The sequence below is a fragment of the uncultured Thioclava sp. genome (genome assembly GCF_913064665.1).
GTDB lineage: Bacteria > Pseudomonadota > Alphaproteobacteria > Rhodobacterales > Rhodobacteraceae > Thioclava > Thioclava arctica.
Genome location: NZ_CAJYBT010000011.1, coordinates 1 through 57,671 on the forward strand (window position 1 = coordinate 1; position 57,671 = coordinate 57,671).

Sequence of the window (57,671 nt, forward strand, 5' to 3'; positions counted from 1 at the left end):
CGCGCCGGGAGCGGGGGCGGGCGGCTCTGGGGGGGCGGGGGGCGGGCCGGGGCGCGCGGGCTCGCGGGGTCGCCGAGGGCCTTGGCGGCCGTGGCCCGGGCGTCGGGGGCGGTCTGGGTGGCAGGAGCGGCCGCGGCGCGCGTCCGCGCCGCGGTATCGAGTTCCCGGCGGGCAGTCTCGAGGGCCCGGCGCTCGCCGTCGAGCTGCTGGCGCATCTCGCGCGCGATGCGGATCAGGGCGTCGTCGGCCTCCACGGGATGGGTCTGCGATCCGCAGACCGGGCACGGCGCGTCCGGCTCGAGGGACCGCCGCAGCTCGCTCGCCATGTCCGACGCGGCCGCCTCGGCGCGGTCGACCGGCGCCTGCAGCGCCGCGATCGCCGCATCGGCGCGGGCGATCTCGGTCTCGGCCTTTCCATGGGCCTTTGCGGCGGCGCCCTGTTTTGTGGTCTCTTCGGAGATGCGGGTAGCTGCGCCCGTCTTGCGCGTCATCGCCTCGTCATGGGCCCCGGCGGCCCGGGTCATATCCTTCAGTCCTTGCTCTCCTTTCGCAAGCCGGTCCATCCGGGCCTGAGGATCGTCCTTCGAGATCTCGTCGAGACGGGCCTGGGCCGCCTGCCGCCCGGTCTCCAGCTCGGCAAGCTTGGCACGGTCGGCGCTGTCGGCGGCGGTCAGGGCCGCGCGTCGCGTCTCCGCGTCAGCAGCCTCCTTGCGCGCCCCGATCGCTCGTTTCCGAGCACCGCTTTCAGTCTTCCTTGCCTCTGCGCGCTCATCGAGCAGTGCCTGGAACTGGGCCCAACGGTCGGCCAAGAGATGCGCGTCCGGCGCCCGCTTCATCTGCTCGAGCGCACGCTCGATCGCCTCGGCAGCGGTCTTGTCCTGGCCCTGGATATCCGCAAGAGATTTTGCGGCTCTCTCCTGGAGGGTCGCCATCTCTGCATGGGTCCGGCCGGCCGTCTCGGCCTCGCCCGTGGCCGCGACGATCAGCTCGTCCAGCTTTGTAGCTTTCGTCCATTGCGGCCCAAACGCCTTGAAGACCCGTTCCGACTCCTCGGCGCCGGCGACGGATTTCCGGTGTGCCTCCACGGCTTTCTCGAGGACCCCGGCCAGCCGTGTTTGTTCGTCCGACGCGGCCTTTTCCTCGCGCGCGAGATCGCTCACCGCCCGGTCCGCAGAGAGCGCCCGGGCTTGCTCGCTCTTGAGGCCTAGCGCGGTCTCGAGCCGTCCGAGTGTCGTCCGATCGTCTTTCGCTGCCTCGACGGAGGCGCGCGCCGCGCGCTCGGCGGCTTCCGCCTTCGTCACCCGGGTGCGCGCCTCCGTGACGGCCACGTGGACCCGGATCTTCGTCTCGAGATCGGCGATCTCGGCGAGGGTCGCCGCGATCTGTTTCCCGAGGGTGTCCGCTTCCTCGCGCATGGCCTGACGGGCCTCGTCGGTCAGTGCGTTCGTGGCCGAGCGCTTCGTCTCGAGCGTGGCGAGGGCCGCCTTCGCCTCCTCGTGGCGCGCGTAGATGCGCCGGGAGATGTCTCGGTAGATCCCGGTGCCGGTCACCTTCTCCAGGAGCGCGGCGCGCTCTGGCGTGTTGGCTCGCAGGAAGGCGTCGAAATCGCCCTGCGCCAGCAGGACGGTGCGGCGGAATTCCTCGTAGGCGAGCCCGGTGATCTCCGTGACCCGGTCACGCACGGCGTTGATCTGGCTCTCGATGAGCGTGTCGTCATCGACGCGCGTCAGGGCCCGCTCGACGTTTTGCAGGCGTCCCTCGGCCTTGCCGCGGGCGCGCCGCGCGGTCCAGCTGGCGCGGTAAGTCATCCCGTCGGGCGCTCGGAAGGTGACCTCGGCAAAGCCTTGGGCTGCGCCGCGCCGCAGGATGGCCCGCGGATCGCTTGACTTGATGAACTCGCCGGCGATGTCCGGCACGTCGTCGTTCACGCCCTGGCTCGAAAGCCGCGGGCAGCTGCCGTAGAGCGCCAGGCACAGCGCATCGAGGATCGTCGACTTGCCGGCGCCGGTCTTGCCGGTGATCGCGAAGAGACCCGCCGAGCGTAGCGGCTCTTCCGCGAGATCGATCTTGAACGTGTCGGCGAGGCTGGCGAGATTCGCACCGCGGATGGTCAGGATTTGCATGTCACTCTCCCACCGAGGCTTCGCGGAACGCGGCGATGTGGCGGTCTTCCGGCGCCGTGCCGTTGGCCTTCTCGAAGGCCGGTCGGAACAGCGCCTCGGGATTGGTGTCGCCGAGCGATTGCAACTCGGGCGCCGCATCCTCGTTCGCTGCGTCGCGCCGCACGCGGATCCCCGCGGGCCGCACCGGCGCGGCGGCGAGGAGCTTCTCAGCTTCGCCGAGCAGGACCGCCGCCGGCCCGGTCGCCTCGAGGTTCACGTAGACGAAGGGCTGAAGGCCGCTCGGGGTCTCGGGATCGAGCTCGAGATCGCCCAGCGCCGCTTCGAACTCCGCGAAGGTCATGGTGCCGCGCAGCGGGAAGCGCAGCATCTCCGCGGGCCGCGCGATCGGCACATGCGTGTGTGAAATGATGTTTCCCTCGATATCGAGGATGGTCACGCCGTGATCGTAACCGGCCTCCGCCGCCGAGAGCGGAAAGCACGAGCCCGAGTAGCGGATCCGCCCGCCGAGCGTCTGGTGGCAATGCAGGTGGCCGAGCGCGACATAGTCGAACGCCTCGGGGAAGACGTCCTCGGGCAGTGCGTGCTCGCCGCCGATCAGGATCCGCCGCTCGGCGCCCTCGCTTTCGGTGGCGCCGTGGCAATGCAGGTGCCCCATGGCGATGACAGGCAGGTCTCCGGCGGTCTCGCGGGCCCGTGCCGCCATCATCGCGTGAAAGCGGCGCGCGGCCTCGACGATGGGCGATCCTCGCCCTTCGCCGGCTGCGAAACTGAGGCCGGGAAGGTCCGGCGCGCGCAGGAAAGGGATGGCGCAGACCCAGGCGCGGTGCGTGCCATCCGGGCCCGGGAGCGGGACCATGTGCCGGTCTGCCAGGATCTCCTCTCCCTCGCGGCGGACCGTGGCGAAGACATGGACATCAAGGCTTTCGAGAATGGCCGAAGGCGCTTCCAGGCGGCCCGCAGGATCGTGGTTCCCGCCGGTAATGACGGTGCGCAGCCCGGGGCGCGCATCCTTGAAGCGGCGTAGCGCCGAATAGAGAAGCCGCTGGCTTTCACCCGAGGGATTGATGCCGTCGAAGACGTCGCCCGAGACCAGCAGCACGTCGATCTCTTCGCGGACGAGGATGCCGCAGAGCTCGTCGAGCCACACGCGGTGTTCCTCGTCCCGGGTCCAGCCGTTCAGTGTCTGGCCGATATGCCAGTCTGCCGTGTGAAGAATACGCATACCTGCCCTAGTAACATGATGAATTGACTATGCTCTTTCTAGTTTGACACAAGCAACCCTCGGTAACTATCGCCGAATACAGAATATCTTTAAACTTGAATACCGACTACTCTTCGGGCCTTCGGAAAATCCACCGTTTGTTGCCTGGCGCTTTACGGCACGTATTGCCTGGCCGTTCTTTGCAACGAACTCGGCTGGCGAAGTGTTCTCAAGCCCAAACCGCAACCGACACGCCGATGGCGTGAATTTACCCCGAGATGACAGACTAAAGGTTGATTATCATGCCTAATTGGTGCCTTCTGCACCGCAAAGACCCTTAACCTCTAGCTCTCAGTCCTCACGTGGTGCAACCTTGAAAATCAAGACAGTAAAAATCGTAAACTTTAGATCGATAGTCGACGAAACCATAAACCTCTCAAAATATAATTCGTTTGTCGGCCCAAACGGTGCAGGAAAGTCCACAACATTACATGCGCTGAATGTGTTTTTTGGGGAAATAAATAGCTTCTCAGACGAAGACTTCCACGCGAGAAACACTGAGGAACCGATTAAGATCACGGTCACATTTTGTGAGCTAGGCGAAGAAGCCACGGAAGAGTTCAGGCACTACGCACGTGCAGGTCAGCTTATTGTGCATGCTGAAATTAGTAAAGCCGACGACGGTAGCTTTAAAAGAGTTATTAGAGGGGAGCGGCTGATCTTTCCTCCATTTAGGGAGTATTTTGAGGCCACAACAGCAAAAGATAGAGGGATCGTATTCAAGAATCTTCGAGAAAGATTCGATGGAATCGACGCTGCAACGAATGATGGGGATCGTTCCGCGGCGCTTGTTAAATATGAGGAAGAGCTGCCCGAGAAACAAAAAAAGTTGGTTCCTAGCGGTGACGAATTCTTTGGAACAAGTAAAGGCGTTCATAAATTTCAGCGCCATTTGTGCTGGGTTTACATCCCTGCAGTCAAAGACGCGTCCAGTGAATCCGAGGAAGCCAAAACCTCTCACTTGGGAAAACTAATTCAGCACACCATAAGAAGTCGAATGAACTACGACGCTGAACTTGAGCGCATCAGAACAGAGGCACTAGACGCCTACTCAAAGCTTTTGTCGGACCAGACGTCTCACTTGGGAGACTTGCAAGCTCGATTGTCGGAGAGACTGCAAGCTGCCGTGATGACAGAGGCAGACCTCCAATTGACCTGGAAGACGGACGAGAAGTCTGTTTCCGTGCAGGATCCAATCGCACAGGTGCTTTTGTCCGAGCGTGGCTATGTCGATCGAGTTGATAAGTTCGGGCATGGGTTGCAACGATCGTTTCTACTTGTAATTCTTCAAGAGCTTATGGCCGTTGACAACACAGTTAGCCCAACACTCATCCTCGGCTGCGAAGAACCAGAACTTTATCAGCATCCGCCCCAAGCTCGTCACCTAGCAGAGATACTAATGGAATTGGCGGCTGGAGATTCTCAAGTTCTCCTCACCACCCATAGCCTATATTTCGTCGATGTTGAGTATTTCGACGGAATTAAAGTTTTCCGAAATGTGTTTGGCAAAGCAACTGTTTCGTCATCTTCCTTCTCGGAGGTGATAGTCAATTACAACGCAGCATTCAAAAAGCCTCTGCAAAACGAAGACCAGGCTCGCACCAAGCTCGCAATACAAACCCAGCCGAAGTTCAATGAGATATTCTTTGCTGAACGCGTGGTTGTCGTTGAGGGTGTGTCTGATTTGGCCTGCATCGAGGCTTATATGCGGCTATCCGGAAAAAAGTCAGAATTTCAGAAGTCCGGAGCAACCATCGTTGTTTGCGAAGGTAAAAGCTCACTTGCCCTCATGATTTTAATAATGAAGAGCTTCAAGATTCCGTATCACGCTATCTTTGACTGTGACTCTGAGTATGATGAAAAATTCGCCTCGAATCCTGATAAGTTCAGGGAACCATACAATGAGCACATTAGGGATAACGACGCCATATTAGAGCTATCGGGGCATAAAAAAATCGAAGGCTTTCCAGCCGACCACATTTTCTTATCTAATGTAACAGGATGGCGTTTTAATATCGAGAGGACACTCGAAGTAGAGTTTGGCGAGGACCTCGAGGCATGCCTACAATCTGGCCGTGACGCCGTCGGCAATCTACGGAATTCCAGAAAGCATCCATTATTCATTGCAGCTTCTATGTCATCTGCATGGAAAAAGGGGAAGACCTTTCCCGTCTTGCAAAAATTAGTAGAACGGGTCTTGGCATAGTGTCTCACCTGACAGCCGCTTAACCTATTAGCGCGAGCCTCTTTCTCCCTTCCTTCGCTCTGGCCGCCGCTGTCATCGACTTTGTATGTGTCCTAACCCTAACCCGGGTCCCAAGTTGCAAATTGTGTCGCACCAGACCCTGCTGCGATGTGAAGGGAACGTCCGCTTCCCGCCACCCTTGCCGCAGCCGCGCTCTCGCAGCCAAGGTCCGCTTCCCTCCCGAATTACCCATATAGTCCAAGCGCCCCGAAGCCCCTCGGACCGGATACGCTCACTGGCGGTATTGAACTGGCACCATCCGCTGACTGTGCGGGCCACTCCTCACGCCCCGGCAAGGCAAGCATTGAGATATTTCCGGGTCTCCAGGATCTTTTCCGAGCCTCCTCTGATTGCCACATCAATCGGGCGCGCGCCGAGAAACAGCGGCCCGGTGTTGGGCCGCGTCATCCAAGTGCGCGCGAGCGGCTTGGAGAAATAGAGTTCAAGCGCTTCGTAGATCCCGAGCACAGCAGAAAGGCGAAGGAGTTGATCCTCTGTCAGAGATGGGTCATCGCCCGGCTCCTGTGGGGTGCTCCGAACTAGCTCAGGCATTCCAAGGAGACCAGATGCTTCGCGCTCCGACAGGCCCCATGCGCGCGCAAGGCGCGAATATGCCTTCAGGCACACTTCGATCTCCACCTGAGAAAAGCTGTTACCTTCGATCTCCATCCGCTCTCTCCGCAAGCAGGTTGTTTTCACTTCGACACGACTGGGTCGGTGATCAATTCGCTATCATGTTCGAAGAGCGATTCAATGCGTAACCGTATCTGAAACCCGCATGTGCCGAACCAGATACACAGAGTTCATGACACTCCCGATCGACGCCGTGAATATTGCATAGCTCAATTGCCTGACGCTCCTTGTCTTGAGTTGAAACCGATTGGTCTGCGACCCCAACCAAAATCACGCTAGGCGCGAAAGCAAAGACGACAGAACCAAAAGTTCTGCCGTCTTCACAACTCGAGCAAGAAATCTCAGAACTTCAAAGGGCGCTCAGAGTCGAAGAAGTATCTTGACACGCCCTGCGCAGGCTTATGCTTTCTTTTGCGCACTCATTTGCTTTTTCTGACTCTTCTCCCCAAACCACCCGTCACCCGCATTTGCTATGCCCGCAATCGGCGCAAGTCATGCAGCCTTCGACCATGCGCATCGCGTAGCTGCCGCAGGAGGGGCAGGCTTTGCCGCGCGGGGCTTCTCCGACGATCATCTTCTCAGCCTCGGGATCGGTTTTCAGGCCCATCCCCTCGCCCGCGATAAATCCGGTGGCGATCAGGTGGCGCTCAATCACGCCGCCGATGGCCGCCAGAATCGAGGGCACGTATTTGCCCGACATCCAGGCTCCGCCGCGCGGATCGAAGACGGCCTTGAGCTCTTCAACGACGAAGGACACATCTCCACCGCGCCGGAACACCGCCGAGATCATCCGCGTCAGCGCCACGGTCCAGGCGAAATGCTCCATGTTCTTGGAGTTGATAAACACCTCGAACGGGCGGCGATGACCACCTTGGACGATGTCGTTGATCGTGATGTAGATCGCATGTTCTGAGCCAGGCCACTTGATCTTATAGGTCGCACCTTCGAGTTCCGACGGGCGATCGAGCGGCTCGGTCAGATAGACCACATCGGCCCCCTGATCGGTCTCGGGCGTCTTTTCCGACGCCTCCGACACGCTCAACACAGAGCCTGTCACATCGTTGGGGCGATAGGTCGTGCAGCCTTTGCAGCCGCTATCCCACGCCTCCATATAGACCGATTTGAAATCCTCGAAGGCGATGTCTTCGGGGCAGTTGATGGTCTTGGAAATCGAGCTGTCGATCCATTTCTGCGCCGCCGCTTGCATGCGCACGTGATCAAGCGGGGCCAAAGTCTGAGCGTTGACGAAATAGTCGGGCAAAGGCGCGTCGCCTTTCAGGTCACGCCACATCTGCACCGCGTAATCCACGACCTCTTCCTCGGTGCGCGAACCGTCGGGTTGCAGCACTTTGCGGGTGTAGGCATAGGCAAAGACCGGCTCGATCCCCGAGCTGACATTGCCCGCGTAAAGCGAGATCGTCCCGGTCGGCGCGATCGAGGTCAGTAGCGCATTGCGGATGCCGTGCTTGGCAATCGCTGCGCGCACATCCTCGTCCATTTGCATCATATTGCCCGAAGCGAGGTATTTCTTCGCGACAAACAGCGGGAAGGCGCCCTTTTCTTTGGCCAGATCGACAGAGGCGAGATAAGACGCCCGCGCGATCTGCTTCATCCAAGCCTCGGTCTGCGCGGCCGCCTCGGGCGAGCCATAGCGCAACCCAAGCATCAAAAGCGCATCGGCCAAACCCGTCACACCAAGGCCAATCCGACGCTTGTTGCGCGCCTCTTCTTCTTGTTGGGGCAGCGGGAAGCGCGAGGCATCCACGACATTATCCATCATCCGGATCGCCAAACGCACGATCTCATCAAGCTTGGCGGGGTCGAGTTTCGCCGCGGGCTCGAACGGGTCGCTCACCAGCCGCGCTAGGTTGACCGAGCCCAAAAGACACGCACCATAGGGCGGCAAAGGCTGCTCGCCGCAGGGGTTGGTGGCCGCGATTTGTTCGCAATAGTTGAGGTTATTCATCGTGTTGATACGGTCGATGAAGATCACACCGGGCTCGGCATAATCATAGGTCGCGCGCATGATCTTATTCCACAGATCGCGCGCATTCAGCGTGTGATAGACGCGGTCATTGAACGTCAACTCCCATGGGCCATCGGCCTTGACCGCCTCCATGAAAGCGTCGGTGATCAGCACGGACAAGTTGAACATCCGCAGCCGCGCGGAATCCTGTTTGGCGGTGATGAACTGCTCGATATCGGGGTGATCGCAGCGCATCGTGGCCATCATCGCGCCGCGCCGCGAGCCTGCCGACATGATCGTGCGACACATCGCATCCCACACATCCATGAACGACAGCGGCCCCGAGGCATCTGCCGCCACACCCTTCACCTCGGCGCCCTTGGGCCGGATCGTCGAGAAATCATAGCCGATTCCGCCGCCCTGCTGCATCGTCAGCGCCGCCTCTTTGAGCATGTCGAAAATCCCGCCCATATGATCGGGAATCGTGCCCATGACAAAGCAGTTAAACAAGGTGACCGAGCGCCCCGTCCCTGCCCCGGCGGTGATCCGACCTGCAGGCAGATATTTGAAATCTTCCAGCGCGTTATAGAATTTCTCTTCCCATTCGGCCGGGTCTTTCTCGACCACGGCAAGGGCGCGCGCGATACGCCGCCAGCTATCCTCGACCGTGCCGTCAATCGGCGTGCCGTCTTGCTCTTTGAAACGGTATTTCATGTCCCAAATCTGGCGTGCAATCGGGGCGGCAAAACGGGTCATGGGGCGTCCTTCTGGGTGTTCGCGGATCAGGTGGAAGGCTGACAAGATACGCGCCACGCAATTGCGGGTCAACGCATTGCAAGCCACGTCCCACGCTTTATATTGGGTGTAACCTGGGGGTGACATGGCCGATATGGTGCATCTGATCAAGCTTTGCGTGGGCGCGGAAAAGGTCGAAGACCTGTTGGAATGGCAGGCAAGCCGTTATGGCAACGGCCCGGCCATGCATGTCACGCGGATGTGGCCCAAGCGCGGCGACGAGATCTTGAATGGCGGCTCGCTGTATTGGGTATTCAAGGGCGCGGTGCTGGCGCGCCAACGCGTATTGGAGCTGAGCGAAGTGATGGGCGCGGATGGGATCGTGCGCTGCGCCATCGTGCTGGATCGCGAGGTGGTGCGCACCGAGGCGATGATGCGTCGCCCGTTCCAAGGCTGGCGCTATCTCGCCATCGACGACGCCCCGCGCGACCTGCCCAAGGGGCGCACCCGCGAAGAGGCCTTGCCGCGCGAATTGTCGGTCGCGCTGTCGGAAATCGGGCTGCGCTAGGCGGCCAGCCAGCGCTCCGCCTCTTGCGTTGCGCTAAAGACACGAAAACCCGCGCCCTCGCCCTGCATCGTCGCCTCGGGCATCATGTCATCGGGCACAACCAAGGCGCAGCGCGTGGCCTGACCGTCGCGACAGGCGCGTTGCACGCCGCCCACCAGCTCGGCCATATAGCCATCGAACCGCGACGCCACCCGCACCAAAAGCCGATCCGTCGGGGCAACCATGCGGATCGCCTCGTTCACATCGCGCGACAACACGGTGCCAGAGACGTCCAAACCGGTAATGCCGGCAGGACACGCAGTCATTTTCTCAATCATCACACAACTCCTTGGAACAGCGCGTTCCAAGAGGCAACGCCGTGGGGATCGGCGCGTTCCGTCACGATTGCGAGACGCTTAGCCGCGCAGCGTCTGAATGCGCGCAACTAGCTGGCGGGTGGAGCCGTCTTTATCCGCCCCGGCGCTTTGCCCCTCAAGCACCGGAGACAGCGCCAGCGCCAGTTCCTTGCCCAGCTCGACCCCCCATTGATCAAAGCTGTTGATCCCCAGAATTACACCCTCAACGAACACCCGATGCTCATAAAGCGCGACAATCCCGCCCAACACCTCGGGGGTGAGTTTGGGATAGAGCAGCGTCGTTGAGGGACGCGACCCGGGGAAGACGCGGTGACGTGCCTGACGCTCCAGCTCTGCCCCCTCAAGCCCCTTTTTGCGCATGATTTCCGTCGCTTCTGCAAGCGATCGCCCGCGCATCAACGCCTCGGATTGCGCCAAACAATTGGCCATCAAAAGCATATGCTGATGTGCCAGATCAGGTTCATGGCCCTCAGCGCCCAGCATGAATTCACACGGGATCACCCGCGTGCCCTGATGGATCAGCTGGTAAAACGCATGCTGGCCATTGGTGCCGGGCTCGCCCCAGACGACGGGGCCGGAATGGAATTCGAGATCCTTGCCATCCATGCTGACGCGTTTGCCGTTACTCTCCATCTCAAGCTGCTGAAGATAGGCGGGCAAGCGCGAGAGCCGCTGCTCATAGGGCAGCACCGCGCGGGTCGCGTAGCCGCAAAACTGGTTGTGCCAGATCCCGACCAGAGCCAGCAGAACCGGTAGGTTTTCGGCGTAATCGGTTGTACGGAAATGGGCGTCCATCTCGGCCGCACCGTGCAGGAAATCGGCGAAATCCTCGGGCCCGATGGCAAGCATCAGCGACAGCCCGATCGGCCCCCACATCGAATAGCGCCCGCCCACCCAATCGGCAAAGCCAAAGACGCGTTCAGCGGCGATCCCGAAGGCGGCAGTCTTGTCCGCGGCGGTTGAGACGGCAACGAATTGGGCGGCGGGTTGCGCAACCTTTTCGGCCATCCAACGCTTGGCGGTCTCAGCATTGGTCATCGTCTCGATCGTGGTGAAGGTCTTGGAGGCCACGATCACCAGCGTCGTTTCAGGGTTCAGCCCCTTGAGTGTGTCATGAATATGCGCGCCATCGACGTTCGAGACGAAATGGCAGCGCGGCCCGTCGTGATAAGGCGCCAGCGCCGGGGTCGCCATCGCCGGACCCAGATCAGAGCCGCCGAGGCCGATATTGACCACATCCGTGATCGCCCCGCCCTGCCCCACAAACCGCCCTTCCCGCACGTCGCGGCTGAACGCCACCATCCGGTCATAGGTCGCGCGGACCTCGGGCATCACGTCTTGACCGTCCACGACCACCGACCCGCCAAGATTGCGCAGCGCGGTGTGCAGCACCGCCCGCCCCTCGGTTTCGTTGATCTTGGCTCCAGTGAACATCGCCTCGGCGCGTGCCTGCACATTGCGATCAGCAGCAAGTTTCACAAGTAGATCCAGCGTTTCAGCATCAATGTTCGTCTTGGAGAAATCGAACATAAACGGCCCGGAGTCCCGGGTGAAACTGGCCGCTCGATTGTCATTATCGAACATTTCCGCGATTTTGCGGGATTTCACGGCCTCGGACTTTGCGATCAGATCTTGCCAGATAGTCATGCTTATTCAGCCCAATGAACGGTGGCGTTTTTCAACACGGCGCGCACCGGCGCCTGTGTTTCTGGAAGGAATTGCGCGGCCTCAATTGCGGCGCGCTTTTCCGCTCCTGTAATCAGAATATGGATGTGCATCGCGTCACGCAAAACGGGCGCAGAGAGTGTGATGCGCGGCTCGCCCGCAGTCTCGGCGCGCATCGCCAATACGATTGGCGCATCGTCAGACAGCGCCTCTTCCAGCCGATCAGCGCCGGGAAACAGGCTGGCCGTGTGCATATCAGCGCCCATGCCCAGCAGCAGCACCGAGATCGGCAGATGCGGCGCGATGCCTGCGGCCAACTCATCCATCTTGTCTTCGGGGCGCGGGGCATTGGCATATAGCGGCACCAGCGTGGCCGCTGCGGCCCGCCCCGTCAAAAGCCGTTCGCGGATCAACCGGGTATTCGAGCGCGGTGAGTCCTCATCCACCCAACGCTCGTCATTGAGCAGCACCGCGACCTTGTCCCACTCGAGATCAATATCGCTGAGCGTGTCGAAAATCGGCCCCGGCGTTGTCCCCCCGGGAACCGAAAGCGTGGCGTGCCCATCATTGCGGATCGCTTCGCGCAACTGGGTCGCGATGCGGTCAGCAAGGCCGATCATCATCATGTCGCGATCTGGGTAAGACTTGAAATTCATTCGCGAATCTCCCGCCAGCGACGGCCATCGCGATGCATCAACATCAGCGCATCATCGGGCCCCGAGGTGCCGCTGTCATAAGGTTGCGGGCGGTCACCGCGCGCCTCCCAACCCTCGATGATCGGGTCGGTCCAGGCCCAAGCGGCCTCGACCTCATCGCCGCGCATGAACAAGGTCTGATTTCCCCGGATCACATCCATGATCAGCCGCTCATAAGCGTCGGTGATGTCCGCCTCTTCGCCCAGCGCCTCGGCAAAAGACATATCAAGCGGCACCTGCACAAGGCGCATGCCCCCCGGCCCCGGCTCTTTGATCATCATCTTGAGGTTCATGCCCTCATTGGGTTGCAACCGGATCACCAGCACGTTTTCGCGCCAATCGCCCTCGGCCTCGTCAAAGATCGAATGCGGCGGCTCTTTGAAGGTGATCGCGATTTCCGAGGTGCGCGCGCGCAACCTTTTGCCCGTACGCAGATAAAACGGCGTGCCCGTCCAGCGCCAGTTCGCGATATGACATTTCAGCGCGATATAACTTTCGGTTTTCGACTCCGGGTCTTCGCTATCCGCCAGATAGCCCGGCTCATCCCCCTTGGCGAGGTATTGCCCGCGCACCATGTCATTGGGCGCAACCGATTGCAGCGCACGGATTACCTTGAGCTTTTCATCGCGCACCGCGTCAGGGTCAAAGTGATAGGGCGGCTCCATCGCGATCAGACACAACAGCTGCATCATGTGGTTTTGCACCATGTCGCGCATCGCGCCCGACTTGTCATAATACGACCCTCGGCCGCCCACTCCGACCGTTTCGGCCACTGTAATTTGCACATGATCAACATATTGCGCATTCCACAGGGGTTCGAAAAGGATGTTGGCAAAGCGTACCGCCATCAGGTTTTGAACCGTCTCTTTGCCCAGATAATGGTCGATGCGATAGATTTGCGTCTCATCGAAATGGTCCGCCAGCGCCTTATTCAGCGCCTTCGCCGAGGTCAGGTCACGGCCAAAAGGTTTCTCGACTACGATGCGGGCATCCGGGCCAGCGATGCCGCGCTTGTGCAAGCGTTCGGCCAGATCGCCAAACAGCGAGGGCGCCACGGAAAAGTAAAATGCGTTAATCACATCGGGGCGCACCTTGGCCTTCAGATCGTCCCAGCCACCCTCGCCCTTGGCGTCGATCACGACGTAATCGAGCATCGCGAGGAACTCTGCGACCGACTCGGGCACGATTTTCGCGGGATTGACGTGCTCTTCGATCGCGCCGCGCACCTGAGCGCGAAACGCTTCGGCATCCATATCAGAGCGGGCCGCGCCGATGATCTGCGAGCCTTGCGGAATTTGGCCGGCCAGCACGCGCCGGTAAAGCCCCGGCAAAATCTTGCGATTGGCCAAATCACCTGTGGCCCCGAAAATCACCAGATCAAATTCATCGACAGGAATGACGCGCGAAACCATGGGGTGCTCCATTCTTAGGGTCTGTTAGCGCTAACGACCCACTTCTAGTCGCCTTCGACCCCGAAGTCTAGCATTGCCCGAAATCAAGGCAAAGGCTTGGCGGGTCTTAGCGCTCGCAAGCGGTTAAAAAAGCGACAAGGGCCTCGATATTTGGTGCAACTTCCTGTGCGAACCCTTCGGAGAAGCGCGCAAAATCGGCGCGGGTCTCGGGCGGGACAGACAAGATCACCGGCACATCCGCCGCAATTGCCTGCGCAATCAAATCGCGGCAACCGCGCCCTGCGGCCTCTTGCTTGCCGAATTTGTTAAACAGCGCGACTGTGCCCGCAGGCGTATCGCTCAGGCTGCGCGCCACCTGCGCGACCACCAGTTCAAGCGCCCCGGCATCAAGCGCACAGGCATTCGCACCACGCCCCAGATCTTGGGAAATTTCATGAATGCTGCCCTCGGGAAGCAGGCGCAGATGCATTTCGCACTCAGAGCGCTGTGCGCGCTCGGCACGCACCATGCCAATCACGCCTCGCCCCTCGGCCAAAAGCCGGTCGGCAAGGGCTGCGATCAGCCGATCGGCCTCGCCCCGAACTGAGCAGGTGATAAATCCAAGCATAGGCTGTATTTGGCGAGGCTTCGTGCAACCGTCAAGCCTTCGCGCGTTTGGCGCGCGCGGGAGCCTCCGGCGGGAGTATTTAGCGCTAGATGAAAATCAACCCGCCAGGGCCTTGCCAAACCGTGGCAGGCGCGCGCGTTTCATCAGGGCGCGGATCGGTTGCGGGGTGCCCGAAAGGCGTTCAGCCTGCGCGCGCACGGTTTCGGTCAAAGCGCGCATCTGCTCGGGATACTCGGACAAAAGCTGCCACAAAAAACCGTCAGGATCGCGCCGCTCAAGCCCCTCGCCCGCCAAGGTGCCACGCGGGAAATCGGCCCTGTTCGAAGTTACGATTGCATCCGCATGGCCCGCGATTGCCACCGCCAGAACGTGAATGTCGTTTTCATCCGGCAGGTGCAGTCGCGATTCCAACCCCGGTTGGGCGACGATCTCTGCCTTGGGGAACTCTGCGCGCAGCAACGCGATTTCACCGCGCGCGAAGGCTTCATCAACCGGGTTGCGCCGGGCGGCGGCGCGGGCCCATTCCTCAAGGATGCGCGCCGACCACAACGGGCGATAGAGCCCCGCCCGCGCCGCGCCGATCAGAATTTCGCGCAGCACGGTTGGGTAAAGGACGCAGGCGTCGAGGACCGCCCTCATCCGTCGAGCCGGTAGAACAGGGCCTTCAGATAGCCCGATTCGGCAAGTTGCGGCTGCATCGGGTGATCGGCCCCGGCAAATCCGGTATGGATCAGCTGGCCCGAGCGCTCTGCCTTGCCGATACCGCGCGTGCAGGACGAGCGAAACTGCGCCAGATCCGCCGCGTGCGAGCACGAACACAGTACCAAATAGCCCCCCGGCGCAACCAAAGGTGCCGCCAGTCGCGCAACGCGTTCATAGGCGCGCAGCCCTGAATGCAGGGCCGATTTGGCAGGGGCAAAGGCGGGCGGATCGCAGATCACCAGATCAAATTGCGCGCCCTCGGCGCCCAGTGCTTCGAGTTGATCGAACGCGTCACCCTTACGGATGGTGAATCGATCAGAGGCGCCCATCAAATCCGCGCCCTTTTGTGCCAGAGCCAGCGCGGGGGCCGAACTGTCAACGGCCAGTGCCTGCGACGCCCCACCTGCCAAAGCCGCCAGCGCGAAGCCACCGACATGGGTGAACACATCCAGCACGCGCGCATCTTTCGCAAGCCGTGCCGCAAACGCATGGTTGGGACGCTGATCGTAGAACAGCCCCGTTTTTTGCCCGCCCAGCAGATCGGCCAGATAGGTCGCGCCATTCATCGGCACTTCAATCGGTGCCTCCAGCGATCCGCGCAACAGCACGGTTTCTTCGCTCAATCCCTCAAGGGTGCGTGCGCGCCCCGAGGCATTCTTAAGCACATTCGTGACGCCCGTGACATCACACAGCGCGGCGGCGAGATCGTCGATCATCACCTCGGACCATGCGGCATTGGGCTGAATAACAGCCGCATCGCCAAATCGGTCGATGATCACGCCGGGCAGCCCATCGGCCTCGGCATGCACTAGCCGGTAAAACGGCTGATCAAACAGGCGCGCACGCATCGCCAAGGCTCGCTCCAGCCGCGCCGCGATCCACGCACGATCGATCTGCGCCTCGGGGTCGCGATCCAGCATCCGCGCAATGATCTTGGAGTTCGGATTGACCGTCACCGTCCCTAACGGCACACGTTCCGCATCTTCGAGCGTGGCAATCGTGCCGGGCACAATCGCCTTGGTGCGCCGGTCCACGACCAGCTCATCGGCAAAGACCCAAGGGAAACCATGGCGGATCGCACGGACCTCGGCCTTGGGGCGCAAACGGATGACGGGGCGGGGATCGGTCATGGGAACTCCTTCACTACACGCGCCTCTCTACCCCCTTGCGCTTTGGCGCGAAAGGCTGATCCTTGTGAAAGCGCCAGCACGCCTCAAAGGAAACTTTCTGTGCGTGGGTTGCGCTGTTAGCGCTAACGGCATAAAATACCCCCAAACCGGCGGCCCGGCCGCCTAACGCAATTGCCAGCTTGGAAAGGGCCCGCCCATGACGCTCAATTCCACCATCGCCCGAGTCACCGACCGGATTCGTGCCCGCTCTGAGGGGCCGCGCACCGATTATCTCGCGCGCATCAAGGCCGCCGGTGATGCCGGGCCCTCGCGCGCGCATCTGTCTTGCGGCAATCAGGCCCATGCCTATGCCGCGATGGGACAGGATAAAGACGCGCTGGCAGCGGCGCGCGCGCCCAATGTCGGCATCGTCACGGCCTATAATGACATGCTGTCCGCCCACCAGCCTTATGAAAACTACCCGCAGTTGATCAAAGCCGCGCTGCGCGAGATCGGCGCTACGGCGCAGGTCGCGGGCGGCGTTCCGGCAATGTGCGATGGTGTCACCCAAGGCCAGCCGGGCATGGAGTTATCGCTGTTTTCGCGCGACGTGATCGCGATGGCCGCGGCAGTGTCGCTTAGCCACAATACCTTTGACGCCGCAATTTATATGGGCGTGTGCGACAAGATCGTGCCGGGGTTGGTGATGGCGGCGGCGACCTTTGGTCATATCCCGGCGGTGTTTTTGCCCGCGGGCCCGATGACCACCGGCCTGCCCAATGACGAAAAGGCCAAGGTCCGTCAGCAATTCGCCACCGGCGAGGTCGGTCGCGACAAATTGATGGCGGCCGAGATGGCCTCCTATCATGGTCCCGGCACCTGCACCTTCTACGGCACGGCCAATACCAACCAGATGCTGATGGAATTCATGGGCCTGCACCTGCCCGGCAGCTCGTTTGTGAACCCCAACACCCCCCTGCGCGAGGCGCTGACCGTGGCGGGTGCCAAACGCGCCGCCGAAATCACGGCGCTTGGCAATGACTACCGTCCTGCTGGCGAGATTCTTGATGAGAAAGCCTTTGTGAACGGGCTCGTTGGACTGATGGCGACGGGTGGCTCCACCAACCACATCCTGCACCTGCCCGCGATGGCGCGTGCGGCCGGGATCATCCTTGATCTGGCCGATTTTGACGAGGTCAGCTCGGTCACGCCGCTGATGGCCAAGGTCTATCCCAACGGGCTGGCCGATGTGAACCATTTCCACGCTGCGGGCGGTCTGCAATTCATGATCCGCCACCTGCTCGACGCTGGCCTATTGCACAAGGACGCGAAAACCGTCTCTGGCGAGGGGATGGCGCACTACATCCAAGAGCCCAAAATCACCCCCGAAGGTCTGACCTGGGTCGATGGCCCGGTGGACAGCCAAAACGAGAAAGTGCTGCGCAAAACCGCAGATCCGTTTCAGAAAACCGGCGGTCTCAAGCAGCTCGACGGCAATCTCGGACGCGGCGTGATCAAGCTGTCCGCTGTCGCCGAAGAGCGCCGCCATATCGAGGCCCCCGTGCGGGTCTTCCACGATCAGGACGATGTGAAAGAAGCCTTCAAACGAGGCGAATTCACGCAAGACACCATCGTCGTCGTGCGTTTTCAGGGCCCCAAGGCCAATGGCATGCCCGAATTACACTCGCTCACCCCGACCTTGTCGGTGCTGCAAGATCGCGGCCTCAAGGTCGCACTGGTCACCGATGGCCGTATGTCAGGTGCAAGTGGCAAAGTGCCCGCAGCGATCCATGTCAGCCCCGAGGCGGCCGATGGCGGCCCCTTGGCCAAGCTGCAAGACGGCGACATCGTGCGCCTCGACGCGCTTTCAGGCGAATTGACCTGCCTGACCGAAGGGGTCGCCGAGCGTGCCCCCGTACAACCCGACCTAAGCGCCAACCAGTTTGGACTGGGGCGCGAGCTGTTCGGCGCCTTCCGCACCCATGTCGGCCCATCTACCGAGGGCGCCTCCGTGGTGCTTTGATTTTTCTTGCCTCCGGCGGGAGTATTTCTTGCTAGATGAAACACGCCTCCTTCTTTCATCTAGCCTCAAATACTCCCTCGCCGGAGGCGTTCTGCATCTTCCGCCTACGCGGCGGCCTGAGACTGGAGACCCTAAATGACACCCCAAGACCAATCCAAAGCCGCCCGCAAGGTGTGTGAACTCGCGCCGATCGTGCCCGTCATCGTGGTGCGCGACGTGGCCCATGCCGCCCCTCTCGCCAAAGCGCTGATCGCAGGCGGCTTGCCCGCGCTCGAGGTGACCTTGCGCACGCCCTGCGCGCTCGATGCGATCCGCGCGATGGCCGATATCGAGGGCGGCATGGTCGGCGCGGGCACCTTGCTGACCCCAGCCGATGTGAAAGCCGCCAAGGCGGCGGGCGCGAAATTCGGCGTCTCGCCGGGCGCTACCGAGCGCTTGGTGAAAGCCTGCGAGGATGAAGGCTTGCCACTATTGCCCGGAGCGGCCACCGCATCCGAGGTGATGAAGCTCTATGAATTGGGCTATGACGTGCTGAAATTCTTCCCTGCCGAGGCCTCTGGCGGCGCGCCTGCGATCAAGGCGATCGGGGCGCCGATCCCGCAGGTGTCGTTCTGCCCGACTGGCGGCGTCAGCCTTAAGAACGCCAACGATTACCTCAGCCTGCCGAACGTTCTTTGTGCAGGCGGATCATGGGTTGCGCCCGACTCCATGGTGCAATCGGGCGACTGGGCGGGTATTGAAACGCTGGCCCGCGAGGCCGCAGCTCTGCCGCGATAAACGCCACGCTAAAGCCTGCGCCCGCGCCAGCCCCCGCGGCGCGCGGGCGTCTCGCCTGCGCGGCTCAGCCCCTCGGCCAGAACGACGCTCATCGGGTGATCTTGGGGGGCGTTATAGGCCAGTAACACGGTACGGATCGCCTCTTGGTCATCCGAATTCACCGGCAGGCTCAATGCCCAATCCATGAAAATCGAGCGGCATTCGTCTAGCGAAATCCCCTCAATTTGATAGCTTTCGCGGATCAACCCCTTGGGATCGGCCTGCGTAATATCCATCAGTTTACGCGCCATTTAGCCCTCCAAAACCTGTTCCACGATTTCCGCCACCGCATGCGTTACACTGTCCAGCCGGGCCTGCAGCGCCTCAAGGCTGTCCAGCCCCGTCTCGCACAGAACAAAGGCCCGTCCGCCCGCTCCTATCGCGTCCATATCAAGTGCGCGATCCGACAATAACCGCGCGCCCGACTGCAAATGCCACAAAAGGCGATAGGCCGAGGCCAGCGTGCCCGCCGCCTCCTTGCTGATAAAGCCTTCGCGCGGACCGATACGCAGCTGCGCCTCAACCTTGCGCGCGGGCTGCGCGGCCCGCAGAGCAAAACTCTGCGCCAGAAGTTCAATGTCTTGCAGCCGACCGGGGCCGATCTTGGCCTCCCATGGCCCATCCACGGGCTTGGCCGCAAAGATCCGCGCGCGCATCTGCGCCAGATCGCTCAACACGGTCTCACCACGGCCTTTGGCGGCGAGAACCTGCATCCGGATCGCCTCGACCTCATCGGCCAGATCGGGATTGCCCGCCACGGCGCGCGCCCGCGTCAGCGCGAGATGCTCCCAAGTCCACGCCTCGGTCATCTGGTAATCGGCAAAGCTTTGCAGCGCCGTCGCCACCGGGCCTTGCCGCCCAGACGGGCGCAGCCGCATATCCACCTCATAAAGCGTGCCTTCGGGCATTGGCGCGGTCAATGCCGTGATCAAAGCTTGGGTGAGCTTTGCGTAATAGACCCTTGCTGCCAAAGGTTTCTTCCCTTCGGAATAGTCCCGCCCGGCGGCGTCATAAATCACGATCAAATCAAGATCGGATTGCGCATTGAGCCGCTCAGCACCCAAGCTACCCATCCCCAGAACCACCGCTCCGCGCCCGGGCGGTGGGCCATAGCGACGCGCGAATTCGCCTTGTACGACGGGCCATAATGCGGCCAGGACCGCCCCCGCAATATCGGCATATTGGCGCGCGGCCTGCTCGGCTTCGATCAATGCGCGCAAGTGATGCACGCCCACGCGGAACTTCCATTCCTTCGCCCAGCGCCGCGCCAGATCAAGCGCGCCCTCGTAATCGTCAAGCCGGTCAAGCTTGCGGCCAAGATCTTGCGACAAGCCTTCGCATCCCGGCCAAGGCGCAAAGAACGCGCCCCCCAGCACAGCATCCAGCACGCTGGCATTGCGCGACAGATAGCTCGCCAACGCAGGCGCGGTTGCACAGATATCAACAATCAGATCAATTAGGCTGGGATTGGCCTCAAATAGCGACAAAAGCTGAACGCCAGCAGGAAGGTTTTTCAAAAATCCGTCAAATTGTACAAGCGCCTCATCCGGGTCCGATGCCGCCTGAAAGCGCCCCAGCAATTCCGGCGCAAGACGTTTGAAAATTCCGCGCGCCCGCTCTGATCGCAGCGCCGGATAGCCCGTCCAGCCCTCGACAAGGTCACGCGCCTTCTCGCTGAGATCAGGACGGGGCGCCGCCTCATCGGGCGCAAAAAACGCATTTGTCAGGCTTTCGACTCGTTCCAGTCGCTCTTTGAGCGCCCCCGTCCATGCCACCACATCGCCCTGCCCCATCATTGCAGCGATCCGGGCAAGCCCGTCATCCGTATTGGGCAAAATCTGCGTTTGGGCATCATTAACCATCTGGATGCGATGCTCAATCTCGCGATGGTTGCGGTAATGACCTACCAATTCCTCTGCCACATCCGAAGGCACCCAAGATTTCATCGCCAACGCGCGCAACGCCCCCACGGTCGTGCGATCACGTAGGCTTTCATCGCGCCCGCCCGCAATCAATTGCCGGGTCTGGGCGAAGAACTCGATTTCCCGAATGCCGCCTTGACCGAGCTTGATATTATGCCCCGCCACCTCAATTGGCCCGTGCAACCCTTTATGCTCGCGGATGCGCAACCGCATGTCATGGGCGTCCTGAATGGCGGCAAAATCGAGATGCTTGCGCCACACGAACGGGCGCAGGGTTGCCAAAAACCGCTCGCCCGCCGCGATATCGCCTGCGCAGGGCCGCGCCTTGATATAGGCGGCGCGCTCCCATGTGCGCCCCTCGGCTTCGTAATAGGCCTCGGCCGAGCCCATCGAGATACAGACCGGCGTCACGCTGGCATCTGGGCGCAGCCGCAGATCGGTGCGAAACACATAGCCCTCCGAGGTGCGATCATTCAGCATCGCCGCCATCTTGCGGGTCGCGCGGATCAGGGCCGCGCGCGCCTCCATCCGGTCATCAGGGTCATAGCGCGTCTCGTCAAACAGACAGATCAGGTCGATATCGGAGGAATAATTCAACTCCCCCGCGCCCATCTTACCCATTGCAAGCGCCACCATCCCCGCCGCCGTTTCGCCATCTTCAGGGCGCGCACCGAGAATCTTGCCGCGCCGAATTTCCTCGCCCACCAGCCGCTTGAGCGCCAGATCGACCGCTAGATCGGCTAGCCGCGTCAACGCACCGGTCACCTCTTCAAGACACCAAACCCCGCCCAGATCCGCCAAAGCCGCCAAAAGCGCGACGCGCCGCTTGGCCCGGCGCAATTCAGCCCCCAGATCGCCCAGCGCAACCGGGGCAAGGCGCGCGAACTCCTCGGCCAAGGCAGCTTCGGGGTTGCCAGCCAAAGCCGCACGTAGCCACTCAGTTTCCGCCTCCAGCAGCCCTTTCAGATAGGGGCTGCAACCAGCGGAATTCGCCACCAGATCGCGCAGTTCTGGGGACAGATCGGCGAATAAGTCCCGCGCCTCCTGCGCGCGCTCGGGCTCGAAGGGGATGGGGCAACGGGTAAGGCGTGACGCAAAAGGCATCTGCGCACACTACGCCGCCAAGAACAGCGGTCAATGGGGGTTGGATCGCTCCTTCATCTAGCTCTAAATACTCCCGCCGGAGGCCCCTGTCGCCAACTACGCACGCCACGGACGCAATATATTGGAGCAAAAGCCATGAGCAAATCCTTGAACCGGGTGCGCACCGCGCTCGAGGCGGCGGGGGCCGCGCATGAGATCATCGAACTGGGCGAGGCGCGCACAGCCGAACAGGCGGCGGCCTCGGCGGGCTGCTTGGTGGATCAGATCGCCAAATCCATCATCTTTCGTGGCTTGGACAGCGGTCATGTCGTGCTCTTTATAACCGCAGGCGGCAATCGGGTCAGCGATCGCAAAGCCAGCGCTGTGGCTGGCCAGCCCCTTGGTAAAGCCGATGCCGCGCTAATCCGGGCCGAGACGGGCTTTGCCATTGGCGGCGTGGCACCGTTGGGACACCTGACCCCGGTCACCGCCTATCTGGACCCGCGGCTGATGGAGTTTTCTGAAATCTGGGCGGCAGCGGGCACTCCGCGCCATGTTTTTCGCATCTCACCGCCTGATCTGGAACGGATCAGCGGTGCCAAGCAGGCCGATTTCACCGAATAAAACAAAGCGGATTCAATGTTTTCCGCGATGAATGTAAAAAACATTTACATACCCTCTTGCAAGACGGCTGCCCAAACCCGATCTTGGATGATGTAAAAGACATTCACATCAGACTATCGGAGGTTTCTCATGTCTGCCTATACCACCAACTCCAACATCCCCGTGACCCGGGGCAACTGGTTTACCCGCGCCATCGACTGGATGGACGGGTTCGGGCCGGGCGCATGGATCGCGCTGATGGTCGCAGGGTTCATCTTTGCTGGTCCGTTGGGGCTGGTTCTGTTGGCCTTCATCCTGTTCACCGGCCGATTTGGTCGGCGCTGGCGTGGCGAAGGGGCATCGCGCGCGATGACCTCGGGGCGCGGCTGTGGCTTTGGCGGGCGCGTGCATGTTTCGCGCACCACCGGAAACGCCGCGTTTGACGCCTATAAAAGCGACACCTTGGAACGCCTTGAGCGCGAGCAAAGCGAGTTCGAAGACTTCCTGCGTCGTCTGCGCGAATCCCGCGACAAGGCCGAGTTCGACCAATATATGCAAGACCGCGCCAAAGCGGCCGCCCATAGCGATGTCGAGGACGACGCCCCTAAGGCATAAATTCGCCGAAACGAACCAGATTGAGCGCCCCGGTTGACCTGACCGGGGCGTTTTCTATGCAATGAGATCAGTAGGCTGCGCGGAAACACTTGGCCCGGGCGCGCCGCTTTGCTAGCCTATGGGCAACATTCTCCGAATTCAAACGGCACCCCAATGCGCCATTCTCTTCCGCTTGCCCCGCAGTTCTACGTGACCGCGCCGCAGCCCTGCCCCTATCTCGATGGGCGGGCCGAGAGAAAGCTATTCACGGCCCTGCAAGGGGAAGGCGCTGAAAAACTTAACAATTCCTTATCACGCCAAGGGTTTCGTCGCTCGCAAAACGTCCTGTATCGCCCCTCGTGTGCCGATTGCATGGCCTGCCTGTCCGCGCGCGTGCGCGTCGCTGATTTCACCCTGTCGCGCTCGCAGCGCCGGATTCTCAAACGCAACGCCGATCTGCGCCGCACTGCGACCAGCCCCTGGGCGACGGAGGAACAATACGCGCTTTTCCGCCGCTATCTCGATTTGCGCCACGCCGATGGCGGCATGGCCGACATGGATATCTTTGAATTCGCCGCTATGATCGAAGAAACCCCGGTCAAATCGCGCGTCATCGAATATCGCGAAAGCGCGGCCACCCCCGGTTCGGTGCGCGCACTGATCGCAACCTGCCTGACGGATGTGCTCGATGATGGGCTGTCGATGGTATATTCTTTTTACGAACCCGACCGGGTCAAAGACAGCCTTGGCACCTATTTGATCCTTGATCACATCGAGATCGCGCGCCGCATCGGCCTGCCCTATGTCTATCTGGGCTATTGGGTGCCGGGCTCGCGCAAGATGGGCTATAAGGCGAATTTTGCCGCGCTTGAGATTTTCAAAGGCGGCGAGTGGATTGATATCGGCGACCCCGAAGACCACACGGGCGAGACGCATCCGCTTTCGGTCGACCCGATCTCCGAGCAGGTCGCGCGCATTCAACTGCCCGATACTCGCAGCGGCTGATCCGCCCCCAGCAAAGCGCCTAATCCAAGGGCAATTGCCCAAGCGATAGACAGCGCCCCTTCCCGAAAATCGCAATCAGAAATCTGGCCCTTGCAATGGCTTGCACCGGCTCCGCGCGCGAAATTTGCGGCGAACCTGACCTTTTGGGCAGGTCGCGCGATCGCTCGCACGCTTTAGGGCACAATTGAAGGTGAGAAACCTGCAACAGCATGCAAATCGCGGTTTACAGCCACAATCGGTCAAGTAAGGTGACCGCATGACTGCCCTTTGAGGGGCCCGACGGGGCGGAAGGGGCAGGCCATACAAAAAAAACGACACTCACCGGGAGGAAACCATATGGATCGTCGTTCATTCCTGCGCAAAGGCGCGCTTGGCGGGGCTGCAGCTGCTGCAGGCTCAGCTCTTGCCGCACCTGCCATCGCGCAAGAAACCCCGCAAATCACCTGGCGCATGACCTCGTCATTCCCGAAATCGCTCGACACGATTTACGGCGCGGCCGAAACCATGGCGGAGTACGTCAAGGGTGCGACCGGCGGCAAGTTCAACATCCAAGTGTTCGCCGCTGGCGAAATCGTGCCCGGCCTGCAAGCGCTGGATTCGGTCTCCAACGGCACCGTCGAGGCCTGCCACACCGCGTCTTACTATTACTGGGGCAAAGATCCGACTTTCGCGTTTGCCACGGCTGTGCCGTTCGGCCTGAACGCGCGGATGCAAAACGCCTGGTTCTACTATGGCGGCGGCAACGAGCTGATGAACGAGTTCTATCAGGGCTACAACATCACCGCCTACCCCTGTGGCAACACCGGCGCCCAGATGGGTGGTTGGTTCCGCAAGGAAATCAATACGGTTGACGACCTCAAAGGCGTCAAGATGCGTATCGGTGGCTTTGGCGGCAAGGTCATGGAAAGACTGGGCGTTGTGCCTCAGCAGATCGCGGGTGGCGACATCTACCCCTCGCTTGAAAAAGGCACGATCGACGCGACCGAATGGGTCGGTCCCTATGATGACGAAAAGCTCGGCTTCTACAAAGTTGCGCCCTACTACTACTATCCCGGCTGGTGGGAAGGTGGCGCCTGCTTGCACGCCATGTTCAACAAGAAAGCCTATGATGCGCTGCCCGAGGCCTATCAGATCGCGTTGCAAGCCGGCACTCAGGCCGCCAATTGCGACATGCTGGCCTCGTATGACCATAAGAACCCGACCGCGCTGAAAACTCTGATGGGACAAGGCGCGCAGCTGCGTCCGTTCTCGCAAGACATCATGGATGCCTGCTTCCAGGCGGCGACTGAAGTCTACAGCGAGATCAACGCCTCCAACCCGGCGTTCAAAAAGATCTATGACAGCCAGTTCGCGTTCCGCAATGACGCCTATGGCTGGTGGCAGCTGTCGGAGTTCAACTACGACTACTTCATGATGCGCCAGCAAGCGGCAGGCAAACTCAAGATGTAATCTGCATCTCTTTGAAATCGAAAGGCCCCGGCAATGTCCGGGGCCTTTTGCGTTCCATACAAGGCGGCGAAGCTATTTCTTGGTGACAACACCCACAGTCGCCCCGGCCACGGCGCCAACCGGCCCCGCAACAACAAGTCCGCCAAGCCCGCCGGTAGCAGCACGCTCGGTTACCGTATCGCCACAAGCCGCCAAAGAGACAAGCAGCCCACCCGCAGCCGCCAAAACCAGAATACGCATCCGCAAATCCCTTTCCCATATCGCGCGCCGTATTGGCGCCTATTAAACTAGACGCCAACCACGCGGTTCGGTTCCAGATAAAATGAAACGGCGGCCCCAAGGACCGCCGTTTTTCGTGTTTAGTTGCTGCCGGGCACCGGTAGCGGTGGCAATCCACCCGCGCCCGAGCCTCCGCTTGAACCGCTCGGTCCGGGAAGTCCCGGCAAACCGCCCAAGCCCCCCAGCCCCGGCATCGTGGGCAGCTTCATCTCGACCTTTGAGGGGTCGATCGGCTTGCCCTTGTAATGCATCACCATGCCCGGGAAGGCGATCACGATGGCAATCATCGCGATCTGGATGAACACAAAGGGAATTGCGCCCCAATAGATTTGCGAGGTCTTCACCGGCTCCATCTTGATGCCCGTAACCTTGTCGATATAGGGCACCTTGGCCGCGACCGATCGCAGATAGAACAGCGCAAAACCGAAGGGTGGGTGCATGAACGAGGTCTGCATGTTCACCCCCAAGATCACCCCGAACCAGATCAGGTCGATCCCCAGCTTCTCGGCCGCCGGTGCCAGAAGCGGCACGATGATGAAGGCCAGCTCGAAGAAGTCGAGGAAGAAGGCGAGGAAGAACACCAGAAACGACACCACGATCAGGAAGCCCAACTGGCCGCCCGGAAGCGAGGTCAGCAGATGCTCGACCCAGATTTGCCCGTTCACCCCATAGAAGGTCAGCGAGAACACCCGCGCGCCTAGCAGAATGAACAGCACAAAGGCCGACAGTCGCGTCGTCGCCGCCAGCGCGTCGCGCACCACCGGAAAGCTCAGCCGTCCCTTGATCGCAGACAGCACCAAAGCGCCAACCGCGCCCATTGCGCCGCCTTCGGTCGGGGTCGCCACGCCAAGGAAAATCGTGCCAAGAACAAGGAAGATCAGCGCCAGCGGCGGGATCAGCACCATGATCACCTGCTGCGCCAGACGGCTCATCACGTTGATCTTGAGAAACTTGTCCAGCACCGCCACCGCGTAGATCACGATCACCGCAACCCCGGCGGCGAGGATCTCGGAATTGTTCACGCTGGACCCGGATTTCTCGAAATAGCCCATCGCGAAGTAGAAAATCACCCCGGTAAAGACCAGCGCGACAATCAGAGACATCACACCAGAGCCCAGCGTGCGCGCCTCTTTGGGCAGCGCGGGCATCGAGCCCGGCTTGATGATCGACATCACCATCACATAGCCCAAATAAATGCCGGTCAGCACCATGCCCGGGATCAGCGCGCCCTTATACATATCGCCCACCGAGCGACCCAACTGGTCGGCCAGCACGATCAGCACCAGCGACGGCGGGATGATCTGCGCCAGCGTGCCAGAGGCCGCAATCACGCCCGTGGCCACTTTGCGGTCATAGCCATAGCGCAACATGATCGGCAAGCTGATCAGCCCCATCGCAATCACCGATGCCGCAACAACGCCCGTGGTCGCAGCCAACAGCGCGCCCACGATGATCACCGCATAGGCCAGACCACCGCGCACCGGGCCAAACAACTGCCCGATCGTGTCGAGCAAATCCTCGGCCATGCCAGATTTCTCCAGCACGATGCCCATGAAGGTAAAGAAGGGAATGGCTAAGAGTGTCTCATTCGATAAGACCCCCCAGAACCGTTGCGGCAGCGCATTCAGCAACGGCCAGTCAAGGTTGATCGAGCCGCCCGAATAGCCCGACAGTTCGACGCCAATGACGAAGAACAGCAAGCCATTCGCCGCCAGCGCGAAGGCTGCCGGATAGCCCAGCAGCAGGAAGATAATCAACGAAAGGAACATGATTGGCGCCATGTTCTGCGCAATAAGTTCGAGCATCACAGCGCCTCTTCTTCAACGATAGGATCCATACCGTGATGACCGTTCAGCGAATGCGGGTCTTCGACCAACCCGCGCATCACCGCGATTTTCTTGACGATCTCAGAGATCCCCTGTGCGAAGAGTTGCCAGAACCCGATCAGCAGCAGCATCTTTGCCGGCCACAAGATCAAACCGCCCGCATTGGTAGACATCTCGCCCGAGCGCACCGAAAGCATGACAAACGGCGTCAGCTTGATCAGCATTAGCACCACGAACGGCATCAAGAAGAAGAGATGCCCGAGCAGGTCGATCCAATGCTGCACCTTGCGCGACAAGGCACCGTAAATGATGTCGATGCGGATATGCTCATTTTGTTTGAGCGTGTAGGCGGCAGCCCCCAGAAAAGCCGCACCAAACAGATACCACTGTAGTTCGAGCCACGAGTTCGACGACTTGTCAAACATCTTGCGCACGATGGCATTGGTTGCACTGACAAGGACTGAAACCAGAATAAGCCAGGACACGGACTTGCCGATCCTCTCATTGATGATGTCAATCCAGCGTGACAGGGCTAGCAATTTGCCCATCATACTCCCTCCCTCATTATTGTCCGTCCCAAGGCCTCGCACCTCTGCTTTGATTGACTGTTCGGACTTCGAAGGTCAAGCATTTCCAAGGCTATCTGGTTCGTTCACTTGACCAAAAAGACAAGGCCGCACATCAAGCCCGCGTGATGACCTTACGGCATGGCGTGGATAGTTCCGCCCATATCTCGCCCGCAATTTTACAAAGTTGCGAACGCCTCGCGACACCGCGCAACATTTCACAAGAATAATGTGCCTGCGCGACATTTTATGCAGCCTTTGGGCATTGACGCCCCCTGCCCGCAGCCATAATCTCCGCTCGTTCGCAATCGAAAGGAAGCGCAATGACTGCGATTCTTGTACTTGTCGTAGGAGCCAAGCGCATGGGCCGGTGACGGTTTGACCATGAAGGTTCCCATGCGCCCCCGCCAAAGCCGGGGGCTTTTTATTGGCAAGTCGATTGTGAGACGCGCAGACCGGGGCCACCTGCCCCACGCGAGGATGGAGAAGAGATATGGCACGGCAGATGACCGGCGCGAAAATGGTGGTGCAAGCGCTCAAGGATCAGGGCGTCGATACGGTTTTTGGCTATCCGGGCGGCGCAGTTCTGCCCATCTACGATGAGATTTTTCAGCAAAACGACATTCGCCACATTCTTGTGCGCCATGAACAGGCGGCAGTGCATATGGCCGAAGGCTATGCCCGCTCCACCGGCAAGCCCGGTGTTGTGCTGGTGACCTCGGGTCCGGGGGCGACCAATGCGGTGACCGGGCTGACCGATGCGCTGATGGATTCCATTCCGCTTGTGGTGTTCACGGGTCAGGTGCCGACCTTTATGGTGGGCACCGATGCCTTCCAAGAGGCCGACACCGTGGGCATCACCCGCCCCTGCACGAAACACAACTGGCTGGTCAAAGACACCGCGAAACTGTCGGAAACCATCCATCAGGCGTTCCATGTCGCGACCTCGGGGCGTCCCGGCCCGGTGCTGGTGGACATTCCCAAGGATGTGCAATTCGCCACTGGCGATTACACCGCTCCCAAACAGGCGCGCGTTGATCATTACCAACCCAAAGTGAAGGGCGATCTGGACGCGATCACCGCGCTTGTCGAATTGATCGAAAAAGCCGAGCGCCCGGTGTTTTACACCGGCGGCGGCGTGATCAATTCTGGCCCGGCTGCGTGCCAGTTGATGCGCGAGCTGGTCGATGCGACGGGCTTCCCGATCACTTCGACACTGATGGGCTTGGGTGCCTATCCGGCCTCGGGCAAGCCGTGGCTCGGGATGCTTGGGATGCACGGTCTGTATGAGGCCAATCTGGCAATGCATGGCTGCGATCTGATGATCAATCTGGGCGCGCGCTTTGATGACCGCATCACCGGGCGCATCCCCGATTTCAGCCCGCGCTCGACCAAGGTGCATGTCGATATTGATGCCTCGTCGATCAACAAGATCATCCCGGTCGACCTGCCGATCTTGGGCGATATCGGCCATGTGCTGGAAGATGTTCTCAAGGTGTGGAAATCGCGCGGGCGCAAGGTCAACACGGCCGGGCTGGCGAAATGGTGGACCCAGATTGAAAAATGGCGCGCCGTCAATTGCCTTGATTTCACCAATTCCGACACCACCATCAAGCCGCAATACGCGCTGCAACGCCTTGAGGCGCTGACCAAGGGGCGCGATCGCTACATCACGACCGAAGTGGGTCAACACCAGATGTGGGCGGCGCAATTCTTGGGCTTTGAAGACCCCAACCGCTGGATGACAAGCGGCGGCTTGGGCACGATGGGCTATGGCTTCCCGGCCTCGATCGGGGTGCAGGTGGCCCACCCGGACGCGCTGGTGATCAACGTGGCGGGTGAGGCAAGCTGGCTGATGAACATGCAAGAGCTTGGCACCGCGACCCAGTTCCGCACGCCCGTCAAGCAATTCATCCTCAACAACGAACGCCTCGGCATGGTGCGCCAGTGGCAAGAGCTGCTGCATGGCGAGCGCTACAGCCATTCGTGGTCCGAAAGCCTGCCAGATTTCGTCAAACTGGCGGAAAGTTTCGGCTGGAAAGGGATCCGCTGTGATGACCCCGCCAAGCTGGATGACGCAATCCAAGAGATGCTGGATTACGATGGTCCGGTGCTGTTTGACTGCCGCGTCGAGAAACACGAAAACTGCTTCCCGATGATCCCCTCGGGCAAGCCCCATAATGAGATGCTTCTGGCCGCCGATGCCGAGGCCTTCAAGGAAGGCGCGGGGCTGGTCTGAGGCCGTCCGGGGGCGCGTCTCCCGGACCCTCGCGATGTTTGGGCCAAGTCGCAGGGCTTGGCGATTGAGAAAAGGAGAGAGGCAATGGCCGCTCTGAAAATCAAAAAAGGCGCGTCGAGCCATTCGGCGTATGATCTGCGCGACAGCCACAGCCAGTTGGAGCGCTCGCACACGCTGGCGGTGATCGTGGATAACGAGGCGGGCGTTCTGGCGCGCGTGATCGGGCTGTTCTCGGGGCGCGGCTATAACATCGACAGCCTCACCGTGGCCGAGGTCGATCACAAGGGCCACAAAAGCCGGATCACTGTCGTCACCACCGGCACAGAGTCGGTGATCGAGCAGATCAAGGCGCAGCTGGGCCGCATCGTGCCCGTGCACGAGGTCAAGGATCTGACGGTCGAGGGCCACCCGGTCGAGCGGGAGCTGGCGCTGTTGAAAGTGTCGGGCACGGGGGACAAACGGGTTGAGGCGCTGCGTCTGGCCGATATTTTCCGCGCCAATGTGGTGGATAGCACGCTGGAAAGCTTCGTCTTTGAAATCACCGGAACATCCGAGAAAATCGACGCCTTTGCCGATCTGATGCGTCCCTTGGGGCTGTCAGACGTAGCACGCACCGGCGTGGCTGCCCTGTCACGCGGGGTTTAAACGCCACAGCCCTGCGCGCAATTCGCATTTTGCGCGCAAACACACTGGTCATTGCCGCGCCATTCTGATTTTTTGATCAAAATTTAGCACGGATAACAAAGACCTATGGCAGCGAGCCTCGCCTCGACACCCACCCCGCATCTGGGGGTGGTGATTGTGACCTATAACGCCGCAGACGTCATCGCGGACTGTTTGCGCGCGCTTCAGGCCGCGACGGGCGTGGTGTTGCATGTGGTGGTGGTGGATAACGCCTCGCGCGATCACACAAATGCGGTTGTGCGCGACACCATCGGGCCAACGCTGCTGTCGCCCGCGCAGGCAGGCGCGGCAGGCATCGCGCTGATCAAGGCGGGGGTGAATGGTGGTTTCGCAGCGGGCGTCAATCTGGGGCTTTCGCGGCTGGCGCGCGCCCCCGAGATTGATCGGTTCTGGCTGCTCAATCCCGACTGTATCACGCCCCCCGATACGCCGCGCACATTGGCGATGTATCGCCAAGACGACCCGCAGATCGGGCTGATCGCGCATCGCGTGGTCTATGCCGACAATCCTGAGATGATCCAGATCGACGGTGGCACGATCGACCGGCGCACCGGGATCACGCATAACATCAACCAATTCGCAGATCGCACAGCGCCGGTGCCCAAAGAGGCTCAGATCGAGTTCGTCACCGGGGCCAGCCTGATTGCCACGCGCGCCTTTTACGAGGCCGCAGGCCCGATGGCCGAGGAGTATTTCCTCTATTACGAAGAGGTGGATTGGGCGTTGCGCCGCGGCCCCCTGCGCATCGCCTATTGCCCCGAGGCCGTGGTCTTGCACAAGGCAGGCTCGGCGATCGGCTCGCAGCGCATGGGCTCGGTTGCTTCTCCGTTTTCGCAGTATTTCAAGCACCGCGCCCGCGCGATGTTCCTGCGCAAGAACTTCCCGCCCGGCCTGATCGGGGGCATGTTCTGGTCCCTCGCCAAAGCGGGGCAACTGGTCTTGCAAGGCCATGGCCCCGAGGCACGCGCCCTGTTGCGTGGCTATTTCGGACTGGCGCCCCCTGCCTCGGTTCTGGCCGCTCTCTCGCCCGAAGCGCGCGAGCGGATCGGGCGCTAGCGCCCCAAGGCGCGCTTATAAAGGCCAACAAGCCCCTCGGCCTTCACGGGCCAAAGCCCTTCGGCCAACACCTTGGCTTGTCCGCGCGCACCGAACGTCGCGCGCAACCCCGGATCATCGGCAAGCTTTGCAATCGCGCCCGCCACATCGCGCGCCAAGGCATCAGGCGTGGACACGGCACACTTGAAACCCGTCACCCCCTCGTCAACGATCCAATCGGGACCGCCACGCGCCGCCGCAATCACCGGTAGCCCCCAGCGCATCGCCTCATAGAGAACATTCCCAGCGGGTTCTCGCCAGCTTGGGAACACGAATATGTCCGAACGCGCGTAAAGGTCCTCAACCTGATCGCGCGGGATCGCGCCCAGAAACGCGCACCGATCCGCGACGCCGAGGCGCTCTGCCTCGGCCCGACAAAGCGCGATTTCCTCACCAGCGCCCGCGCTGGTAAGATGCAAATCGGGACGCTCGCGCAAAAGTCCCATCGCGCGCACCACATCGCGCAACCCCTTGGTGCGCACGCCGCGTCCGACATGCAGCAAACGTATCGTGCCGTCAGAGCGCAGCTCGCGCGCTGGCGCCGGGCCTTCGATGCCCAATTCCAACACATTTTCATAATCGCAGATCGCAATCGGTGCGAGGTGGTCGCGAATATAGGGCGCAACGCCAAGCACCATCGCCGCATCGCGATACGAGGCCCGCAGCGCAGGATCAAAGCGCAGCCGCAGATGATCTAGCGCGCGCAGGCGCGTATACCATTTTGCAGCCCCCGATTCCGCGCGAAAGGCCAGCGGGGTCGTCAACGCGCCCCCGAGCGGCCCGACAACATAAGGCACCCCGCCCCCACGCAGCGGCGAGGCATAGCGCATCGCCTGCGGCATGATCTGATGCGCAATGTCAAATTCACCGCCGTGCGCGCGCAAATAGGCCCGGATTTTGCGCATGAAGATCGGCCATTCTGGTTTGAGCATCGCGCGCAGCCGGGGGTTGCGATCCAGCACGGTGGGGCGCGGCCATGTGACGATACGCGCTTGCGGCAATTGCTCGGCCAGCGATGAGTGACGCGGGCTTTGAAAACTCGCAACCGTCAGATCGACCAGCGGCATCAGCGCTTCGGCCCATTTATAAGCAACATAAGCCTCGCCAATCGACTCGCGCGAGAGAGCTGGCGCAATCATCAGAACTCGAAGTTTTTCGCTCATCTCTGGGCCCGCTCGCGCAATGAGGCAAACCGAGTATATCGGCTCGTTGGTGTTGAAGGCTCGTCATTATCGGGGATTTCGTCCTGTTGCTCGGTCGCGCGGATCAGCCAGACGCCCGAACCGAACATGAAAAAGACGAATGAATAGACCGCGCCCCAGACATGCACGGTGCACAGCGCGAAGGACAAGCCGAGAAAGGTGAAAACCCACGCGCGACGAAAGACCAAAAGGCGGAAATCCTGACTGAAGTCGCGCCGCATAATTTGCGCCACGGCCAATGCATACCCCCCCGCGACGAGCAGAAACCCCGGGATTCCATAGCGCACAGCCATCACCAGCCAGAAGTTATCCATACTGCCCGAATGCATGTAGGACGGGCGTACCCAGTCACGCAAACCCAGACCAAAAATCGGGTTTGCCCAGACATTTTTCATGCCCCAATCAAAGATGATTCCGCGCCAATAAGCAGTATGGGCCGAAAACGTGGCATAGGACATGAACACTTTGATAGGCGTCCGGTTCGACAGCAAATCAATGCCGACATAGGCCGTTACAAACAGCCCCACCAGCAGCCACCAGCGCCATGTGATCGAGCGAAACATGATCGACCAGCCAATCAGCCCGATCTGCAGCAGCAGCGCCAAAAGCGCCCCCGAAGAAAGCGCCAACATCCCCGAGCCAACCACGATAGCGCTCATGAGCACCCTCCAGCGCATCGAGCGCACCCCGTCAAACGCCACGAAGGCAAGCGGGAACGCGACCGAGGCATAAATCCCGAAATGGATCGGATGATCGAAGGGGCCTTGCACGCGCTCCAACCCCATACGCGGATCAGCATAAACAATATTGACCGATCCGAGGCCGGGCACTTTGTCGATCAGCGTCGGGATCAGCGGCGTGCCTGTGATGGTCTCATAGGCGGTGAAGGGCAGCATGAGAACGAAGGAAAAGATCAGCGCGCGCGAGAGGGCGGCAAAATCCTCTCGGGTGCGAATATAGGCGCGCCCCATCAGGTATCCGCCCAGAAATTCAAGCCCGACCGAGCCCGCCTGCTGGATCACCCGGTCGGGGTTATTCACCGCAAGCGCGATCGTCAGCCAGAAAAAATGCGCCAGGAAAAGCCAGTCCACCGCCATGAGCCGCCCGTACCGACCCGAAAACAACCCTGCCAGCAATGGCAGGATCATGACGATCAGCACCATGCGCAGCCCCGTCATCGCCAGCGGTCCAAGGTTGAATTCCACTGGCAGCAGGATCGAAATCAACATGATCAGCACGGGAAAAGGCAGCTTGGCCGAAGCCAGGGCAACATCGCCGGGCGCGGCGGTTGGACCCGCCAGAGAAACGCGCCGCATCGCTCCACCCGAACCCGGTCCTGCCGAAACCGGCGCGCGCCTCATCGTTTCAGTGCGCATCCTTACAGCGCTCCTGCAACCGCAGCGCCGCTCGCGTCCAGCTCAAGGCTTTCCACTTCGCCGTGGAAACTGTCTTTCACACCAAACGGATTGCCCAACGCCAATCCCCAATATTCCATCGGGCGGGTTTCACCCGACACCGAGCCCTGCCCGATCAGCGCGCCATCGCCGTGGACTTCGAAATGGCTTTTCGCGGCGTCATATTCAAAGCTCACATCATGCCACTTTCCGTCGTAAAGCGGGATCCGCTTGGTGCGCAAAAGCAGCCGTTGGCCATTGGCAGGCCAGAATTCCACGGTAAACGTGCCGCGCCCCGTCGCCTTGATAATCAAGGATTGATGAATGCGCACAACCTCACCTGCGGATTTGAAATCGCCCATCGCACGCAGCCGCATCGACAGTTTAAAGCTGTCCGCCTCGAAAAACGGCGCAATCATCTCGGCGGGCACATCGATTGCGCCGCCGCCTGCGCCAAATTCCAGCGCGCCGGGAGACACGGCGATGGTGGAAAGCACCTTGGGTTCCGCGCCGACATGCGACACGATCCGACCGATTTCAGGGTCAAACGTGAGCACCCGGCTGTCGCGCACCGCAATCTGGCCCTGTGCCGAGCGGCTTTGCCCATCTGGCAACATGGCCGTCAGGGTGATGCGATAATTGCCGGGGCGTTCAAAGGTAAATGGCACCTTGGCGCCCGCGATCTTGTCGGCCTTGCCGATCTGCCAGTCATAAGTGACTTTGCTTGGGTTAACGCCGTCTGGCAGCACGGTTTTGGCCGCATCAAACAGCAGTTCTTTACCACCTTCCGGCGCAGCCCCGATACGCATCACCGGTTGCAGCGTCCTGTCCTGCGCCAGTCCATCCAATTGCGGCGCCCCGATACCAGCCCCCGCCAGCGCACCGCCGGGAAGATAGTCGAAATTGCGCAGATCATCGGGCAGTCCGGTGCGCGCGGCCACGAACAGCGTGTCATAGAAATTTGGACGACCAGGAGAGACATCCTGAATCAGCAGATTGTCCTTCACGCTCCAGTCGGTCTGCCCGACAGGCCCCGAAATTTCGCCCACAACGTTCTTTTCAATCACCACGTCACGCGCGTCACGCGCCACCCGTATCTGGGGAATCCACAGCTTGGGGTGGCCCTCGACCCCTTGTGAAAATGCGTTATGGATGAGCGTGTTATTGGTAATCTCGACGTGATCGGCTTGCCCCAGCGTGATCCCGTGCAAATGCGCGTTGATGATCACATTGTCGCGGATCGTCACGTTGCGATAAAACATCTCGTCGCCCGCTTCGCCCCGATCCACCAACTCGTTGCGCATCAAAATGGACTGCGTAAACAGCCCCATGCCTGAGTTGAAGATGTTATCCGCAATCAGGATATCGTGGCTGGGTCGGGTGGTACCGGCAGTCCAGAACTGGATCATATCCGCATGATCGGCCAGCTCAGCGGCGCGCAAGAAATCATGCATATGATTGCCCGTGATGGTCACGCGCGCGACCTGCGCAAAGTTCATCCCGTCCATGCGCATGTCGTGAATATCATTGTCCGTCACCGAGACATCGACGCAGTCGCTGACAACCAAGCCCCGGAAAAAGCGTCGAAATTCGTTGTTCTCGATGTGCAGACCGTTGGATGAACGCAGTGCCAGACCGAACGCCGTGGGCAACGGGTTATGTTCGGGCGATCCCGCCGTCGGTGGGGCCAGATCGCCATCAAACACCGAGTTCCTGATCGTCACATCGCGCGCGGTAAACACCTGAAAGGGGCGTAAGTTTGCTTTGTCATCGGGGTGATAGTCGTAGTCGAACAGCAGGTCGTCAAACACCAGATGACTGACTTCGCGCAGGTCCATCCGTTCGATGCGGGCAGGTTGTTTGGGGTCGCTTGAGCGAAACGTGATGGGCTTATCATCATCGCCCGCAAGCTTGGACAGTTTCAGCGCGGGATAATCGCCCGCAGCCAGACGCACCACATCCCCCGGTGCCAGTTGCGGCATGATCTCGGCCAGCGCACTTGGCCCTTGAGCCGTCCAATCGCGCGCCTGTGCCGGGGTCATCAGCGCCAATGCCATCGCGCACGCCAAAGCGCCGCCTTGGAACATCCGCGCCATCAGCCCAAAACTGTGCATCTCATATCGCATAATATATCGCCTGTCGCGGCCGCGTTCAGCGCGGCTCTGCTTACTGCTCGTGCCAATGAGAGTACCCCCTCAACAGAGCGTTAAACAAGAAAAACACGGCAAATTCAGGGCGGCGGAACGGCGATCTGTGGCCAATCGGCACTGAATTACAGATGCCCAAACACCGCTTGGCGCAGCATCCAGCCCATGCGTGCCAGCCGCAGTCGCGCCAATGTCACCAGCGCACGGCCCCGCTCGCCCGCGCCGTTCAGCCCCTTGTGACGCAGCACTTTGGGGCTATGGGCCAAAATTGAAAGCGGCATCAGCAGCGCTTTGCCCGCCCATTTCAGGCGCTCCAGCGGGGCCGATCCGTTCACGCCGAACCCCTCTTCGGTCAATCGCCGCCATTTGCGTGCCAGCGCCGCCCAATCCTGACGCGAAGGGTGACCCACGCGCAGCTCTTCAGCATAGACCAGTCGGTAGCCTTTCGCCGTCGCGCGTCGGCACCAATCGAGGTCTTCGGACAGACCCGCAATGAACGGTCCCGTGCCCTGATACACATCGCGCCGCGTCAGCAGGTTGCCGGTGCCGGAAAAGCCTTTTTCTTCGATATAGCGGCGGAAATCGAAAGCAAAGACCGTCTCGAACGCCTCCGCCCCCGAACGCGGCGGCGGCGTTTCGTCAAACACCGCGACATGCCCGCCCACCAGATCACCGCGCGCCATCACAGCGAACGCGGTCGCGATCCAGTCGGGGTCAGCGACGCAATCGCTGTCGATGAAAAACAACCGCTCAGCCGTGGTTTCAGCCACGCCACGATTGCGCGCCTCGGCGGCCCCCTTTTTCGTCTCGGTCACGATGCGCAGATCGGGAAAGGCCGCGCGCAGCGGGGCCAGATCGACGGTCGAGTTATTGTCGACAACCAGCAGTTCGCAGCGCGCATCAATCTGGGGTGCAAGCCGTTCAAGGCAGCGGATCAGGCGGGCCACATCATTGTAATGCGGGATGATAACGGCAGCCTCAGCCACGGATCCCCTCCATCAGCTTCAAGAGCGCCGTGTCATAGGCCCCCAACCGCACAAGCCCCTTGGCCAGCGCCTCTTTCATCTCGCGCGCCAGCGTGTCGCGCATGACATATCCTTCGGTGATCGCGCCAAACACCTGATCGGCGGAACCGGCGGTGCAATCCACAGTGCGCGGATAGCCCAGCGTGCCAAACAGCCCCGCGAATTTGCGGCTATAGGCCATTGGCACCACTGGCACACCGCTGGAAAACGCCGCGATACAGGCATGCATCCGCGCGCCGGTAAAGAAATCGAGCCCCGCAATATAGGATTTCGCAGCCCCCGGGCTATCAAACGCAGGCGCGCAGATCACGCCATGCGTGCCAGCCAGCGCCTCGCAGGCGCGCAGATCATCCTCGATCACCATCGGCCCGTTTGGCACGATCACATGGGGCACCAGATGCACCTCGGCGCCCTGCCCCTTGAACCACTCAATCAGCCGCGCGATGAGGGCCGGATAATCAAGGCTCATGCCAAAATCATTACCGCCCTGATAGCCCCCCACCATCAACAGCCCCGAGACGTTGATGCCGACGCGCGGCGCACCGCCCTCGGCGCGTTCAGGCGGCTGATAAGGCAGCCGCAGCGCCAAATCCGAAGCCGCCACAATCGGCCCCCGATAGCCCAGTGCGCGCAACGCCTCACCCGAGCGCTCATCGCGCGCCGCCACCAGCGCCGAGCGGTTGAGCGTGATCCGCGCCAGCCATTTCGACCAGCGTTTCGAAAACGGCCCGATCGTCTGCGGGGCCACCACCAAAGGCGTGCCCGCCAGATGCGCGGCGAACTTCATCCAGAACATTCGGATCAGCCGTTTTGCGCCGTAAATATCGGCGAAGCTATCGCCGCCTCCGATATCAATCACCAAATCGTTTGCTTTAAGAGTGGCAAACAAGCCTTTGGGAGACTTCAGAAAAGCGCCATCCACCTCGATCAATGTCAGATCATCGCCAGCCACGTAAGGCGCGCGCGCGTCTTTCCAGTCCAACACCGTGATCGCGATCTCGCGGCCCATCTGCCGCCCCAGTTTGCGCAGCAGCGCAACCTCGGACACGGTCAACGCGCCAACGCCCAGATTGTCCGAGCGGGTCGAGTGAAAAATCAGGCAGATGCGCAACGGGCGACTCATTTTGGCCTCGAAAATGCGCGTCGGATCGTGCCCGCGAAGTTGCGCAAATTCCGTACAATCGGGTTTTGGCGCGCACAGGCACGCAGGTCCATCCCGACATAAACGGGCACCGGGCGCGCCACCAGACGCAGCGCAGCAAGGCGGGCAAACAGCGCACGACGGCGCTCGCGTTGACCCGGCTGGATCGCGGCAAGCTTGGCGACATCGAAAGGCTGCGTTTGCACCGCGCCTGCCGCTTCTGCTTGTGCCAAAATCTCGGCGCCAAGCCGCGTGCGCGCCACGATCAGGCTGACGCCGGGGGCCTCGTCAAAGACCGGATACCCCTTGGCATCGGTCTCCCAGGCATCGGCGCAGACCAGATCGGCGGCCACGCCCGTGCCATCGGCGCAAATCTTGCAGCGATGCTGAACGTGATGCGCCAGCACCCCGCCCCAAGCGGAATGATAGTCGAGATCGCGCGTGCTGCCATCGCCAAGCGTCGCCGTCGCACGCCCCGGCCACCCGTTTCCGCGATAGCGAAAACCGGCAAGCTGATCCTCTGCGACGCCCATTTTCGCAAGCAGTTTTTGCGCGCCCGCAGCACTTGGAACGCCCGCGCAAAAGAATGACAAGATCACCGGGAAGGCGCGAGCCACGGCCGGGTGTTGCAGGCTTAGCGCGCGCAACGCCGAACAATCGCAGGGTTTCCCGATAAAGGCATAGCGCCGCCCCGAGGCCAGATATTGCGCCAGATCCGCAAGCGGGCTGGAGGGCGCATAGCGCGAGCCCGCCGCCTGTGCCACCTGCTCTGGCGTTTCACTGATGCGCGTGCGGTTGGCGGTGGGAGAGGCCGGATCGGCCTCAATCTGGATCACGCCATCCACCCGCCCCGAGGCCAAAAGATGCGCCGCCAGTGCCGACAACGCGCCCCCCGAAGCGCCGGCAAACCGCACGCTTTCATCGCCTGCCCAGCCCGTCACCATCTGCTGATACGGCCCCCAAAGCGGGTCGCGGCCCTCGCCTGCGCGCGCGCTCGATTGTCCCAATCCCGGGCAACTTGCCCAGATCGAGGCCTCTTGCGGCCCGCTCAGATCCGCGACTTGCACCGGGCGGGGAAATCCCGGCGGCGTCATTTCCATTGTAATACGCCCGGGCGCCAAACCGGCACAGAGCCCGCAGCCCGCGCAAAGATCCCCCTTGGCGACGCGCAAGAGCGCCGTGCTGGGGCTTGTGAAGGGCTCAGTCTTTTTGGGTGCCATGCTCTGCCAGTCTCATTTTGCATTGAGTTGAACAGGAAGAGCCTTGGGCTGACAAGCCCAATGCGCCTTACAGCGTTGCGAGCATGTCACAACAGCCACAGCCCACGCTTGACCGCAAGCCAGCAAGCGCCGAAACTTGCTCGAAAGCAAACCCGTCCCTTGCCGTTGCGTCACTCGATGCCTCGCGCAGACGCCGCGAGGCCCGATCCATTCATGCTGCGCACCGCACTGTTTATCCTGAGCGGAAATGCCGCGACCTCGGCTTTGCTGCTGGCGCGCAACCTGTTGTTGGCCCGGTTGATCCCGGTGGCCGATTACGGGGTCGCGGCGACGTTTGCGATGGTGATGGCGGTGCTGGAAATGGCCTCAACGCTGGAGCTGCATCAGCAAATCGTGCAATCGCCGCGCGGCAATGATCCGCGCTTTCAGGCCGCTTTGCAGGGGTTTCAGGTGCTGCGCGGCACTCTTTCGGCGGTGGCGCTGTTGGTGCTGGCGGGGCCGATCGCCGATTTCATGGGCATTCCGCAAGCCACCTCGGCCTATCGCTGGCTGGCGCTGATCCCGCTGCTCAATGCGCTGCAACATTTCGACATTCACCGTGCCCAGCGCAGCGGGCGGTATTTGCCAGTGCTGCTCACGGGCACGCTGCCCGCATTTGGCGCGCTATTGGCGCTATGGCCCTTGGCAAGCATATTTGGCGATTGGCGCGCGGCGCTTTGGGCGATGCTGATTTACACGATCCTTGGGGTAATCACCTCGCATCTTATGGCCGAGCGGCGCTATCAGTTGCGTCTGGACCGGGCAGAGATGCGCCAATCCATGCAGTTTGGCGCGCCGCTATTGGTCAATGCCGCGATGATGTATCTGGTGTTTCAGGGCGACAAGGTGATTGTCGGGCGCTTGGCCGGGATGGAGGCGCTGGCGATTTTCGCGATGGGGGTCACGCTGACGCTGACGCCAACCTTGATCGGGGCCAAGACGATCCAGAATTTCTTTTTGCCCAAGCTGGCCGCCGCTCGCGCAGCAGGTCGGCCCGATGTCCAACGTCATCTGGCCAAGGCCGCGTTCGAAGCCGCTTTGCTGACCGGCTCTGTTCTGGTGCTGGGCGTGTTTTTCCTGGGCACGCCTGTGATCCATCTGCTTTTGGGCGCGAAATACGCCAGCCTGAGCGGGCTGCTCATTCCGTTTGCGGTGTTGCAGGCGGTGCGCGTGGCCAAGACCGGGCCGACGGTGGTCGCGCTGTCGGTCGGGCAAAGCAGCAATGGAATGTGGGGAAACCTGCCGCGCGTGTTGATCTTGCCGGTGAGCTATCTGGTCCTGCGCGAAACCGGATCGTTCGTGTTCGTGATCTGGCTTTCGACGGCGGCCGAGGCAGTGGGGCTGGCGTTGACGCTGTGGCGGCTGCACCGGGTCAGCCCGCTGCCGCGCATCCCCGCGCCCCTACTGACGAGTGCGCTGACCTTGATTTCCATCACCGCTGCAACCCATTTCGCGCCGCTGCAAGGTCTAGGCGTCAAGGTCGACCTGTTGATGGGGCTGGCGCTGATCGGGATGCACGTGCTGTCGATGCGCGGGCTACGCTTCTATTTCGGGCGCAGGCTACCGGACGAAATCTAAGGCCCCGCCGAATATGAAAAGACCCCCTCCGAAAGGGACGGAAGGGGCCAGTCTCGCTGATCAGGCTCGTTGATTCACCGCCCGAGGTGTTATTGGTTTCGCCTGGGCCTTCTCAGCGTCTAGGGCGAGCGCACCCGCCCCGGATCTCAGTCGTCTCTCAGTGCAGCGCCATCGCGCCTTGGCTGCGCAGCGTGACCGTGGTCGCAGCGCCCGCCATGCGGATGTCGATCACATCCATGCGCTGGCGGTTCAGATCACCGCCCAGCATTTCAATCGAGGCATAGCCCCTAAACGTCGCGTCGATCAGCGAAGTCAGCGCCTCACCGGTCAGATCGGCCTCGATCCCGCCGGGGATTTCACGCAGCGCTTCGGGCGTCACCCGCTTATTTCCAACGATCAGTTCCACTTGCGTCCCTTCTCCGTCCCGTCTTCGCGGGCGTATCGTTCAAGGCCCGGCGCCATGGCACCGGACCTTTGTCATTGTCCTCAGCTACAGCCGCTGGTCGCGCCGCAGGTGTTGCACTTCATGCAGGTGCCGTTGCGCACGAGCGTATAGTTGCCGCAATCGCCGCAGGCCTCGCCCTCATAGCCCTGCAGCTTGGCCTTGACGCGCGCGTCCATTGCGACCCCGCCCGACGAGACGGCGGTGGTCGTGGTGACCTTGGCCTGCACGGTCTCACTGGTCAGCACATCGCTGATCTTGCCCCCGGCCAGCGCGCTGAGACCGCCCCCGCCTTGCAGCACCATCAGCTCTTGCGGCATCCGCTTGCGCAGGTAGCCGGTCGAGGAAATCTGGCGCAGCACTTCGAGCGACTTGCTGGCTTTATCCGAGACCGGCTCGACATTGGGCTTGCCCTCGGTCTCGCCGCCACCCAGATCGTCAAAGCTTGCGCCTTGCGGTTTGACATGGGCCAGATCGGTGCGGTCGAGATAGCTCACCGCCAGTTCGCGGAACACATAATCGAGGATCGAGGTCGCGTTCTTGATGCTGTCATTGCCCTGCACCATGCCCGCAGGTTCGAACTTGGTGAAGGTGAAGGCATCGACGAACTCTTCCAGCGGCACGCCATATTGCAGGCCAACCGACACCGCGATGGCGAAGTTGTTCATCATCGCGCGAAAGCCCGCGCCTTCCTTATGCATGTCGATGAAGATCTCACCCAGATCGCCGTCGTCATATTCGCCCGTGCGCAGGTAAACCTTGTGGCCACCGACCACGGCTTTTTGCGTGTAACCCTTGCGGCGCGAGGGCAGTTTTTCGCGGTGGCTGCGCACGACCTCCTTGACGATCACCTTCTCGATGATCTTCTCGGCCAACACGGCGGCCTTTTCCTGCGCCGAGCCGTTTGTGAGGATCTCTTCGGCTTCCTCATCATCCTCGATCAGCGCCGAAGCCAGCGGCTGGCTCAGTTTCGAGCCGTCTCGATAGAGCGCGTTCGCCTTGATCCCCAGCGACCAGCTGAGTTCGTAAGCGGCCAGCGTCTCGTCGATCGAAGCCGAGTTGGGCATGTTGATCGTCTTCGAGATCGCCCCCGAGATGAAGCTTTGCGCCGCCGCCATCATCGTGATGTGGCTGGCCACCGACAGATAGCGCTTGCCGGTCTTGCCGCAGGCATTGGCGCAATCGAACACGCCCAGATGCTCGTCTTTCAGATGCGGCGCCCCTTCCAGCGTCATCGTGCCGCAAACATGGTTATTGGCGGCCTCGATCTGCGCCTTGGTAAAGCCAAGGTGACGCAGCAGGTCAAAGGTCGGATCGTTCAGCTTCTCGGCCGGGATGCCCAGCGTTTTGGTGCAGAACTCTTCGCCCAGCGTCCACTGGTTGAACACGAAGCGGATATCGAAGGCGGTGGGCAGCGCGGCCTCGATCTTCTCGATCTCGCGCGGGCCAAAGCCATGCCCGATCAGCGCGGTGGTGTTGATATCGGGGCAGTTGCCAAGGCTGGCGTGACCCACGGCATGGGCGATCATTTCCTCGACCTGCGCAGACCCATAGCCCAGCTTTTCCAGCGCGGCAGGCACCGAGCGGTTGATGATCTTGAAATAGCCACCGCCTGCGAGTTTCTTGAACTTCACGAGTGCGAAGTCGGGCTCAATGCCGGTGGTGTCACAATCCATCACCAGACCGATCGTGCCGGTCGGTGCGATGACCGAGACTTGCGCGTTGCGATAGCCGTGCTTCTCGCCAAGGCTCAGCGCCTCGTCCCAAGCCTGTTGCGCCAACTCGACCAGACCCTGATCGGGGCAGCCTGCATGATCCAATGCGACCGGCTTGACCGCGAGGCCTTCATAGCCGTCGGTTTTGCCGCGCGCAGCGGTGCGGTGGTTGCGGATCACCCGCAGCATGTGGGCTGCGTTCTTTTCATAGCCGGGGAACGGCCCCAATTCGCCCGCCATCTCGGCCGAAGTCGCATAGGACACGCCCGTCATCACAGCGGTCAAAGCGCCACACAGCGCACGGCCCTCGGTGCTATCATAGCCGTAGCCCATATTCATCAGCAGACCGCCGATATTGGCATAGCCCAGACCCAGCGTGCGGAAATCATACGAGCGCTGCGCGATCTCTTGGCTCGGGAATTGCGCCATCAGCACCGAAATTTCCAGCGTCACGGTCCAAAGGCGGGTCGCGTGGACATAGGCTTGGGCGTCAAATTTGCCGTCCTTGTAGAAGGTCAGCAGGTTCATCGACGCCAAGTTACACGCCGTGTCATCAAGGAACATGTATTCCGAGCACGGGTTGGAGCCACGGATCGCGCCATCTTCGGGGCAGGTGTGCCAGTCATTCACGGTGTCGTGGAACTGGATGCCCGGATCGGCACAGGCCCAAGCGGCGTGACCGACCTGCTCCCACAGCTCACGCGCGCGGATGGTTTTCGCAACTTTGCCATCGGTGCGCCGGATCAGCTCCCACGGGGCGTCATCCTTGACCGCTTGCAGGAAGGCATTGGTCACGCGCACCGAGTTATTCGAGTTCTGACCCGAGACCGAGACATAGGCCTCACTATCCCAATCGGTGTCATAGGTCGGGAATTCGATGCTGGCGTAACCCTGACGGGCATATTGCAACACGCGGTTGATATAGGTTTCCGGGATCATCACGCGCTTGGCGGATTTGATCGCCTCTTTCAGCGCCGGATTGCTGGCTGGATCGACCGAGGTTTCGTCCGAGCCATCACATTCGCGGATCGCCGTGAAAATCTTGTTCAGCTCACGCTCATGCAGCTTCGAGCCGGCAACGAGGCTGGCGACTTTCTGCTCTTCGATCACCTTCCAGTTCACGAATTGCTCGATATCGGGGTGATCCATGTCGCAGATCACCATCTTGGCGGCGCGCCGCGTGGTGCCGCCCGATTTGATCGCGCCCGCAGCCCGGTCACCAATTTTAAGGAAGCCCATCAGCCCCGAGGATTTGCCGCCCCCCGAAAGCGACTCGCCGGCCGCGCGCAGGCTGGAGAAGTTGGTACCCGTGCCCGAGCCGTATTTGAACAGACGCGCCTCACGTACCCAGAGATCCATGATGCCGCCATCGCCCACCAGATCGTCTTTGACCGACTGGATAAAGCAGGCATGGGGCTGGGGATGTTCATAGGCCGAGGCCGATTTCGTCAGCTTGCCGGTTTTGAAATCGACGTAGTAATGACCCTGCGACGGCCCGTCGATGCCATAGGCCCAATGCAGGCCGGTGTTGAACCATTGCGGCGAATTCGGCGCGGCCATCTGTTCGGCCAGCATGAACCGCATCTCGTCATAATAGGCGCGCGCATCGGCCTCGGTGGTGAAATAGCCACCTTTCCAGCCCCAGTAGCACCACGCACCCGCCAGACGGTCGAACACTTGCTTGGCCGAGGATTCGCCCGTGAACCGCGCCTCTTCGGGCAGGCCAGCCAGCGCCTCTTCATCAGGAACCGAGCGCCACAGGAATTCGGGCATGCCCTTTTCCTTGACCTTTTTCAGCGCCGCCGGAACGCCTGCCTTGCGGAAATACTTTTGGGCTAGCACGTCCGAGGCAACTTGGCTCCAGCGCTTGGGCACTTCCACCGAATCGTTGCGAAACACCACCGTGCCATCGGGATTGCGAATCTCGGAAGCGGTTGTCGTGAAGGCCAGTGCCCCATAGGCGCCGGTCTCTTCGGTGGTGAATTTCCGTTCGATCTTCATTTGCCCAAATCCCGTCTGATTATTCAAGAGTGGCTGGGCAGTGGGCAAAGTCAGATCGTGCGCGCGCAACACAACTGTGCGAGTCGCGGCAACACAGACTGCTGCCATCCCAATACCTGTCCCTTAGCCCACCCGCCCCACTACATCTGGTAGTGACGCCGCTGACAAACCACAACCTGCCGTAGGGCTAGCGATCCGTCAACGACTCTTTAATGCTGTTCAGGGCCATTTTTGTGTTGACCAAGCCCATTTGACGAGGTCGACCCGATTCATCCACACCGGGGCTGTGGACAGTCTTGCTTGGGCGCGACAGAAAAATGCCTGTGATCTATAGGACTTGGCGGTAACGACGCCGTGATTGTGGGCAATTGATCCACATTCCCCAATATCTTGTGGACAATGTGACAGGGGGATGACGATTTTTCTCGCGAAATCGGCGGGCGTGGCTCTAGTGCCACAGCGCAGTGCCGCCACAAGATATAGTGGCGCGCGAAGATTTATGACCGAGAGAGAGAGTTATGGTCGGGGCGGCGAGATTCGAACTCACGACCTTCTGTACCCAAAACAGACGCGCTACCAGGCTGCGCTACGCCCCGACTGGGGGTTTCATAGCCGCCCCGCGCGGCCAAGGAAAGGGGTCATGGACAGGGAAATGCCGCGCGCGCCTGATCTATCCTGGGATGAGCCAGCAGAGCGCCCTCTTTGATGCCCAGCCGCGCGGCCAATCCGCCGTTGATTTCAAGAACGAATTGCACCGGCGCACCCGAGGGAAGCGGCGTGTCATCCATCGGCTTGGCGTTGCGCGCAATGTTCACCACCCGGCCCGCCGCATCGATGTAGATAATGTCGAGCCCTAGCAAAGTGTCATGCATCCAGAACGAGACGTCGCGCGCAGTGGGATAGACAAACAACATGCCTGCGCTGCTGGGCATATGGGGGCGCCCCATCAGACCCTGCGCGCGCGCGCCGGGCGTATCGGCGATTTCAACGTTGAATTGCGACAGCTGCCCGCCCTGAGACACGATCGCCAAATCATCGCGGCACTGAGGGGCGCTTTGGTTTTGCGCATGCGCCGATGTAACATCCAGAAACAGCGCCACACTCAGCGCCAGAATCGGGATCATCAGCCGCAACAACGTTGCGCCTAACGCGTCTCGCGCAAAGTTGCGTCCCATGCCAGAACCTGTGCTGCCATCCGACCGCGCTTGCCCTCGATCACACGCAGACACACCGCTTCGCCCGGTGCCAGATCGGCAAAGCCCGAGCGGCGCAACACTTCCATGTGAATGAACACGTCCTCGTCGCGCTCGAACACATTGGCAAAGCCAAAGCCCTTGCCCTTCTCGAACCACTTCACCCGTGCAGGCTCCAGCGGCAGCGCGATGAGTTCTTCGGGGGAGTTCTCGCCCAAATCCTCGATCGGGGCGACCATTTCGCCCTCGGGCGGTGTAATCGCCGTAACCTCGACGGCCTGTGCCCCCCGCGGCGTTGTCTGCACCTTGACCGTGATCTGGGCATGATCGGCTACCGAGCCCTGACCAAAATTGCGCAAGACATTGGCATGCAGCAAAATGTCTGGCCCACCGGTCTGATCCAGAATGAATCCGAACCCTTTGACCGGGTCGAACCACTTCACCTCTCCCGTGATCTCGCTCAGCAATTCGGGGCTCTCGCCTAACATCTTCCATCCCGTCTGCATGTTCGAGCTTTCCTGTTCGCATGTCTTTCGTGCGGACAGTCTGGCGCTTCAAGAGGTGGATCATCAAGAGAATTCCTCGTGATTCAAGTGGCTTCGCATTTCACGAAGCGTGAAATTCAGGGATTCAGCCGAGTAATTTGCCACGCGGCATCGGGCGTTACCCGGGCCCAGCGGAACCGATCATGCAGACGAAACGCGCCATCTGCCCAGAATTCTATCTCCAAGGGCTTGATTCTGAACCCTCCCCAGAACTCGGGGCGTTTTGGGTTCGTGCCATGCGTCGCGGTGATCTTTGCGACATCGGCCATCAGGCTCGCGCGCGATGACAATGGCTCACTTTGTCGCGAGGCCCAGGCACCAAGCCGGGATTTGAGCGAACGCGACGCGTAATAGGCATCCGCCTGCGGCCCATCCTCGCGCGTCACCAGCCCGCGCACCCGAATCTGGCGGCGCAGCGATTTCCAATGCATCACGAAGGCCGCCTTACCCGCGCCCTCGACTTCGCGCGCCTTGACCGAGCCGTAATTGGTATAAAACACAAAAGCCCCGCCCGAGGGCGCGTCCAGCCTCTCGATTTCCTTGAGAAGCACCATGCGCGCATTGGGCAAACCGTCCGCGTCAACACTCGCCAGCGCAATCGCGTTGGGATCGTTGATCTCAGATTGCTGGGCCTCATCAAGCCAGCTTTGTGCAATCGCAAACGGGTCATCGCCCGCAAAAATTCCACTTCTGTCGCTCATATTTCCCCCGATCCTGCGTGTGGCTTTCACCCTGCCCCGCGTCAGAATGCTCTTACCGAGGGTCAGTAGCCTTGATGCCTCTTCACCTTTCGCCTAAAGCATTCAGACTTACCAGACCGAAGCGGGGGAAAACCTGACATGTCGAATAACCTGATGGCGGGCAAACGCGGCCTGATTATGGGCCTCGCGAATGATAAATCCATCGCTTGGGGGATTGCCAAATCGCTGGGCGATGCTGGCGCGGAACTTGCCTTTTCCTACCAAGGCGAAGCGCTGAAAAAGCGCGTGGGGCCGCTGGCCGCCCAATTGGGCGCGGATACGCTGATTGAATGCGATGTCGCCGATGGCGCCTCGATCGACCGGCTGTTCGAGACGCTCAAAGAGAAATGGGGCAAGCTGGATTTCGTCGTCCACGCCATTGGCTTCTCGGACAAAAATGAATTGCGCGGCCGGTACGTCGACACCTCGCGCGACAATTTCACGATGACGATGGACATCTCGGTCTATTCCTTCACCGCCGTCTGCGCACGCGCCTCGGCGCTGATGACTGATGGCGGCTCGCTGCTGACGCTGACCTATTACGGCGCCGAGCAGGTGATGCCGCATTACAACGTGATGGGCGTCGCCAAAGCCGCGCTTGAGGCCTCGGTGAAATACATCGCCGAGGATCTGGGCAAGAACAACATCCGCTGCAACGCGATTTCCGCAGGTCCGATCAAGACGCTGGCCGCCTCGGGCATCGGCGATTTCCGCTACATCATGAAGTGGAATGAGCTGAACTCACCGCTGCGCCGCAACGTGACGCAGGAAGAGGTCGGCAAGGCCGCGCTCTATCTGCTCTCCGATCTGGGCTCTGGCACGACGGGCGAGACGCTGCATGTCGATGCGGGCTATCACGTCGTGGGCATGAAGGCGGTCGATGCGCCCGATATCGACGTGGTCACCGGTCGCAAAGACTGATCTGAAAGAGCGGATATGAGTCTCGCGGCCTTCACAGCGCTGTATTTCGTGCATCTGGCAGCAGCAATGTCGCCGGGGCCTGCGGTGTTGCTGGCGATGCGCACCAGCCTGCGCGAGGGCTTCGTGCGCGGCGTCTGGCTGGCGATTGGAATCGGCCTTGGCGCGTGTATCTGGGCGGCGGCGGCGCTGTTTGGTCTGGCTTTGGTGTTCAAGATTGCGCCCGGCCTGCTGAGCGTGCTGAAATTCGCAGGTGCCGCCTATCTGCTGTGGCTGGCCTTCAAGATGTGGCGCCATGCAAACGATCCGCTCGAGACCGACCTGCCCCGCCTGCCGCAAGACCGCTCGCCTCTGCGGCTGGTCTGGCTGGGCATCTCGACGCAACTCGCCAATCCCAAACCGGCCGTGTTCTTTGGCACGATTTTTCTTACTTTCATTCCCCCCGCTGCCCCGCTTTGGGCCTATGCGGCGATCCTTGGCATCGTGTTTTTCAACGATGCGGGCTGGAATGTGATTGTGGCGCGCGTGTTCTCGCTTGCGAAAACCCGCGCCGCCTATCTAAACCTTAAATCCGTGATCGAGCGTGTCTTTGGCGGCCTTCTCGCCCTGCTCGGCCTCAAACTCGCCCTGACCTAAGGAGAGACCGATGCCCGACTTGCTGCCCCATGAAAAAGGTTTCCATGTCAGCTGGGATCAGCTGCATCGCGACGCCCGCGCTCTGGCGTGGCGGCTGGATGGTAAAGGGCCCGACAGTGGCAGCTGGCGCGGTGTGCTGGGGATCACGCGGGGCGGCCTGGTGCCCGCCGCGATCGTCGCGCGCGAGCTCGACATCCGGATGGTCGATACGATCTCGGTGAAAAGCTATAATCACCAAGAACAACGCGCCCCCGAGGTCATCAAACCCGCGCAAGACTCGTTTCTGCACGATGGCGGCGAAGGCATTCTGATCGTCGATGATCTGGTGGATACCGGCAAAACGCTGCAACTGGTGCGCGATCTGTTCCCCAAGGCGCATTTCGCGACCTGCTACGCCAAACCCCAAGGCGAGCCGCTGGTCGATACCTTCATCACCGAGGTCAGCCAGGACACCTGGATCTTCTTCCCCTGGGACATGGCGCTGCAATACGTTCAGCCCTATCGCGGCACGGATTGAGCCCCAATAAATGCGCCTGACAGACCCTAACACCCGCCTTGGGCGGTTTCTGCACTGGTTGTTTGAGATCAGTCTCGTGCTCAAGGGGCTGTTCGCGACGGCGGAAACGCTGTCGGGGCTGGCGCTGCTGGGCATGCCCGGCAATGCGGTGCTGCGACTGGCGCAATGGCTGACCCATCGAGAATTGACCGAAGACCCCCATGACGCGATTGCTGCGGCGCTGCTTAACGCAGCCCAGCATTTCTCGATCGAAACGCAAAGTTTTTATGGTTTTTACTTCACCAGTCACGGCGCGTTGAAACTGGTCGTGGTGGTCTTGCTGATGCGCGGCGTGCTTTGGGCCTATCCGGGCGCGGTTGCGCTATTGACCGCCTTTGTGGTCTATCAAATGTATCTCTGGAGCCTGCATCATGCGATCTCGATGCTGTTGCTGACGGCGCTTGATCTGGTGGTGATCGCGTTGACGGTGCGCGAATGGTATGTGCGTCACGGCTTTGCGATCCGCCACTCATCGCAGAAATAACCGTTTCATCTGGCCAAAAATACTCCCGCCGGAGGCATCCGCGACTTGCCAATCCCGCCGCCCTCTGGTGATCTCGCGCGATCAGCCAAAGGACACCCGATGCCCCACCCGCTCAATCCCGCAATTGCCGCCACCTTTGCCCCCCCGGTGATGGAGGCGCGGCGCTGGCTGGACGGGGTGCACTTCCCCCCCGAGCGCCCCTTGATCAATGTCAGCCAAGCCGCGCCGCTCGATCTGCCCCCCGAAGGGTTGCGCCAAGCGATTGCGCAGGCCGCGCTGCACGACCCGCAAGCGCATCTGTATGGCCCCGTACTGGGTCTGCCCGAATTGCGCGCCGAGATTGCAGCGCAATGGGTGCCCCATTATGGCGGCACCATCGCGCCTGAACAGGTCGCGATCACGCAGGGCTGCAATCAGGCGTTTTGCGCCGCGATTGCCACGCTGGCAGGGGCGGGTGATGAGGTAATCTTGCCCACGCCATGGTATTTCAATCACAAAATGTGGCTGGATATGACCGGCGTAAAGACCGTGCCGCTTGCCCCCGGTGCCGGCCTGCTACCCGACCCGGACGAGGCGGCCGCCAAGATCACGCCGCGCACCCGCGCGATTGTTCTGGTCAGCCCAAACAATCCGGGCGGAGCGGAATATCCCGCCGATCTGATCCGCGCTTTCGCGGAACTGGCGCGCCGTCATTCCATCGCGCTGATTGTGGATGAAACCTATCGCGATTTTGACAGCCGCGAGGGCGCGCCCCATGATCTGTTCACCGATCCCGATTGGTCGGATTATTTCATCCAGCTCTACAGCTTTTCCAAGGCCTACCGCCTAACCGGTCATCGCGTGGGTGCGATCGTCGCCAGCCAGGCACGCCTCGCCGAGGTTGAAAAATTCCTCGATACGGTCGCGATCTGCCCCAATCAGCTTGGCCAGATGGCCGCACTTTGGGGGATGCGCAATCTTGGGGACTGGCTGGCAGGCAAGCGTCGCGAAATCCTCGCACGCCGCGCTGCGATGGCGCAGGGGCTTGAGGCCCTTGAGGGGTGGGAGTTGCTCGGCTGTGGCGCCTATTTCGCCTATGCCACCCATCCCGACCCGCGCCCCTCGCCCGAATATGCCCGCGCGCTGGTGCGCGAAGCGGGGGTCTTGATGCTGCCGGGCACCATGTTCATGCCCCAAGGCAGCGCCCAAGCCACCCGCCAAATGCGCATCGCATTTGCCAATATCGACACCCCTGCCATCACGGAATTGATGGCACGCCTTGCAGCCCTGCAGCCAAAGCCCTAAACACCGCCAAAAGAGCGTCCGAGGAGGAAAGCCCATGAAGCTGCGCAGTCACGGCAAGAGCGTGGTCGTCTGGATCTTGCTGGCAATGCTAGTGCTGGGGCTTGGGGGCTTTGGCCTGCGCTCCTTTTCGGGCAATGTGAAATCTGTGGGCACCGTGGGTGAGACGCAGATTCCGGTCAGCGAATACGCCCGCGCGCTGCGCCAAGAGATGCAAAGCCGCTCGCAGCAATTGGGCCAAACCGTCACCATGGCACAGATGCAATCGACGGGGCTGGATCAGCAAGTGCTGAGCCGCCTGATCGGCGAGGCGAGCCTTGGCGAAGCGGCACGCCGTCTGGGCGTTTCGGTCGGTGACGCCGAGTTGCAAAAGCAAATCTTGGATGTGCAGGCCTTCCACAATGCTAGCGGCAAATTTGATCGCGAGACCTATAAATTCGCATTGCGCCAGCAGGGCTACAGCGAGCCGCAATTCGAAACCCAACTGCGCGGCGACCTGTCCCGTTCGATTATCCAAAGTGTTGTGGGTGGCGGCGTGAAAGCCCCCGAAGCGGTGACGGATGCCTACACCCAATTCGTGTCTGAAAAGCGTGGCTTTACTTGGGCCGAAATCACCGAGGCCGATCTCGCAACCCCGGTGGCCAAACCCACCGATGCGCAGCTTCAGGCCTATTACAAAGACCACATCGCTGATTTCACCGCACCCGAGACGCGCGACATCACCTATGCGTGGCTGACGCCCGAGATGCTCAAGGACAAGGTCAAAATCGACGATGCGACCCTAAAGCAAGAGTATGACTCGCGCATCTCCGAGTTCAAGCAACCCGAAAAGCGGCTGGTCGAGCGGCTGGTCTATCCCGATATGAAATCGGCCGAGGCCGCCAAGGCCAAGCTCGATGCCGGTAAGGCAAGCTTTGCCGATCTGGCCAAAGAGCGCGGATTGACCCTGCAAGATGCCGATCTGGGCGATGTCAGCCAAGACGAGCTGGGCAAGGCGGGGGCTGCGGTCTTCGCGCTCAAATCCCCTGGTGTGGTTGGTCCGATTGACACCGATCTAGGCCCCGCGCTGCTGTCAATGAATGGCATTATCGCGGCGCAACAGACCTCGTTTGCTGATGCGCGTGAAGAACTCGCCGGAGAGGCCGAGACCGAAAAAGCCCGCCGCGATATTTCGCAGGAAACCGAAAGCCTGTCGGACAAGCTGGCCGGAGGGGCCACGTTGGAAGACATGGCCAAGGAAACCGATATGGAGCTGGGCAAGATTGCCTTCACCGCCGACAGCAAAGACGGCATTGCGGGCTATGACGAGTTCCGCAAAACGGCGCTGGCAGTGACCAAGGAAGACTTCCCCGATCTGGCGAATCTGTCAGATGGCGGCGTCTTTGCGCTGCGTCTTGATGACATCGTGCCCCCGACGCCGATCCCCTTTGACAAGGTGCGCGACAAGGTGGCCGCCGCTTGGCATGCCGATCAGGCAGTGACGGCCCAAGAAGCGCGCGCCAAAGCGGTTCTGGACGAGATCGCTGGCGGCAAAACGCTGGGCGCGACGGGGCTGCTCACTACCGTGGTGCCTAGCATTGCGCGCGGTGGCTTCTCCGATGATCTGCCCCCCGCCGTGATCGGCAAGGTTTTCGCCACCGATCCGGGCAAGGCCGCGCAGGTCAGCGCCAATGGCAAGGTTTATGTGATCGTCACCGACAAGATCATCAAAGCCGATATGACCGATGCTGACGCCAAGCTGATTTCCGGCCAGATTGCCCAGCAGCTTTCGCAGTCGCTGGCCAATGACTTGCTCAATTTCTACGCAACTGCGGTTGAGAGCGAGTCGGGCTTCACGCTTGACAGCCAGGCCGTGACAGCCGTGCAGTCGCAGATCCAATAGGAGGCCGCAGGTGGTCGCTCTTTCGCCATCCTTCGAGGAATTCGAGGCCCGCTGGGCCAAGGGGCAAAACCAGCTGGTTTATGCGCGCCTTGCGGCGGATCTGGACACGCCAGTCTCGCTGATGCTGAAATTGGCCGAGGCGCAGCCCAATTCCTTCATGCTGGAATCGGTGACGGGCGGCGAGGTACGCGGGCGCTATTCGATCATCGGCATGAAGCCCGATGTGATCTGGGAATGTCGCGGCACGCAGGCACGCATCAACCGTGCCGCGCGCTTTGACGAGGCGTGGGAAGACCTGCCCGGCCATCCCTTTGAATCCCTGCGCGCCCTGATTGCCGAAAGCCGCATCGAGATGCCCGAGGGGCTGCCGGCCGCCGCTGCCGGTCTGTTTGGCTATCTGGGCTATGACACGATCCGGCTGGTTGAGAACTTGCCCAATGTGAACCCCGACCCCATCGGCGTGCCCGATGCAATGTTGCTGCGCCCGTCCGTCGTGGCGGTGCTCGATGGGGTGAAGGGGGATGTGATCTTGTGTGCGCCTGCGTTCCAATCCTCGGGGCTGTCGGCGCGCGCGGCTTATGCGCAAGCGGCCGAGCGGGTCTCGGATGCGCTGCGCGATCTGGATCGCTCCCCCGCCGAGGGGCGCAATCTGGGCGAAATGCGTCAGGTCGGCGAGATGCGCTCGAATTTCACCCAGCAGGGCTATATGGACGCGGTCGAGCGCGCCAAGGATTACATTCGCGCAGGCGACATCTTTCAGGTCGTGCCCGCGCAACGCTGGGCCGCCGATTTCCCGCTGCCGCCCTTTGCGCTGTATCGCAGCTTGCGGCGTACCAACCCCTCGCCGTTCATGTTCTTCCTCAACTTCGGTGGCTTCCAGATCGTCGGCGCCAGCCCGGAGATCCTCGTGCGGTTGCGCGAGGGTGAGGTCACGATCCGCCCGATCGCCGGCACCCGCCCGCGCGGCGCGACCCCGGCCGAGGATAAGGCCTTGGAAGAAGATCTGCTGGCGGACAAGAAAGAACTGGCCGAGCATTTGATGCTGCTTGATCTCGGGCGCAACGATGTGGGGCGCGTCGCCAAAATCGGCACCGTGCACCCGACCGAGAAATTCATCATCGAGCGTTATTCCCACGTCATGCATATCGTTTCCAACGTCGTGGGCGAGCTGGCTGATGGGCAGGACGCGCTCTCGGCGCTGCTGGCCGGTCTGCCTGCGGGCACCGTTTCGGGCGCGCCGAAAGTGCGCGCGATGGAGATCATCGACGAGCTGGAGCCCGAAAAGCGCGGCATCTATGGCGGGGCCGTGGGCTATTTCGCCGCCAATGGCGAGATGGACATGTGCATCGCGCTGCGCACCGCGCTGGTGAAGGATGAGACGCTGTATATTCAAGCCGGGGGCGGTGTTGTCTATGACAGCGACCCGCTGGCCGAGTATCAGGAAAGCGTGCACAAATCCAACGCCCTGCGCCGCGCCGCCGAAGATGCGGGCCTGTTCGTGCAGTCGCGCTCTAACAGCTAGGCGGCCGGGTCTTACACGGCTTTTCCCGTTGTACGGGCGCGGTGGCTCAATTGCCCGCCGCAGCACCTTGCGTGTTTTGCAGCGCCACTGCCGACACCGGGGCAAGATCGTATTTTGTCCCCGCGTCGGGGGCCCATTGTGTCAGCGCGCTCACCGTTTCGGGCCAAGCCGACAGCATCACAACGATCTGCCCATTGCGATCTGCCTCAAACCCGGCACGCGACAGCATCCGCTCGACCACCGGGGCTTTTTCGCGCGCGCCATCCAGCACCCGCCAGATTTTCGCGCGCGGCAAATCCACCGTAGACGCGATCTGATCAGCGGAATCAAAGCCACGGTTCTGCGTGACCAGCCCCAGCCCCTCGCGCCCCAATGTCGACACCATCTGGCGCGCCAGATTGCGGGTGTTCTGGAAGACGGGCTTGGGGCGTTCAACTACAGCCACGGCTTCGGGGATCACTTGGCGCCATGCCTCCAGCGCGACCTCAAGGTCTTCGGGCGTGGCATCGGGGGGCAAATCTGCCGCCAAGATCGCGACCTCATGCCCTGCCGCGCGCAACGCCTGCGCATCCTCGGCCGCGTTCGGGCGGGTGGGATCAATCGCGATGGTGACGGGGAAATCAAGCGCGGCAATGGTGGCGGCATCAAGCCCGCCGGCCTCGATTCCCGGATCAATCAATACCACCGAATACAGCGCCTTGGCGTCGTCATGAACGAAGGGCAACGCGTAACGTTCAATCGGCGGGAGATCGGTATTCTCGGCAGCGGGCGCTTGATCTACGCCAGGGTCGCCATCCGCTTCGGGCGCGTCGGCGGGGGGCGCATCTGCGCCGGGCGCGCCGATTTGGGGCAGACGATCCACGATGACATTGGGCGCAGAGCGAAAGCCCTCAACGGGCTGGCCCGGCAGGCGCTGCGGCTCTGAGCCAAGGGTGATGACGCGCGGCTTGGCTGGCGGCATGTCGGGCATGGCTTGCCCGTCAGCATCGGGCTGAGGCACCTCTGCGGGTGCCATATCGGGTTGCGCATCTGGCCGCGGCGCGGGTTGCAATTCTGGCTGCGGCATGTCCGCCGCTGCGATTTTCGGCAAATCGGGCAAGGCAGGCGCTGGGGCTTCACCTGACGGGGCCAGTGCTTCACTGGATGGGGCCGCCGCGCTGTCGGGCAGCGCGGTGATGCCAGCGCCGCTTGGTCTGCCAAGCCCCTGCACATCGGGAAGCGGGGGCAAATCCGCCATCTGCTGATCCGGCGTAACCGATCCCGCAGCCATTCCTTGCGCCGGTTCGAGGCTGCTCGGCGCGGGGCTGGAGGCGGTTTGCGTGCCAGACCCTGCCGGAGCGTCTTGCGGTGCAGCCGGGGCCACGATCGCAGCCGGTGGCGGCGTCATGGCAGGAGGCGCGTCAGGCATCGTAACCTTGGCCTCGGGTTCGGGGCGCGCCTCACTTGCACCCAGAACCGGGGTTCGCACCTCGCCGGGCGGGGGCACGGGAATCGGCTGTTCTGGCGCGGGCGCTTGAACTAGCGCCTGCGAGGCCTCTCCCGCTTGGGGCTGAGGCGTGGGGGCCAACGCATCGGTCACCGGGCGCGTGCCCGGATCGCTGGCCGCGATCTGTGCGCCGACCTGATCGCTATTGGATTGGCTGACAGGCGCGCGCGGTGTCGCACTGGGCGCACTTAGCGGCGCACCTGCGGGATTGGGCATATTGGGCACCTGATCCGAGCGGCCGCGCGCGAAATCCGACCCCGCGG

General features: G+C 61.2%; 47 protein-coding genes and 1 tRNA gene (1 of these 48 running past the window's edge). 19 read left to right on the plus strand and 29 right to left on the minus strand.

Translation table 11 applies throughout. From position 1 onward, the window contains the following. Together QZ571_RS06430 and QZ571_RS06435 are read right to left on the minus strand one after the other, a co-directional pair. Nucleotides 1–2,123: AAA family ATPase (locus QZ571_RS06430; protein ID WP_295532889.1), on the minus strand; the 2,123-nt coding region annotated here is incomplete at its 3' end. Nucleotide 2,124: 1 nt separating this feature from the next. Further along, complete coding sequence (locus tag QZ571_RS06435; protein ID WP_295532890.1) at nt 2,125–3,345, minus strand: exonuclease SbcCD subunit D; 1,221 nt, start codon at nt 3,343–3,345, stop codon at nt 2,125–2,127. A gap of 352 nt (nt 3,346–3,697) precedes the next feature. On the opposite strand from QZ571_RS06435, the gene QZ571_RS06440 reads away from it, so the two are divergent. Next, on the plus strand, nt 3,698–5,590 hold the full coding sequence (locus tag QZ571_RS06440; RefSeq protein WP_295532891.1) for an ATP-dependent endonuclease: 1,893 nt from the start codon (nt 3,698–3,700) through the stop codon (nt 5,588–5,590). Nucleotides 5,591–5,911: 321 nt separating this feature from the next. On the opposite strand, the gene QZ571_RS06445 is transcribed toward QZ571_RS06440, so the two are convergent. Beyond that, nucleotides 5,912–6,298, minus strand: coding sequence for a DUF2384 domain-containing protein (locus QZ571_RS06445; protein ID WP_295532892.1), 387 nt, complete (start codon nt 6,296–6,298; stop codon nt 5,912–5,914). A 421-nt stretch (nt 6,299–6,719) separates the two neighbouring features. After that, nucleotides 6,720–8,984: an adenosylcobalamin-dependent ribonucleoside-diphosphate reductase gene (locus QZ571_RS06450; protein WP_295532893.1), complete on the minus strand. Its 2,265-nt coding sequence runs from the start codon at nt 8,982–8,984 to the stop codon at nt 6,720–6,722. 124 nt (nt 8,985–9,108) lie between these two features. Between QZ571_RS06450 and QZ571_RS06455 the strand changes: the two genes are divergently transcribed. Continuing rightward, nucleotides 9,109–9,531, plus strand: coding sequence for a DUF1489 domain-containing protein (locus QZ571_RS06455; protein ID WP_295532894.1), 423 nt, complete (start codon nt 9,109–9,111; stop codon nt 9,529–9,531). On the opposite strand, the gene QZ571_RS06460 is transcribed toward QZ571_RS06455, so the two are convergent. From QZ571_RS06460 to QZ571_RS06490, 7 genes are all read right to left on the minus strand, one after another. After that, nucleotides 9,528–9,848, minus strand: a complete 321-nt coding sequence (locus tag QZ571_RS06460; protein WP_295532895.1) for a hypothetical protein — start codon at nt 9,846–9,848, stop codon at nt 9,528–9,530. The two genes, QZ571_RS06455 and QZ571_RS06460, sit on opposite strands and share 4 nt — an antisense overlap. Before the next feature lie 78 nt (nt 9,849–9,926). Continuing rightward, entirely contained in the window at nt 9,927–11,534 is a 1,608-nt protein-coding gene (gene pgi / locus QZ571_RS06465) for a glucose-6-phosphate isomerase (protein ID WP_295532896.1), read from the minus strand. A gap of 2 nt (nt 11,535–11,536) precedes the next feature. Beyond that, nucleotides 11,537–12,208 carry a 6-phosphogluconolactonase gene (gene pgl / locus QZ571_RS06470; RefSeq protein ID WP_295532897.1) on the minus strand — a complete coding sequence of 224 codons (672 nt, stop codon included), beginning with the start codon at nt 12,206–12,208 and terminating at the stop codon, nt 11,537–11,539. Further along, on the minus strand, nt 12,205–13,659 hold the full coding sequence (zwf, locus tag QZ571_RS06475) for a glucose-6-phosphate dehydrogenase (protein WP_295532898.1): 1,455 nt from the start codon (nt 13,657–13,659) through the stop codon (nt 12,205–12,207). The genes pgl and zwf overlap by 4 nt, the downstream gene beginning before the upstream one ends. A gap of 106 nt (nt 13,660–13,765) precedes the next feature. Beyond that, nucleotides 13,766–14,266, minus strand: a complete 501-nt coding sequence (locus tag QZ571_RS06480) for a DUF2478 domain-containing protein (protein WP_295532899.1) — start codon at nt 14,264–14,266, stop codon at nt 13,766–13,768. Between the two features lie 96 nt (nt 14,267–14,362). After that, entirely contained in the window at nt 14,363–14,905 is a 543-nt protein-coding gene (locus QZ571_RS06485; protein WP_295532900.1) for an RSP_2648 family PIN domain-containing protein, read from the minus strand. Next, complete coding sequence (locus tag QZ571_RS06490; protein WP_295532901.1) at nt 14,902–16,098, minus strand: RSP_2647 family RNA methyltransferase; 1,197 nt, start codon at nt 16,096–16,098, stop codon at nt 14,902–14,904. The genes QZ571_RS06485 and QZ571_RS06490 overlap by 4 nt, the downstream gene beginning before the upstream one ends. Before the next feature lie 196 nt (nt 16,099–16,294). Between QZ571_RS06490 and edd the strand changes: the two genes are divergently transcribed. Both edd and eda read left to right on the plus strand, forming a co-directional pair. Beyond that, nucleotides 16,295–18,100, plus strand: a complete 1,806-nt coding sequence (gene edd, locus QZ571_RS06495; RefSeq protein WP_295532902.1) for a phosphogluconate dehydratase — start codon at nt 16,295–16,297, stop codon at nt 18,098–18,100. Between the two features lie 135 nt (nt 18,101–18,235). Continuing rightward, nucleotides 18,236–18,877, plus strand: a complete 642-nt coding sequence (gene eda, locus QZ571_RS06500; RefSeq protein WP_295532903.1) for a bifunctional 4-hydroxy-2-oxoglutarate aldolase/2-dehydro-3-deoxy-phosphogluconate aldolase — start codon at nt 18,236–18,238, stop codon at nt 18,875–18,877. 8 nt (nt 18,878–18,885) lie between these two features. On the opposite strand, the gene QZ571_RS06505 is transcribed toward eda, so the two are convergent. Beyond that, nucleotides 18,886–19,152 carry a hypothetical protein gene (locus QZ571_RS06505; RefSeq protein ID WP_295532973.1) on the minus strand — a complete coding sequence of 89 codons (267 nt, stop codon included), beginning with the start codon at nt 19,150–19,152 and terminating at the stop codon, nt 18,886–18,888. Nucleotides 19,153–19,167: 15 nt separating this feature from the next. After that, nucleotides 19,168–21,942 (minus strand): glutamine-synthetase adenylyltransferase, encoded by a 2,775-nt coding sequence (locus QZ571_RS06510; RefSeq protein ID WP_295532904.1) that lies wholly within the window; start codon nt 21,940–21,942, stop codon nt 19,168–19,170. A gap of 135 nt (nt 21,943–22,077) precedes the next feature. Between QZ571_RS06510 and QZ571_RS06515 the strand changes: the two genes are divergently transcribed. The 4 genes from QZ571_RS06515 (at nt 22,078) to QZ571_RS06530 (ending at nt 25,572) form a co-directional block, all read left to right on the plus strand. Continuing rightward, on the plus strand, nt 22,078–22,545 hold the full coding sequence (locus QZ571_RS06515; RefSeq protein ID WP_295532905.1) for a YbaK/EbsC family protein: 468 nt from the start codon (nt 22,078–22,080) through the stop codon (nt 22,543–22,545). A gap of 129 nt (nt 22,546–22,674) precedes the next feature. Beyond that, nucleotides 22,675–23,139, plus strand: coding sequence for a DUF2852 domain-containing protein (locus tag QZ571_RS06520; protein ID WP_295532906.1), 465 nt, complete (start codon nt 22,675–22,677; stop codon nt 23,137–23,139). Between the two features lie 153 nt (nt 23,140–23,292). Further along, nucleotides 23,293–24,123: an arginyltransferase gene (locus QZ571_RS06525; protein ID WP_295532907.1), complete on the plus strand. Its 831-nt coding sequence runs from the start codon at nt 23,293–23,295 to the stop codon at nt 24,121–24,123. A 336-nt stretch (nt 24,124–24,459) separates the two neighbouring features. Beyond that, nucleotides 24,460–25,572, plus strand: a complete 1,113-nt coding sequence (locus tag QZ571_RS06530) for a TRAP transporter substrate-binding protein (protein WP_295532908.1) — start codon at nt 24,460–24,462, stop codon at nt 25,570–25,572. Between the two features lie 72 nt (nt 25,573–25,644). Here QZ571_RS06530 and QZ571_RS06535 read toward each other — a convergent pair whose 3' ends face one another. The 3 genes from QZ571_RS06535 to QZ571_RS06545 form a co-directional block, all read right to left on the minus strand. Continuing rightward, nucleotides 25,645–25,812, minus strand: coding sequence for a hypothetical protein (locus QZ571_RS06535; RefSeq protein WP_295532909.1), 168 nt, complete (start codon nt 25,810–25,812; stop codon nt 25,645–25,647). Between the two features lie 119 nt (nt 25,813–25,931). Beyond that, a complete protein-coding gene (locus tag QZ571_RS06540) occupies nt 25,932–27,656 on the minus strand; it encodes a TRAP transporter large permease subunit (RefSeq protein WP_295532910.1) in 1,725 nt (574 codons plus the stop codon). Next, nucleotides 27,656–28,225, minus strand: coding sequence for a TRAP transporter small permease subunit (locus tag QZ571_RS06545; RefSeq protein ID WP_295532911.1), 570 nt, complete (start codon nt 28,223–28,225; stop codon nt 27,656–27,658). Before QZ571_RS06545 ends, QZ571_RS06540 begins: the two co-directional genes overlap by 1 nt. 511 nt (nt 28,226–28,736) lie before the next feature. Between QZ571_RS06545 and QZ571_RS06550 the strand changes: the two genes are divergently transcribed. The 3 genes from QZ571_RS06550 (at nt 28,737) to QZ571_RS06560 (ending at nt 32,222) form a co-directional block, all read left to right on the plus strand. Continuing rightward, the gene (locus QZ571_RS06550; RefSeq protein WP_295532912.1) at nt 28,737–30,482 is read left to right on the plus strand and encodes an acetolactate synthase 3 large subunit; all 1,746 of its coding nucleotides are present in this window, start codon (nt 28,737–28,739) and stop codon (nt 30,480–30,482) included. Nucleotides 30,483–30,566: 84 nt separating this feature from the next. Continuing rightward, a complete protein-coding gene (ilvN, locus tag QZ571_RS06555) occupies nt 30,567–31,127 on the plus strand; it encodes an acetolactate synthase small subunit (protein ID WP_295532913.1) in 561 nt (186 codons plus the stop codon). Between the two features lie 105 nt (nt 31,128–31,232). Continuing rightward, complete coding sequence (locus QZ571_RS06560; RefSeq protein ID WP_295532914.1) at nt 31,233–32,222, plus strand: glycosyltransferase family 2 protein; 990 nt, start codon at nt 31,233–31,235, stop codon at nt 32,220–32,222. Here the strand turns inward: QZ571_RS06560 and QZ571_RS06565 are convergent. The 6 genes from QZ571_RS06565 to QZ571_RS06590 all read right to left on the minus strand — a co-directional run bounded on the left by QZ571_RS06565 (nt 32,219) and on the right by QZ571_RS06590 (nt 40,270). After that, entirely contained in the window at nt 32,219–33,424 is a 1,206-nt protein-coding gene (locus QZ571_RS06565; protein ID WP_295532915.1) for a glycosyltransferase family 4 protein, read from the minus strand. The genes QZ571_RS06560 and QZ571_RS06565 overlap by 4 nt on opposite strands. Further along, nucleotides 33,421–34,839: an O-antigen ligase family protein gene (locus QZ571_RS06570; RefSeq protein WP_295532916.1), complete on the minus strand. Its 1,419-nt coding sequence runs from the start codon at nt 34,837–34,839 to the stop codon at nt 33,421–33,423. Before QZ571_RS06570 ends, QZ571_RS06565 begins: the two co-directional genes overlap by 4 nt. Nucleotides 34,840–34,841: 2 nt before the next feature. Further along, nucleotides 34,842–36,983: a right-handed parallel beta-helix repeat-containing protein gene (locus QZ571_RS06575; protein WP_295532917.1), complete on the minus strand. Its 2,142-nt coding sequence runs from the start codon at nt 36,981–36,983 to the stop codon at nt 34,842–34,844. 146 nt (nt 36,984–37,129) lie between these two features. Further along, entirely contained in the window at nt 37,130–37,990 is an 861-nt protein-coding gene (locus QZ571_RS06580) for a glycosyltransferase family 2 protein (RefSeq protein ID WP_295532918.1), read from the minus strand. Further along, nucleotides 37,983–39,152, minus strand: coding sequence for a polysaccharide pyruvyl transferase family protein (locus tag QZ571_RS06585; protein ID WP_295532919.1), 1,170 nt, complete (start codon nt 39,150–39,152; stop codon nt 37,983–37,985). Before QZ571_RS06585 ends, QZ571_RS06580 begins: the two co-directional genes overlap by 8 nt. Beyond that, entirely contained in the window at nt 39,149–40,270 is a 1,122-nt protein-coding gene (locus QZ571_RS06590) for a Coenzyme F420 hydrogenase/dehydrogenase, beta subunit C-terminal domain (RefSeq protein WP_295532920.1), read from the minus strand. Before QZ571_RS06590 ends, QZ571_RS06585 begins: the two co-directional genes overlap by 4 nt. 333 nt (nt 40,271–40,603) lie before the next feature. Here QZ571_RS06590 and QZ571_RS06595 point away from each other — a divergent pair, with 333 nt between their 5' ends. After that, nucleotides 40,604–42,007, plus strand: coding sequence for an oligosaccharide flippase family protein (locus QZ571_RS06595; RefSeq protein ID WP_295532921.1), 1,404 nt, complete (start codon nt 40,604–40,606; stop codon nt 42,005–42,007). A 157-nt stretch (nt 42,008–42,164) separates the two neighbouring features. Here the strand turns inward: QZ571_RS06595 and QZ571_RS06600 are convergent, their stop codons facing one another. The 6 genes from QZ571_RS06600 to pdxH all read right to left on the minus strand — a co-directional run bounded on the left by QZ571_RS06600 (nt 42,165) and on the right by pdxH (nt 48,604). Continuing rightward, a complete protein-coding gene (locus tag QZ571_RS06600) occupies nt 42,165–42,413 on the minus strand; it encodes a hypothetical protein (protein ID WP_295532922.1) in 249 nt (82 codons plus the stop codon). Between the two features lie 80 nt (nt 42,414–42,493). After that, nucleotides 42,494–46,165, minus strand: a complete 3,672-nt coding sequence (locus QZ571_RS06605) for a vitamin B12-dependent ribonucleotide reductase (RefSeq protein ID WP_295532923.1) — start codon at nt 46,163–46,165, stop codon at nt 42,494–42,496. 519 nt (nt 46,166–46,684) lie between these two features. After that, nucleotides 46,685–46,761 (minus strand) — tRNA-Pro (locus QZ571_RS06610). Nucleotides 46,762–46,803: 42 nt separating this feature from the next. Further along, a complete protein-coding gene (locus QZ571_RS06615) occupies nt 46,804–47,301 on the minus strand; it encodes a DUF192 domain-containing protein (protein ID WP_295532924.1) in 498 nt (165 codons plus the stop codon). A gap of 8 nt (nt 47,302–47,309) precedes the next feature. Next, entirely contained in the window at nt 47,310–47,846 is a 537-nt protein-coding gene (locus QZ571_RS06620; protein ID WP_295532925.1) for a cold-shock protein, read from the minus strand. A 134-nt stretch (nt 47,847–47,980) separates the two neighbouring features. Next, on the minus strand, nt 47,981–48,604 hold the full coding sequence (gene pdxH, locus QZ571_RS06625) for a pyridoxamine 5'-phosphate oxidase (RefSeq protein ID WP_295532926.1): 624 nt from the start codon (nt 48,602–48,604) through the stop codon (nt 47,981–47,983). 138 nt (nt 48,605–48,742) lie between these two features. On the opposite strand from pdxH, the gene fabI reads away from it, so the two are divergent. The 7 genes from fabI (at nt 48,743) to trpE (ending at nt 55,922) form a co-directional block, all read left to right on the plus strand. After that, complete coding sequence (gene fabI, locus QZ571_RS06630) at nt 48,743–49,564, plus strand: enoyl-ACP reductase FabI (RefSeq protein WP_295532927.1); 822 nt, start codon at nt 48,743–48,745, stop codon at nt 49,562–49,564. Between the two features lie 15 nt (nt 49,565–49,579). Further along, complete coding sequence (locus tag QZ571_RS06635; RefSeq protein ID WP_295532928.1) at nt 49,580–50,197, plus strand: LysE family translocator; 618 nt, start codon at nt 49,580–49,582, stop codon at nt 50,195–50,197. Between the two features lie 10 nt (nt 50,198–50,207). Next, a complete protein-coding gene (gpt, locus tag QZ571_RS06640; RefSeq protein WP_295532929.1) occupies nt 50,208–50,714 on the plus strand; it encodes a xanthine phosphoribosyltransferase in 507 nt (168 codons plus the stop codon). Between the two features lie 10 nt (nt 50,715–50,724). Further along, nucleotides 50,725–51,237 carry a DUF2127 domain-containing protein gene (locus QZ571_RS06645; RefSeq protein ID WP_295532930.1) on the plus strand — a complete coding sequence of 171 codons (513 nt, stop codon included), beginning with the start codon at nt 50,725–50,727 and terminating at the stop codon, nt 51,235–51,237. 99 nt (nt 51,238–51,336) lie between these two features. Beyond that, nucleotides 51,337–52,521 carry an aminotransferase gene (locus tag QZ571_RS06650; RefSeq protein ID WP_295532931.1) on the plus strand — a complete coding sequence of 395 codons (1,185 nt, stop codon included), beginning with the start codon at nt 51,337–51,339 and terminating at the stop codon, nt 52,519–52,521. Between the two features lie 34 nt (nt 52,522–52,555). Continuing rightward, entirely contained in the window at nt 52,556–54,400 is a 1,845-nt protein-coding gene (locus QZ571_RS06655) for a SurA N-terminal domain-containing protein (RefSeq protein ID WP_295532932.1), read from the plus strand. A gap of 10 nt (nt 54,401–54,410) precedes the next feature. Further along, a complete protein-coding gene (gene trpE / locus QZ571_RS06660) occupies nt 54,411–55,922 on the plus strand; it encodes an anthranilate synthase component I (RefSeq protein ID WP_295532933.1) in 1,512 nt (503 codons plus the stop codon). Nucleotides 55,923–55,968: 46 nt separating this feature from the next. Here trpE and QZ571_RS06665 read toward each other — a convergent pair whose 3' ends face one another. Continuing rightward, nucleotides 55,969–57,671, minus strand: the 3' portion of a protein-coding gene (locus QZ571_RS06665; RefSeq protein ID WP_295532934.1) for a divergent polysaccharide deacetylase family protein. Its footprint extends 127 nt past the window's final position; the window shows 1,703 of its 1,830 coding nt (coding positions 128–1,830); its start codon lies beyond the right edge, outside the window — the gene reads right to left on this strand; it ends in the stop codon at nt 55,969–55,971.

Coding starts and splice junctions, on each gene's coding strand:
- QZ571_RS06645 (WP_295532930.1), top strand. CDS start 50,725: ATGCGCCTGACAGACCCTAACACCCGCCTTGGGCGGTTTCTGCACTGG.
- QZ571_RS06450 (WP_295532893.1), bottom strand. CDS start 8,984: ATGACCCGTTTTGCCGCCCCGATTGCACGCCAGATTTGGGACATGAAA.
- QZ571_RS06635 (WP_295532928.1), top strand. CDS start 49,580: ATGAGTCTCGCGGCCTTCACAGCGCTGTATTTCGTGCATCTGGCAGCA.
- zwf (WP_295532898.1), bottom strand. CDS start 13,659: ATGGTTTCGCGCGTCATTCCTGTCGATGAATTTGATCTGGTGATTTTC.
- QZ571_RS06445 (WP_295532892.1), bottom strand. CDS start 6,298: ATGGAGATCGAAGGTAACAGCTTTTCTCAGGTGGAGATCGAAGTGTGC.
- pdxH (WP_295532926.1), bottom strand. CDS start 48,604: ATGAGCGACAGAAGTGGAATTTTTGCGGGCGATGACCCGTTTGCGATT.
- QZ571_RS06595 (WP_295532921.1), top strand. CDS start 40,604: ATGCTGCGCACCGCACTGTTTATCCTGAGCGGAAATGCCGCGACCTCG.
- QZ571_RS06460 (WP_295532895.1), bottom strand. CDS start 9,848: ATGATTGAGAAAATGACTGCGTGTCCTGCCGGCATTACCGGTTTGGAC.
- QZ571_RS06530 (WP_295532908.1), top strand. CDS start 24,460: ATGGATCGTCGTTCATTCCTGCGCAAAGGCGCGCTTGGCGGGGCTGCA.
- QZ571_RS06520 (WP_295532906.1), top strand. CDS start 22,675: ATGTCTGCCTATACCACCAACTCCAACATCCCCGTGACCCGGGGCAAC.
- QZ571_RS06545 (WP_295532911.1), bottom strand. CDS start 28,225: ATGGGCAAATTGCTAGCCCTGTCACGCTGGATTGACATCATCAATGAG.
- QZ571_RS06565 (WP_295532915.1), bottom strand. CDS start 33,424: ATGAGCGAAAAACTTCGAGTTCTGATGATTGCGCCAGCTCTCTCGCGC.
- gpt (WP_295532929.1), top strand. CDS start 50,208: ATGCCCGACTTGCTGCCCCATGAAAAAGGTTTCCATGTCAGCTGGGAT.
- QZ571_RS06590 (WP_295532920.1), bottom strand. CDS start 40,270: ATGGAAATGACGCCGCCGGGATTTCCCCGCCCGGTGCAAGTCGCGGAT.
- QZ571_RS06620 (WP_295532925.1), bottom strand. CDS start 47,846: ATGTTAGGCGAGAGCCCCGAATTGCTGAGCGAGATCACGGGAGAGGTG.
- QZ571_RS06560 (WP_295532914.1), top strand. CDS start 31,233: ATGGCAGCGAGCCTCGCCTCGACACCCACCCCGCATCTGGGGGTGGTG.
- QZ571_RS06575 (WP_295532917.1), bottom strand. CDS start 36,983: ATGCGATATGAGATGCACAGTTTTGGGCTGATGGCGCGGATGTTCCAA.
- QZ571_RS06650 (WP_295532931.1), top strand. CDS start 51,337: ATGCCCCACCCGCTCAATCCCGCAATTGCCGCCACCTTTGCCCCCCCG.
- pgl (WP_295532897.1), bottom strand. CDS start 12,208: ATGAATTTCAAGTCTTACCCAGATCGCGACATGATGATGATCGGCCTT.
- QZ571_RS06455 (WP_295532894.1), top strand. CDS start 9,109: ATGGCCGATATGGTGCATCTGATCAAGCTTTGCGTGGGCGCGGAAAAG.
- pgi (WP_295532896.1), bottom strand. CDS start 11,534: ATGACTATCTGGCAAGATCTGATCGCAAAGTCCGAGGCCGTGAAATCC.
- QZ571_RS06525 (WP_295532907.1), top strand. CDS start 23,293: ATGCGCCATTCTCTTCCGCTTGCCCCGCAGTTCTACGTGACCGCGCCG.
- QZ571_RS06540 (WP_295532910.1), bottom strand. CDS start 27,656: ATGCTCGAACTTATTGCGCAGAACATGGCGCCAATCATGTTCCTTTCG.
- edd (WP_295532902.1), top strand. CDS start 16,295: ATGACGCTCAATTCCACCATCGCCCGAGTCACCGACCGGATTCGTGCC.
- QZ571_RS06570 (WP_295532916.1), bottom strand. CDS start 34,839: ATGCGCACTGAAACGATGAGGCGCGCGCCGGTTTCGGCAGGACCGGGT.
- QZ571_RS06480 (WP_295532899.1), bottom strand. CDS start 14,266: ATGCTTGGATTTATCACCTGCTCAGTTCGGGGCGAGGCCGATCGGCTG.
- QZ571_RS06485 (WP_295532900.1), bottom strand. CDS start 14,905: ATGAGGGCGGTCCTCGACGCCTGCGTCCTTTACCCAACCGTGCTGCGC.
- QZ571_RS06505 (WP_295532973.1), bottom strand. CDS start 19,152: ATGGATATTACGCAGGCCGATCCCAAGGGGTTGATCCGCGAAAGCTAT.
- QZ571_RS06490 (WP_295532901.1), bottom strand. CDS start 16,098: ATGACCGATCCCCGCCCCGTCATCCGTTTGCGCCCCAAGGCCGAGGTC.
- eda (WP_295532903.1), top strand. CDS start 18,236: ATGACACCCCAAGACCAATCCAAAGCCGCCCGCAAGGTGTGTGAACTC.
- QZ571_RS06535 (WP_295532909.1), bottom strand. CDS start 25,812: ATGCGTATTCTGGTTTTGGCGGCTGCGGGTGGGCTGCTTGTCTCTTTG.
- ilvN (WP_295532913.1), top strand. CDS start 30,567: ATGGCCGCTCTGAAAATCAAAAAAGGCGCGTCGAGCCATTCGGCGTAT.
- QZ571_RS06605 (WP_295532923.1), bottom strand. CDS start 46,165: ATGAAGATCGAACGGAAATTCACCACCGAAGAGACCGGCGCCTATGGG.
- fabI (WP_295532927.1), top strand. CDS start 48,743: ATGTCGAATAACCTGATGGCGGGCAAACGCGGCCTGATTATGGGCCTC.
- QZ571_RS06510 (WP_295532904.1), bottom strand. CDS start 21,942: ATGCCTTTTGCGTCACGCCTTACCCGTTGCCCCATCCCCTTCGAGCCC.
- QZ571_RS06550 (WP_295532912.1), top strand. CDS start 28,737: ATGGCACGGCAGATGACCGGCGCGAAAATGGTGGTGCAAGCGCTCAAG.
- QZ571_RS06435 (WP_295532890.1), bottom strand. CDS start 3,345: ATGCGTATTCTTCACACGGCAGACTGGCATATCGGCCAGACACTGAAC.
- QZ571_RS06655 (WP_295532932.1), top strand. CDS start 52,556: ATGAAGCTGCGCAGTCACGGCAAGAGCGTGGTCGTCTGGATCTTGCTG.
- QZ571_RS06515 (WP_295532905.1), top strand. CDS start 22,078: ATGAGCAAATCCTTGAACCGGGTGCGCACCGCGCTCGAGGCGGCGGGG.
- QZ571_RS06585 (WP_295532919.1), bottom strand. CDS start 39,152: ATGAGTCGCCCGTTGCGCATCTGCCTGATTTTTCACTCGACCCGCTCG.